39 protein-coding genes and 1 pseudogene (1 of these 40 cut by a window edge) are annotated in these 43,855 nt (G+C 69.0%); 26 read left to right on the top strand and 14 right to left on the bottom strand.

Annotated features, from left to right (window positions below):
• Window positions 1-104 precede the first annotated feature (104 nt).
• Window positions 105-1,562 carry an NF041680 family putative transposase gene (locus ACWDUZ_RS27400; protein WP_451634472.1) on the bottom strand — a complete coding sequence of 486 codons (1,458 nt, stop codon included), beginning with the start codon at window positions 1,560-1,562 and terminating at the stop codon, window positions 105-107.
• Between the two features lie 143 nt (window positions 1,563-1,705).
• Between ACWDUZ_RS27400 and ACWDUZ_RS27395 the strand changes: the two genes are divergently transcribed.
• Window positions 1,706-1,885: a hypothetical protein gene (locus ACWDUZ_RS27395; protein ID WP_451634470.1), complete on the top strand. Its 180-nt coding sequence runs from the start codon at window positions 1,706-1,708 to the stop codon at window positions 1,883-1,885.
• Window positions 1,886-2,150: 265 nt separating this feature from the next.
• Here the strand turns inward: ACWDUZ_RS27395 and ACWDUZ_RS27390 are convergent, their stop codons facing one another.
• Window positions 2,151-2,600: a VOC family protein gene (locus ACWDUZ_RS27390; RefSeq protein WP_451634469.1), complete on the bottom strand. Its 450-nt coding sequence runs from the start codon at window positions 2,598-2,600 to the stop codon at window positions 2,151-2,153.
• 341 nt (window positions 2,601-2,941) lie between these two features.
• On the opposite strand from ACWDUZ_RS27390, the gene ACWDUZ_RS27385 reads away from it, so the two are divergent.
• From ACWDUZ_RS27385 to ACWDUZ_RS27370, 4 genes are all read left to right on the top strand, one after another.
• Window positions 2,942-3,796, top strand: a complete 855-nt coding sequence (locus ACWDUZ_RS27385) for a mycofactocin-coupled SDR family oxidoreductase (RefSeq protein ID WP_451634468.1) — start codon at window positions 2,942-2,944, stop codon at window positions 3,794-3,796.
• Window positions 3,797-4,037: 241 nt separating this feature from the next.
• Window positions 4,038-5,153: a substrate-binding domain-containing protein gene (locus ACWDUZ_RS27380; RefSeq protein ID WP_451634467.1), complete on the top strand. Its 1,116-nt coding sequence runs from the start codon at window positions 4,038-4,040 to the stop codon at window positions 5,151-5,153.
• A 70-nt stretch (window positions 5,154-5,223) separates the two neighbouring features.
• Complete coding sequence (locus ACWDUZ_RS27375) at window positions 5,224-7,662, top strand: ATP-binding cassette domain-containing protein (RefSeq protein WP_451634466.1); 2,439 nt, start codon at window positions 5,224-5,226, stop codon at window positions 7,660-7,662.
• 83 nt (window positions 7,663-7,745) lie between these two features.
• Entirely contained in the window at window positions 7,746-8,660 is a 915-nt protein-coding gene (locus ACWDUZ_RS27370) for an ABC transporter permease (RefSeq protein ID WP_451634465.1), read from the top strand.
• A gap of 433 nt (window positions 8,661-9,093) precedes the next feature.
• Here the strand turns inward: ACWDUZ_RS27370 and ACWDUZ_RS27365 are convergent, their stop codons facing one another.
• The 4 genes from ACWDUZ_RS27365 to ACWDUZ_RS27350 all read right to left on the bottom strand — a co-directional run bounded on the left by ACWDUZ_RS27365 (window position 9,094) and on the right by ACWDUZ_RS27350 (window position 14,323).
• Window positions 9,094-10,254: an XdhC family protein gene (locus ACWDUZ_RS27365; RefSeq protein ID WP_451634464.1), complete on the bottom strand. Its 1,161-nt coding sequence runs from the start codon at window positions 10,252-10,254 to the stop codon at window positions 9,094-9,096.
• Between the two features lie 155 nt (window positions 10,255-10,409).
• Window positions 10,410-12,452 carry an acetoacetate--CoA ligase gene (locus ACWDUZ_RS27360; RefSeq protein ID WP_451634463.1) on the bottom strand — a complete coding sequence of 681 codons (2,043 nt, stop codon included), beginning with the start codon at window positions 12,450-12,452 and terminating at the stop codon, window positions 10,410-10,412.
• Between the two features lie 100 nt (window positions 12,453-12,552).
• Window positions 12,553-13,410 (bottom strand): sugar phosphate isomerase/epimerase family protein, encoded by an 858-nt coding sequence (locus tag ACWDUZ_RS27355; protein WP_451634462.1) that lies wholly within the window; start codon window positions 13,408-13,410, stop codon window positions 12,553-12,555.
• Between the two features lie 82 nt (window positions 13,411-13,492).
• Window positions 13,493-14,323 (bottom strand): LLM class F420-dependent oxidoreductase, encoded by an 831-nt coding sequence (locus ACWDUZ_RS27350; protein WP_451634461.1) that lies wholly within the window; start codon window positions 14,321-14,323, stop codon window positions 13,493-13,495.
• Between the two features lie 329 nt (window positions 14,324-14,652).
• Here ACWDUZ_RS27350 and ACWDUZ_RS27345 point away from each other — a divergent pair, with 329 nt between their 5' ends.
• From ACWDUZ_RS27345 to ACWDUZ_RS27335, 3 genes are read left to right on the top strand one after another with little or no spacing between them, the layout of a single operon-like run.
• Window positions 14,653-15,864: a M24 family metallopeptidase gene (locus tag ACWDUZ_RS27345; RefSeq protein WP_451634460.1), complete on the top strand. Its 1,212-nt coding sequence runs from the start codon at window positions 14,653-14,655 to the stop codon at window positions 15,862-15,864.
• Complete coding sequence (locus tag ACWDUZ_RS27340; RefSeq protein ID WP_451634459.1) at window positions 15,858-16,655, top strand: HpcH/HpaI aldolase family protein; 798 nt, start codon at window positions 15,858-15,860, stop codon at window positions 16,653-16,655. The genes ACWDUZ_RS27345 and ACWDUZ_RS27340 overlap by 7 nt, the downstream gene beginning before the upstream one ends.
• Window positions 16,656-16,684: 29 nt before the next feature.
• Window positions 16,685-18,463, top strand: a complete 1,779-nt coding sequence (locus ACWDUZ_RS27335) for a sigma-54-dependent Fis family transcriptional regulator (protein ID WP_451634458.1) — start codon at window positions 16,685-16,687, stop codon at window positions 18,461-18,463.
• Between the two features lie 58 nt (window positions 18,464-18,521).
• Here ACWDUZ_RS27335 and ACWDUZ_RS27330 read toward each other — a convergent pair whose 3' ends face one another.
• The gene (locus tag ACWDUZ_RS27330) at window positions 18,522-19,463 is read right to left on the bottom strand and encodes an NADP-dependent oxidoreductase (protein ID WP_451634457.1); all 942 of its coding nucleotides are present in this window, start codon (window positions 19,461-19,463) and stop codon (window positions 18,522-18,524) included.
• Window positions 19,464-19,745: 282 nt separating this feature from the next.
• On the opposite strand from ACWDUZ_RS27330, the gene ACWDUZ_RS27325 reads away from it, so the two are divergent.
• From ACWDUZ_RS27325 to mftD, 17 genes are all read left to right on the top strand, one after another.
• A complete protein-coding gene (locus ACWDUZ_RS27325; RefSeq protein ID WP_451634456.1) occupies window positions 19,746-20,447 on the top strand; it encodes a GntR family transcriptional regulator in 702 nt (233 codons plus the stop codon).
• 84 nt (window positions 20,448-20,531) lie between these two features.
• Entirely contained in the window at window positions 20,532-21,443 is a 912-nt protein-coding gene (locus ACWDUZ_RS27320; RefSeq protein ID WP_451634455.1) for an FAD binding domain-containing protein, read from the top strand.
• Window positions 21,440-22,042: a (2Fe-2S)-binding protein gene (locus tag ACWDUZ_RS27315; protein ID WP_451634454.1), complete on the top strand. Its 603-nt coding sequence runs from the start codon at window positions 21,440-21,442 to the stop codon at window positions 22,040-22,042. Before ACWDUZ_RS27320 ends, ACWDUZ_RS27315 begins: the two co-directional genes overlap by 4 nt.
• A complete protein-coding gene (locus ACWDUZ_RS27310; protein ID WP_451634453.1) occupies window positions 22,039-24,486 on the top strand; it encodes a xanthine dehydrogenase family protein molybdopterin-binding subunit in 2,448 nt (815 codons plus the stop codon). The genes ACWDUZ_RS27315 and ACWDUZ_RS27310 overlap by 4 nt, the downstream gene beginning before the upstream one ends.
• Window positions 24,487-24,559: 73 nt before the next feature.
• On the top strand, window positions 24,560-25,381 hold the full coding sequence (locus tag ACWDUZ_RS27305; protein WP_451634452.1) for a mycofactocin-coupled SDR family oxidoreductase: 822 nt from the start codon (window positions 24,560-24,562) through the stop codon (window positions 25,379-25,381).
• A 91-nt stretch (window positions 25,382-25,472) separates the two neighbouring features.
• On the top strand, window positions 25,473-26,339 hold the full coding sequence (locus ACWDUZ_RS27300) for a mycofactocin-coupled SDR family oxidoreductase (RefSeq protein WP_451634451.1): 867 nt from the start codon (window positions 25,473-25,475) through the stop codon (window positions 26,337-26,339).
• 56 nt (window positions 26,340-26,395) lie between these two features.
• A complete protein-coding gene (locus tag ACWDUZ_RS27295) occupies window positions 26,396-26,791 on the top strand; it encodes a nuclear transport factor 2 family protein (protein WP_451634450.1) in 396 nt (131 codons plus the stop codon).
• Between the two features lie 17 nt (window positions 26,792-26,808).
• Entirely contained in the window at window positions 26,809-27,174 is a 366-nt protein-coding gene (locus ACWDUZ_RS27290; RefSeq protein ID WP_451634449.1) for a DUF1330 domain-containing protein, read from the top strand.
• Between the two features lies 1 nt (window position 27,175).
• Window positions 27,176-28,030 carry a mycofactocin-coupled SDR family oxidoreductase gene (locus ACWDUZ_RS27285; RefSeq protein WP_451634448.1) on the top strand — a complete coding sequence of 285 codons (855 nt, stop codon included), beginning with the start codon at window positions 27,176-27,178 and terminating at the stop codon, window positions 28,028-28,030.
• Window positions 28,031-28,117: 87 nt separating this feature from the next.
• On the top strand, window positions 28,118-29,290 hold the full coding sequence (locus ACWDUZ_RS27280; RefSeq protein WP_451634447.1) for an epoxide hydrolase family protein: 1,173 nt from the start codon (window positions 28,118-28,120) through the stop codon (window positions 29,288-29,290).
• Window positions 29,291-29,544: 254 nt separating this feature from the next.
• Complete coding sequence (gene mftA / locus ACWDUZ_RS27275) at window positions 29,545-29,697, top strand: mycofactocin precursor MftA (RefSeq protein ID WP_451634446.1); 153 nt, start codon at window positions 29,545-29,547, stop codon at window positions 29,695-29,697.
• Complete coding sequence (gene mftB / locus ACWDUZ_RS27270; protein WP_451634445.1) at window positions 29,687-29,983, top strand: mycofactocin biosynthesis chaperone MftB; 297 nt, start codon at window positions 29,687-29,689, stop codon at window positions 29,981-29,983. Before mftA ends, mftB begins: the two co-directional genes overlap by 11 nt.
• A complete protein-coding gene (gene mftC, locus ACWDUZ_RS27265; protein WP_451634444.1) occupies window positions 29,980-31,176 on the top strand; it encodes a mycofactocin radical SAM maturase in 1,197 nt (398 codons plus the stop codon). Before mftB ends, mftC begins: the two co-directional genes overlap by 4 nt.
• Window positions 31,177-31,210: 34 nt before the next feature.
• The gene (gene mftE, locus ACWDUZ_RS27260) at window positions 31,211-31,894 is read left to right on the top strand and encodes a mycofactocin biosynthesis peptidyl-dipeptidase MftE (protein ID WP_451634443.1); all 684 of its coding nucleotides are present in this window, start codon (window positions 31,211-31,213) and stop codon (window positions 31,892-31,894) included.
• Window positions 31,891-32,718, top strand: coding sequence for a mycofactocin-coupled SDR family oxidoreductase (locus ACWDUZ_RS27255; RefSeq protein WP_451634442.1), 828 nt, complete (start codon window positions 31,891-31,893; stop codon window positions 32,716-32,718). The genes mftE and ACWDUZ_RS27255 overlap by 4 nt, the downstream gene beginning before the upstream one ends.
• Window positions 32,715-34,187, top strand: coding sequence for a mycofactocin biosynthesis glycosyltransferase MftF (mftF, locus tag ACWDUZ_RS27250; protein WP_451634441.1), 1,473 nt, complete (start codon window positions 32,715-32,717; stop codon window positions 34,185-34,187). The genes ACWDUZ_RS27255 and mftF overlap by 4 nt, the downstream gene beginning before the upstream one ends.
• Window positions 34,188-34,199: 12 nt before the next feature.
• Complete coding sequence (gene mftD / locus ACWDUZ_RS27245; RefSeq protein ID WP_451634440.1) at window positions 34,200-35,411, top strand: pre-mycofactocin synthase MftD; 1,212 nt, start codon at window positions 34,200-34,202, stop codon at window positions 35,409-35,411.
• A gap of 371 nt (window positions 35,412-35,782) precedes the next feature.
• Here mftD and ACWDUZ_RS27240 read toward each other — a convergent pair whose 3' ends face one another.
• Window positions 35,783-36,844 (bottom strand): maleylacetate reductase, encoded by a 1,062-nt coding sequence (locus tag ACWDUZ_RS27240; RefSeq protein WP_451634439.1) that lies wholly within the window; start codon window positions 36,842-36,844, stop codon window positions 35,783-35,785.
• 441 nt (window positions 36,845-37,285) lie between these two features.
• Between ACWDUZ_RS27240 and ACWDUZ_RS27235 the strand changes: the two genes are divergently transcribed.
• A complete protein-coding gene (locus ACWDUZ_RS27235) occupies window positions 37,286-37,717 on the top strand; it encodes a hypothetical protein (protein WP_451634438.1) in 432 nt (143 codons plus the stop codon).
• Window positions 37,718-38,443: 726 nt separating this feature from the next.
• Here the strand turns inward: ACWDUZ_RS27235 and ACWDUZ_RS27230 are convergent.
• The 6 genes and pseudogenes from ACWDUZ_RS27230 to ACWDUZ_RS27205 all read right to left on the bottom strand — a co-directional run.
• Window positions 38,444-39,472 carry an ATP-dependent 6-phosphofructokinase gene (locus ACWDUZ_RS27230; RefSeq protein WP_451634437.1) on the bottom strand — a complete coding sequence of 343 codons (1,029 nt, stop codon included), beginning with the start codon at window positions 39,470-39,472 and terminating at the stop codon, window positions 38,444-38,446.
• 86 nt (window positions 39,473-39,558) lie between these two features.
• The gene (locus tag ACWDUZ_RS27225; RefSeq protein ID WP_451634436.1) at window positions 39,559-40,323 is read right to left on the bottom strand and encodes a transketolase family protein; all 765 of its coding nucleotides are present in this window, start codon (window positions 40,321-40,323) and stop codon (window positions 39,559-39,561) included.
• 37 nt (window positions 40,324-40,360) lie between these two features.
• Window positions 40,361-40,528: pseudogene (locus ACWDUZ_RS27220) on the bottom strand (hypothetical protein); the annotation flags it as partial.
• Window positions 40,513-41,298, bottom strand: a complete 786-nt coding sequence (locus tag ACWDUZ_RS27215; protein ID WP_451634435.1) for a transketolase — start codon at window positions 41,296-41,298, stop codon at window positions 40,513-40,515. The pseudogene ACWDUZ_RS27220 and the gene ACWDUZ_RS27215, both read right to left, overlap by 16 nt.
• A 182-nt stretch (window positions 41,299-41,480) precedes the next feature.
• Window positions 41,481-42,677 (bottom strand): PP2C family protein-serine/threonine phosphatase, encoded by a 1,197-nt coding sequence (locus tag ACWDUZ_RS27210; protein WP_451634471.1) that lies wholly within the window; start codon window positions 42,675-42,677, stop codon window positions 41,481-41,483.
• A 115-nt stretch (window positions 42,678-42,792) separates the two neighbouring features.
• Window positions 42,793-43,855: the 3' portion of a SpoIIE family protein phosphatase gene (locus ACWDUZ_RS27205; protein WP_451634434.1), read on the bottom strand. Its footprint extends 1,529 nt past the window's final position; the window shows 1,063 of its 2,592 coding nt (coding positions 1,530-2,592); its start codon lies off the right edge, out of view — the gene reads right to left on this strand; the stop codon is at window positions 42,793-42,795.

Raw genomic sequence — 43,855 nt, 5'->3', positions numbered from 1 at the left:
GTGAACGGGGCTATCCAGGACGGCTCCGACGCCGTGATCACACCAGTCACACCAAGAACATCTCACTATGACCAGCAGTTACGGGACAGCCCTTAACTTGATCTTTAACCTGTGCGGCGTGGCTTCGGGGTGGTTGACCTCTTCTTTTGTCCCTGTGCTGGCTGTGTCTTCTTGGGTGTGTGCACGTCGTGGCGGGGTGCGGGATGGGTGTTCTTTCGGCCCGCTGGTCGCCCGGGGCCGGGGCGGGTGGGTTTTGGTGCTCTGGCCGGGCAGGTGGTCTGTGGGCGGATGTGCCGGAAGTCGCGGCGGACGCGGGCGGGAGTGAGTCTGTCCGGGGAGCTGGGTTGCTCCCAGGGATGGCGTCGGTCGGCTGCGAGGGTGCGGGCGAGGCGCAGTTGGGTGTAGGCGGCGAGGATGAGCCAGGTCCAGCGGTCGGCGGCCTCGGGCGTGCGGATCTTTGGGGAGGTCCAGCCGAGGGTCTGCTTGAACAGGCGGAAGGTGTGCTCGATGTCGAAGCGCCGCAGGTAGGCCTGCCAGAGACGGTCGGCGTCTGCCGGAGTGGCGTCGGTGCCGGACCACCACAGCCAGACCGGCTTCGGTTTTGCGCCGCTGGGCAGGTGGTCGATGTCGAGGCGGATCACCGTGCCTTCGACGACCGGGAGGGTGCCGTCGGCGGTGGCCCAGGAGGAGCGGTGTGTGAGCCTGGGGTGCAGCCGGTCCCAGGAGCGGGCCCTGGCGGTGCCGTAAAGGCGTGTGTCGGTGACCGTTTCGGTGTCCGGGACGCCCCAGGTGTCAGGCTGGCCGAAGACGAATTCGCCGCCGTGCCGGGGTGGGCGGCCCATCGTGTGTGGCTGGCGGGGTGGGACAGCCCGGCGCAGGACCCTGTCTGAGCGCATCCGGGCGAGCACCTGGACCGGGAGATCTTTGAGGAGGAACGCAAGGCGGGGTGCGTCGTATCCGGCGTCCGCGATGACGAGGACGTCGGGGTCGCCCTCCTGCCATTGCCCGGCGGTGATCAGCCGGTGGAGCAGGTCACGCAGCTGTCGGGCGGTGACGGTGGCCGTGTCGTCCCTGGGGGCCAGGCGAAGCGCGTCCAAAGGGGCGGTCCAGGAACTGCGACCCGGCTCGAGCGCGCAGATGATCGAGTACGGCCAGCCGGGAACCGGGATGTGCTGGTCCTTTCCCCGGCCGTAGGTGTGACACAGGATCCGCTGCGGTGAGGTGTGGGCATCGGGGCGTAGCCAGCAGGTGATGTCGATGGCCAGGACCAGCCGGCCGTCGGCGGCCCGCGGCAGCGGCACCGCGGCCAGGGCCCGCCGCAGCCGGCCAGTATCGACCCGGCCATGGGCGAGGGCGGCATAGAGCCCGCCATGACCGCGGCGGTGTTCGCCGACCAGCGACAGCTCGGCCAGCGACCTCACCGGTCCGTCGCCGCACAGAACAGCGTCAGCCAGCTCGAACAACGCATCCGAACGAGCGGTGAGGCAGGAGTAGAACTCGCCCCGGAAGCATGACAGTTCAGCCAACGCCTCTTGCCGGGCATCGCGATGCAGCAGACTCATCCTCACGGCCTTCGTGCTGGACATGTGTGTTCCTTGGTCGGAGCACATGTTCAGACGAAGGCCGCTTTGGCGTACGACGGTTACCGAACCGAGTGATCAAGTTCGAGGCACCATTCGACACCGGCCGTTAAAGATCAAGCTAGATGATCGACTCGGCCCACGGCGTCAGCCGCCTCCTGGCGCATGTCGTGCGCTTCGACGGTGCGTACCTGCGCTGCGCCGGAACCTGCACCATACAACACTTCCACAACGACCGACTCGTCGAGGCGTACACGGATCCGGCGGTCTGGGAGCTCATGCACTTCGTCCACGCACGGCAATGACGTCACGGGCGGGGGCGGGGAGTTCGGAGGTGTCCACCGCCCCAACAGCCGACCGTCACCGTAGCTGGTAGGCGCTTGGTTCGTGCACCATGCCAGCAAACCCGTCAGGGAGCCGCGCTCGCCGTGTTTCTGCGACGGCGACTGACCTGCGCCCTGGCCCCGGGAGAGCGGCGGGGAGATCGGTCCGCGAGTCACCGGCCGGGCATGCGAGCGGGGAGACTCCAACGACTGACGAACTTCAGCGCGAGGATTGCGGTCCCGGGGATCATGATGCTTGTGAGAGGAGTTCCATGACACCGCCCCACGGCAGTCGGCAGTAGGCCCAGAGCATGGTCGCGTCACCGCCGGGGACCGGTGCGGGTGACGCCAGCATGCGTCCGCCGGCGACGGCGGCCAGGCGGATAGTCTCGTCCATCTCGTCGACCTCGACGGCGAAGTGCTGGATGCCGAGGTCGGACACGCGTGGTGGGTCGGCCTGGTGGGCGGCATCGATCTCGAATAGTTCGAGATCGGCGCCGCCGCCCAGAGTCAGCCTGCGCACGCGGAGCACGGTGCTGCTCGGCGGAAGACCGAGTCCGGTCTCGACGTCGGGGCCTGCCAGCGGTTCGGTGACGAGGTCGGCTTCGATGGTGGCACCCAGGACCTCACGGAAGAAGTCGGTGGCGGCGTCGATGTCGCGAACGGTGAGAGCGACGTGATGGACGATTGCTGGCATGGCAACTCCGGTGACGGAAGGGCGCCATGGCGTGCAGGGCGCATGGCGCGGGTCGGCGCGTCGGATCTGATGCCGGCACCGAACGCACTGCCGATCGTCAACCATCCTCCGCATGGGCAGGTCCGTGCGATGTCCCGGGAAGGCCCGGAACGGCCTCGATCATCGCAACCGACCTGCATGGTTCTGTTGTCCCAAGTTGGGACATAGCGGGACGTTGACATCGCTGCGGCAGTGCCCCACTGTCCTGTCGACAGGCGACCGTCGGCCGAATGCCGAACGAACAGGGGTCGGCTGCTGATGTCGCCCGGTCACAACGGCACTCCCACGGAGGTATCAACGGAATGAGCGTTCAGGACTGGCCGCGCCGATTCGCGGGCAAGGTCGTTTTCATCACCGGCATTGGCCGCGGGCAGGGTCGTCGGCACGCCGTCGACTTCGCCCGCGAGGGGGCGAGCATCGTGGGCCTGGACGTGCTGGAGGACATCGCCTCGTCGAACCAGCCGGCCTCGACTCGTGCCGACCTCGACGAGACCGTCCGTCTGGTCGAGGAGGCCGGTGGAAAAATCGTGGCCCGTAAGGGCGACGTCCGGGATTTCGACGCCGTCCGGGAGACAGTCGCCGCCGGCATCGAGGCGTTCGGTCGGCTGGACGTCGTGGTCGGCAACGCCGGAATCACACCGGGCGACCTGCGGCCCTTCTGGGAGCTCGGTGAGCAGAGCTGGCGGGAGACCGTCGACGTCAACCTGACCGGGCTGTTCCACACCGTCAAGGCGGCGGCGCCTGCGATGATCGAAGCGGGCAACGGCGGATCCATGGTGCTCACCGGATCGATCTCCGGCGGCAAGGGGTGGGCCAACATGGCGCACTACTGCTCCACGAAGTTCGGGCTGATCGGGCTGATGCGGGTGATGGCGATCGAGCTGGCCCCCTACGGGATCCGCGCGAACGTCGTCTCACCGACCAACGTGGACACGCAGATGTTCATGAATCCGGTCATCCAGAAGCTGTTCGCACCGCACCTGGAAAGTCCCGACCGCGAGGAGTGGCGGGACGTCGCCAAGCAAATGCACCTGCTCGACATCGGCTGGGTGCAGCCCGAGGACATCAGCGCCGCCATCCGCTGGATCAGCTCCGACGAGGCCCGTTACGTGACCGGCACCACGCTGCCGGTCGACGGCGGCGCTCTCGCCAAGTAAGGGCCGTGGCACCCGAGCCGTCCCCGTGCGGCAACGGCTGCGACCGGCAAGCCCACGAGGCGGCGTTCCCGCCGACGCCTACGACGCCGCCGTCCCGTCCCTGCCCGGGTTCACCTTCTCGACTGCGCTGTGCCGTACCGGATTCACCCCACCGGCCGAGGATGTCCGCGAGTTCCTCCGCCCGCTTCGCTCCAACTGAGCGGAACCACCCGGTCCCCGTACCCCGAGAGATGGAGGAGCGATGCCTTCCGTCCCCACCCCGCCGCGACACCTGATCGCGCTATCGGCGGCCATGGCCGCCTCACTTGTCCTGGCCGCATGTGCGCCTTCGGCTCCGCCTGCCGGCAACACGTCCGGCACAACCGCCCGTGCAGCCGACACCGCACCCGGCGACATCTCCCCCTTCTGCCCCGACAGACCGACCAAGGTTGTGTACATCAAATCGGCAGGGGGACAGGTGTGGTCGTCGATCTCGCATGCCGAGTTCGCCGCCGAGGCCGCGAAGTGCCCGAATCTGCAGCCTTCCTGGTACAACGTCACATCCGGCCAGCAGGGCGCCATTTCCGCGACCAACGCCGCGGTCGCACAAGGCGCCAAAGTCATCGTGATCAGCCCCGACTTCGGCCCGTCGCAGCTGCCTTCGATGCGCAAGGCGATGCAGGCCGGGGTCACGGTCGTGGCCACGATCAACGAGGTCGACGGGCAGAAGGGCGTCGACTACGCCGAATCGCTGGTCTGGGACACGACCGACATCGCCACGAAGCAGGCGCAGTGGCTTGCCGACCACGTCAAGACCGGCAAGGTGGCCTTCCTCGGCGGGCAACCAGGCGCCCCGTCCTCACAGAAGACCTTCGACGCCTTCAGGAAAGCACTCGGCCGCATCGCGCCCGGGATGCAACTCGTCCCCGACACATGGGTCCCGACGAACTGGGACGCCGGGCAGAAACGCCGCGCGGTGGCGGGCCTGCTGGCGCAGAACGGGCAATACGCGGCATTCGTGAGCGACTACGGTGCCTCCGACGTCGGTGCGGTGCAAGCCGTCCTGGACGCCAGGGCTGTGATGCCGGCGTTCCTGACCATCGGCTCGTCGCAGGCCTTCGTCTGCGCAGTGCGCCGGCACGGTATCCGCTGGCTGGGGGAGGACGGCACCACTCGGCTGTCCGCGGCAGCGCTGCGGATCGGCCTGGCCGCGATGCAGGGCGCGGCAAGCCCGGAGCCGGTGCCGTACAAGCTGCTCACCTACGCGGACACCGCGGCAGGAAAGACCCCGGAGTGCGTGCCCGGCATCTCCCCGGATGCCGACCTCTCGTCGAGCCTCCCGCTCGACAAGCTCAAGGCGGTGCTCGATGGCTCATGAGAAGATCACCCCCCAGGCGCCGCCGGTCTCGGCGCCCCCTGCAGCAGACCTCGCGCTGCGTCTCGAGCAAGTGACGAAAGTATTCCCCGGAGTCACTGCGCTCGACGGTGTCGATCTCGATGTCCGGGTGGGCGAGGTGCACGGCATCGTCGGGGAGAACGGTGCCGGCAAGTCGACGCTCATGGCGGTCGCCTCAGGAGCCCTCGTTCCGGAGGCTGGCTCGGTCACCCTGGCCGGCCGACCGCTGTGCACCGGATCGCCGCAGTCGGCCCGGGACCTCGGTATCACCATCGTCCGGCAGGAACCGGCTCTTCTGCCGGACCTCTCCGTCGCCGAGAACCTCTACCTCGGACTGTCGCATGCGAGGCGGCCACCGGTAGGGGAACTCCGCAACTGGGCCCGGGAGCGGTTGACCGGCTGGAACCCGGCCGTGGACATCGATCCCGATGCCCGGGTAGAAGAACTCGGCCCGCAGCAGCGGTTCATCGTCGACATCGTCCGCGCGCTGGCGCAGGAACCGGACGTCCTCGTGCTCGACGAGCCGACCGAGCATCTGACGGGCGAGGATGTCGACCGGTTGTTCCGGGCCATCCGGGAGCGGGTCGCCGCCGGTGGCGCGGTCGTCTACATCTGTCACCGCATCCGAGAGGTCAAGCAGATCGCGGACAGGATCACTGTTCTGCGCGACGGCGCGCACCGCGGCACGTTCGACGCCGCAGATCTCAGCGAAGCCGACATCATCGATCTGATCGTCGGCCGCCGGCTCGACGCGGTCTTCCCGCAGAAGCCTCCGCCGCTCCCCGACACTCCTGTGCTCACCGTGCGCGACCTGGCGGGCCGGGGCTTCGCCGGGTTGTCCGTCACGGTGCGGCCCGGCGAGATCGTCGGATTCGCCGGTATCGAGGGCAACGGCCAGCGTGACGCGCTGCGCGCCCTGGCCGGGCTCGGGCCGCGTTCGGGGTCGGTGACGGTCGACGGGCGGCCTGTCGTGAACCGGAGCGGCGCGGTGGCCTACCTGACCGGGGACCGGCACCGTGAGGGTGTCTTCCCAGGACTCACGGTCCGCGAGACGATCGGTCTGCGCAATCTCAGCCGCGTCTCTACGGCAGGTGTGGTCCGATCCGGGCGGGAACGGAAGCTCGCGCATGCGGCGGTCGGCGAACTCGGGATCCACACCCCGGGAATCGAGACACCGACCACGTCCTTGTCGGGCGGCAACCAGCAGAAGACCCTCCTCGCCGGCGTGCTGCGCCAGGATCCGCGGGTGCTGCTGGTGGACGAGCCGACGCAGGGCGTCGACATCGGCGCGAAGTCCGAGATCTACGAACTCCTGCGGGCCCATGCCCGCAGGCATCGCATGGGCGTGGTGATCGTGTCCTCCGACGGCCTCGAACTGGCGGGCCTCTGCGACCGGGTACTGGTCTTCTCACGCGGCCAGGTGATCGACGTGCTGGAGAGGGACGACGTAAGCGAGGCCCGTATCACGCAGGCCGCGCTCACCGCGTCCACACAACGGGCCAGCCGCACCCGCGGGTCGGCGGGAGGCCTGCTCAGGTGGCTGGCCGGGGACACGGCTCCGCTGGCCATGGTCGCGCTCGTGGCGCTCGCCCTCGGGATCGTCGCGGCGAGAGTCAACCCGTTCTACCTGGCGCCCGCCAACGTGACGGGAACGCTCGCCCTCGTGGCGGTGCTCGGCCTGGTCGGGCTCGGGCAGACGATCACACTCATGGTCGGCGTGGTCGACCTCTCGGTCGGGCCGTTGATGGGGCTCGTGGTGGTCGTCGAGTCGTTCTTCCTCACCGCGGAGGCGAGCAGTGGTGCGCGCGTCCTCGGATGGTTCCTGCTGGCGGGCGTCCCGGCCGTGGTGGGACTGGTCAACTGGGTACTGGTCGACGTCGTCAGGATGAATTCCATCGTCGCCACGCTGAACACCTTCATCGTCCTCCAGGCTCTGTCGCTGGTGCTGCGCCCGGAGCCCGGCGGGCTCTTCGACGGCCGGATCACCGGTGCGCTGGACAGCACCGTCGGGGTTGTCCCCTTCGGACTCCTGTTCCTGCTCGTGGTGGCCTGCGTACTGCAACTGGTGTTGCGCCGGACACACATCGGCATCGCACTCAGAGCCGTCGGCTCAGATCCCGCCTCGGCCGGGCTGAACGGCCTCGCGCCGAAGCGGCTTCGTCTCATCGCCTTCGTCGCGTGCGGCCTGCTGGCGGGGCTCGCCGGCGCACTGCTGATGGCGCAGGTCGGCTCCGGCGACCCCACGGCCGGCTCGGAATACACCCTTGCCAGCGTGTCGGCCGCCGTCCTCGGCGGGGCCAGCATCTTCGGCGGCCGCGGATCCCTGCTCGCCACGGCCGCCGGTGCGCTGCTCGTGACGCAGGCCGTCTCAGTCGTGCCGTTCCTGGGACTCGACCCGGCCTGGGCGTCATACCTGCCCGGGGTGATGACCCTCGGCGCGGTCGCCGTGTACGCGGCGAGCCGGCACGCCGTGGCCGGAGGTGCCAAGTGACCGTATTGCCGCCCGCACCGATCGCCCCCGACCGCGCCGAGGCCGGACGCCCCTGGCGCCTCACAGGCCCTCATGCCGGCATCGTGATCGCGACCGCCCTGCTGTTCGCGCTCAGCGCGCTCCTCGTCCCGAAGTCGCTGTCCACGCAGTCCCTGGGTGCGATGCTGCCGTTCTGGGCGGCCCTGGCGATCATGGCTGCAGGACAGACGATGGTGATCCAGCAGCGCGGCATCGATCTCTCCGTGCCCGGTACGGTGAGCCTGGTGGCGATGGGCATGACCGCCTTCATCCATCGCACCGGCACACCCCTGCCGTCGGCCGTCATCCTGGCCGTGGCCGTCGGCGCGGTGATCGGCCTCGTCAACGGCGTGATCACAGCCCGGCTCCACATCACGCCACTGATCACGACGCTTGCTCTCAATGCACTGTTGATCGGTGCGATGTTCGGCTACACCGGCGGCATGGGAACGGCGGCGCCGGCCGGGCTCCAGGCCTTCGCGGCCGCGAGCCTGTTCGAAATCTCCGGCCTGGTCTGGATCGCGCTCGCGGTGGTACTCATCGTGGCATGGATCTTGAGCCGGACCGTCGTCGGACGCCGCTTCGTGGCCGTCGGCGCTAACCCCGCGGCGGCGCGGGCCGCCGGCGTGCGCGCCGACCTCTACGTCATCGGTGCGTACGTGGTGGCCGGTGCGCTGTTCGCCCTCGCAGCGGTCCTCCTGGTCGGTTACGCCCAGAATCCGGCACCGACGATGGGAGATCCCTATCTCTTTCAGACCGTCATGGCCGTGGTCATCGGAGGGACGAGTCTGACCGGTGGCCGGGGAAGCGTCATAGCCAGTGCGATCGCCGCGCTGTTCCTCACGCAACTCGCCCAGGTGGTCCTGACCTTCGGCGCCGGGCCGGCGGTGCAGCTGCTCGTCCAGGCAGGCGCCATGGCCGTCACTCTGGCGGGTGCCGCGCTGATCGAGCGGGCAGGAGCCAGGCGCGCCAGTCGTTGAGGAAGGATTCGGCCAAGGACCGGTGCCACACTGATGCGGCGGTCCGGGTCGCCGGGACCGCCCGGCCGGGCGCGGGGGGTCTGGCCGGGCGGCCGCCGGACGCTGATGTCGAGGGGGTGTTCGATGAGCCGGCCGGCGATCACAGGTGGCGCCCCCACGAACCGGGCGTGGACGAACTCAGCACGACCGTTCGCCGCGAGTTGCGGAGGATCGGCACCTGACCCAGCCGCAGGACACGGCTGCGAAGCGTGCGAAGTGTTCGACACCGGCATGGGTGCACCGCGGATGCTTCGCACGCGCTTCGCCGACGAGAACAACCGCGGCCTGTTTCCGGTCGCACAGCTGTCCCGCAGATGGGACGCCCGCCCGGCAGCCGACGGCACGGTCGCCCGGGCTGCACCCGCCTCCCTCCAGGACACCGGGGCGGGCCGGCTCAGCGCACCGGCCCGATTGCTTCCGTAACCGCCGGACTCGAGCCGGCCGCGTCGTGGTGGATCCGGGTGTGCGCCCCGGTGAGCGGAACCCCGCTGCCGCCCAGGCGGTGCGCAACGATTTCGGAGGCGATCGACAGGGCGGTTTCCTCAGGGGTACGGGCGCCCAGGTCCAGGCCGATGGGTGAGCGCAGCCGGGCCAGCTCGAAGCCTGTGGTTCCAGCCTCACGCAGGCGGCGGCTGCGATCTTGATGGGTGCGATTCGACCCCATCGCGCCGACGTAGGCAACCGGCAGCTGGAGGGCCAGCCGCAACAGCGGTACGTCGAACTTGGCGTCGTGGGTGAGGACGCACACAACGGTGCGCGCGTCCACCCTCGTGGACTCCAGATAACGGTGCGGCCAGTCGACAACGACTTCGTCGGCCTCCGGAAAGCGGGTCCGCGTGGCAAAGACAGGACGTGCGTCACACACGGTCACGTGGTAGCCGAGAAACTTTCCCATGGAGACGAGAGCCGAGGCGAAGTCGACCGCGCCGAACACGATCATGCGTGGCGCGGAAGTCGACGACTCCACCAGGAGGGTCAGCGGCCTTCCGCAGTGTGATCCGCTCTCCCCGATACTGAGGGTGCCCGTCCTGCCGACGTCCAGCATCGCCTGCGCCTCGGCTGCCGCGGTGCGGTCCAGTTCTGGATGCCCGCCGAAGCCACCTTCGCATGAGCCGTCGGGACGTACGAACAGCGGGCACCCCACCATAGCGGCAGGGCCGGCCACGACCCTGGCCAGAGCACCCCCCTCTCCTCCTGCCGCGGCTTCCAGCGCAGCCGCGAAGACGTACCGGGCAGTGGCGTGTGCGCGCACCGGCGTGATGAGGATGTCGATGGTGCCGCCGCACGTGAGGCCTTCGGCAAACGCATCGTCGTCGCTGTACCCGAAGCGCTTCAGCACTGTCCTGCCGTCTTCGAGGGCCTGCTTGCACAGCTCGTAGACCGCGCCCTCCACGCAGCCGCCGGACACTGAGCCGATTGCTGTGCCGGTGCTGTCGACGGCAAGCGCAGCGCCTGGCTGGCGGGGCGCGCTGCCGTGAACGGCCGTAACGGTGGCCACAGCGAAGTCACGCCCGTCGTGTGCCCAGAGGTTCAGTTCCTTGGCAATGTCCAGCATGGTGCTTCCCCTAACGGCCCTGGGCCAGTGGCGGACTGCCGGCGAACGGGTGAGCGTGCACAGCACGGTGCACCGGTCGGTCCCGGGGTTCGCGCACCGGGGCGTTCGCGCGCAGGCATGCCGTGCGTAACGCTTCAAAGCTCGGGAGGCGCGTCTTATCGCGCTCGGCCGCGAGAACGGTCGCCCGCCGCCCGGCGGCGGGCGACCGAAACGAACGGCGCGATGGCGCCTGGGTCGGCGAGGGACCCCACGCTGACCACGGCGTCTGCGCTCCGGCCTTGGAGGATCTCCTTCACCGGCGTCTCCAGCCTCTTGCCTGTGAGGGTTCGGGGCACCGACGGCACGGCTTCGATGGTGTCGGGAACATGACGGGGTGACAGCTCGGTTCGCAGTGCTCCGACAAGCTTGTCGCGCAGACCCGCGTCGAGTGCGACGCCGTCGTGCAGGACGACGAACAGAAGCAGTTCGCCAGGCGTCCCGCCAGCATCCTCGAGGTGGACGACGAGGCTGTCGTCTATCTCCGGGAGTTCGTCCACGACGGCGTAGAACTCGGCCGTGCCGAGCCGCACCCCGCCGCGGTTGAGCGTCGCGTCCGAGCGCCCGCTGATCACGCAGCTGCCCCGTGCGGTGAACTCCGCCCAGTCCCCGTGTCGCCAGACACCAGGAAAGGTGTCGAAGTAGGAGGAGCGGTAGCGTTCACCGTCCTCGTCGCCCCAGAATCCGATCGGCATGGACGGCATCGGCGCACGCACCACCAACTCGCCCCGCTGCCCAATAACTTCGTTCCCCTCCTGGTCGAACGCGGCGACGTCGACACCCAGTGCGGGGCCGGAGAGTTCGCCGCGGAATACGGGCAGCCAGGGGCTGCCCGCGACGAAGGCGCTGCAGACGTCCGTGCCGCCGCTGATGGAGTTGACGAGCACCTGGTCTGCGAATTGGTCGTGCAGCCAGTCGTACCCCTCGTTGGGCAATGGTGCCCCGGTGACACCGAGAGTGCGCAGACAGCCGAGATCCCGGCCGGCCACGGGGTCGACACCGGCGCGCCGGCAGGCCATGAGGTAGGCGGGACTGGTGCCCAGGAGCGTCGCCTGTGTATCGGCGGCCAGCTGCCACTGGGCAGACTGATCGGGCCACTGCGGGTTGCCGTCGTACAGCACGACCGCGGCGCCGTGCAGCAGCCCGGACACGAGGATGTTCCACATCGTCCAGGCCGTCGTGGTGAACCACAGGAGCCTGTCACCGGGCCGCGTGTCCAGGTGGAACGCATGCAGTTTGAGGTGCTCCACCAGGATGCCACCGTGCCCGTGGATGATGGCCTTGGGCAGTCCGGTGGTCCCGGAGGAGAACAGGACACAGAGCGGGTGGTGGAACGGAAGCGGGTCGAACTCGAGCGGTCCCGGCGATGCCAGCAACTGGTCCCAGGTCAGTGCATCGCGCAGCCCCGGGCCGTACGGGATCTCCACGACGTGCCGCACGCTCGGCAGACCCGCCCGGACGGCGTTGGCATCATCCCGCTTGTCGATGGCTTTGGGACCGTAGGTGTACCCCGAGACCGTGAGCAGCACGGTGGGCTCGATCTGGGCCAACCGGTCGATCACGGATCGCGCGCCGAATTCCGGAGCGCACGAGGCCCATATGGCGCCCAGGCTCGCGGTCGCCAAGAACGCAACGAGCGCTTCGGGGATGTTCGGTAGGTAGCCCGCCACCCGGTCACCACGACCGACGCCGAGCCGGATCAGCCCGGCGCGAGCGCGCGCGACCTGATCACGCAGTTCGCCGAACGACAGCTCGATCGGCGGACGCGTCTGCGAGTACGCGATCACCGCGGTTGTCCCCTTGTCGGCCGCCTCGACGCCGAGGTCGCCGAGCATGTGTTCGGCGTAGTTCAGGGTGGCCCCGGTGAACCAGCGGGCACCGGGCATGACGGCCGAGTGGAGGACACGCTGGTAGGGGGTGCGTGCGCGGACGCCGAAGTAGTCCCAGATCGAGGCCCAGAAGGCCTCGGGCTGCGCAATGGACCAGCGCCACAGTGCCGCGTAGTCGGTGAAGGAAAGAGAATGCTCAGCACTCAGCCAAGCGCGGTAGCGGCCGATGGCGCCGGTGTGCACGTCGGCGGAGGGTGCCCGCAGCATCGCTCCTGTCGCCGCCTGCCCGGCTTGCGGGGCGCTGTGGCGGATCACCTTTGGCGTGGGCTGCACGTGTCCTGTCCTGTCAGGTCGATGGGGCCCGCAGTCGGAGGCCGACGAGGGCGGGCAGCACGTCACGGGTGTGGTCGGCGGGCGCCGCTGATGCCTGTGGTCAGCTCACGAACGGGAGAGCCGTGTCGCGGGCGCGCCGCAGGCCTTCGGCCAGCGGCAGGGCTCGGTGCTCGGTGGAGAGGATCTCCACGCCCCAGCCGCCGTTGAAACCGAGCCTGCGCATCGCGTCCACAAGGGCGGCGATGTCCATGTCGCCCTCCCCGCAGTAACGGCGATGGTTCACGGTGTCGATCAGCAGGGTGTCTCCCGCAGGTTCACGGTCGGCGTCGGTCATCTCGACCGCCCAGACCTGCCCGTGAGGCACCGTATCGAGGAGTTCTTCGATGGTGGTGCCCGCGCGGAAGACGTGCCAGAAATCGACAAGCAGGCCGACGTTGGCGAGGTTGGCGCGGCTGACGAGTTCCGAGCCTTTGGGGATGGTGTTCACCGCCGACACCGCGGCCGGCTCGAGGACGACGCGTTGCCCGCGGGCCGCGGCCTTCTCCCCTACCTGGCGCAGGGGCTCGACGAGGAAGGAGATGTCGTCGGCCGGTTCTCCGAACTCGGTGCCGATCTTGATGAAGGCGGCGCCGAGCTCTTCGGCCGCGTCGAGGAGGACATCGAGATTGTGCCGGGACGCAGCCCCGGCCGGACCGTCCAGCCACCAGTCCGTGAGGAACTCCACCTCGACGTGGTCGATCCCGGCCGCGTCCAGCTGCCGGCGCAGATCCTTGAATGCTCCGGCGTCGCGGATGATCGCCAGTTCGTCCTGGGTGAATCCGATTCCGGACCAGCCCTGCTCGGAGAGGGTTTCGAGCCGCTCGGGCAACGGGACCGGGCTGACCCAGCGTGCGTCGAAGGGCGTCACGTCGCCTATCGCCGTCCATGAAGTGGCGATCAGTCGTGGTGCGTTCGGCATGGCTTCTCCGTATGCGATCGATGCGGGGAGCGGGGGCGCGCGTTCGACGGAGCCCAGGAAGCGGGCAGCGTGCGGGCCGGGTTCAGGCGTAGCGCTCGTTGAGCGCCGCCAGGCGGTCGAGGTAGGTCAGCGTCTCCGCCTCCGGGGCCGGTTCGAGGAGAAGGGCGACGCGCTCGGCCCCCGATTCCTGGTACGCGTCGAGTACCGCCAGGTTGTTCCCGTCCGCGCTGAAGACACTGAAGGGCATGCCCGGGGCGTGCTGCGCGGCCATGGCCGCCTGTGCGCGGACCTGTCCGGGGGTTGCGGCAGCTGTGGCGAGCCAGCCGTCCCCCTGCTCTTGGACACGTCGCAGGGTGGATTCGCTTCCGCCGCCTATGTAGATCGGAGGGTGTGGCCGTTGGACGGGCTTCGGCCAGGCTTGTATCGGATCGAAGTCGACGAACTTGCCGTGGAACTCGGCCTCGTCGTCGGTCCAGATCTGTTTCATCGCCGCAAGTTGCTCGTCGAGGCGGGCGCCGCGGGTGCGCGGGTCCGTCCCGTGGTTGCGCATCTGCTCGCGCATCCAGCCCGGGGCTACACCGAGCATGACCCGTCCCCCGGACAGGTAGTCCAGGCTCGCGACCTCCTTTGCGGCGTAGATGACATCGCGTTGGGTGAGCAGGCAGATCCCCGTGCCGAGTGTGATGCGCGAGGTCACGGCGGCGGCGGTGGCGAGCACCAGGAACGGGTGCAGGATGCGCGCGTAGTAGGCCGGCAGCTCTCCGCCTCCCGGATACGGCGTCTGTCGGGACACCGGGACGTGGGAGTGCTCCGGAACCAGCAACGATTCGAATCCGCGCTCCTCGACAGCGCGTGCCAGTACGTCGGTTCGGACACTCTGGTCGGTGAGGAAGGAACCGATACCGATCTTCATGACATCTCCTGACGGGCATCAGCGGAACCAGGCCCCGACCGGTTGACGGCGGCAGGCGATTTGCCGCGGCCGTGCCGACCGCACGGCCCTGCCATCCGGACGTCGCACCATCGTGTTCGCCAGGACGTGCACCTGTGTTGTCCCAACTTGGCACAGCCCGCTGAGCCGGAATCCGTTCAGATCTCTTGACACCCCGTGACGCGACTCCCATAGTCGGTCGACAGGCGACAGTCGCCCAATCAGCCTCATTCGGGCAAATCCGTAACTGTTCACCGCCGGACACAGCTTCCCAGCCCGTCCGGTGCGGGAGAACCGAGGAGATGTCGATATTGCCTGCACTGTCCGTGTCACCTGAAATGCGCGCGCCGTCCGGCGCCGGCACCGAGTCCACACCGGCCTTCGACCACCGACAGCTCGACGAACTGATGGCGCGGGCCGGCCTCGACGTCCTTCTGGCCACGTCGAAACACAACGTGCAGTATCTGCTCGGCGGACACCGCTACTTCTTCTTCGACTACATGGATGCGATCGGGGTCAGCAGATACCTGCCCGTGGTCGTGTACGTCCGAGGGCGCCCCGAAACGACCGCGTACATCGGCAATGCCACCGAGGCCTGGCAGCTCGACAACGCCCCGGTCTGGGTCAACCACGTCGAACTGTCGAGCTGGGGCACGGCCGACGCCGTCGAGAGCGCCCTCGCCCATGTGCGCCGAGTCGTCCCGGGGGCCGTCTGCGTGGGAATCGAGACGGCCTTTCTCCCCGCCGACGCCTTCCGCCGTCTCACCGCTGAGGACGATGTCAGGCTGCTCGACGCGCACTTCGTACTCGAACGGCTGCGCGCCTGCAAGACCGCCGGCGAGCTGCGCGTCATCAAGAAGGCGTCCGAACTGATCGTCGACGCGATGACGGCCGTGTTCGCGCAGCACGGCCCGGGCGCCACCAAGCACGACCTCGTGCAGTCACTGCGTACCGAGCAGACGAGCAGAGGACTGACCTTCGAGTACGCGCTGGTGAGCATGGGCGCAAGCCATAACCGGGGAGTCTCGCAGGAGGCGTGGCGCAAGGGAGAGGTGGTCTGCCTGGATTCCGGCGGAAACCTGGGGGGGTACATCGGCGACCTCTCCCGGATGGCGGTCCTCGGCCCCGCCGATGCCGAACTGGAGGATCTCCTGGGGTACGTGGATCTCGTCCAGCAGGCCGCGCGGGGTCCGATCAGGGCCGGCAGGATCGGCGCGGAGATCTTCGCTGCGGCCGAAAGCGCGATGCGGGGCAGCGCACACAGGGCCGACACCTCGTTCGTCGCACACGGCATGGGCCTGGTCAGCCATGAGGCTCCCCGGCTCACGAGCACGGGTCCGGTGCCCTATCCGGCGGACGACGGCCCTCTGCCACTGCAGGAGGGCATGGTGCTGTCCATAGAGACCACTCTGCTTCACCCACGGCGGGGATTCATCAAGCTGGAGGACACCGTGACCGTGACGGACGACGGGTACGAGGCCTTCGGCGACACCGCGCGCGGCTGGAACATCGCACCGTGCTGACCTCTGGATTCCTGGACGGCGGCCTCAAAGCACGGCTGCGCGCGGGGCACACGCTGCTCGGCACCTTCGCCGGTCTCGGCAACGCATTGGCGATCGAGGCGGCGTCCGTGGCGGGCGCCGACTGGGTGCTGGTCGACCTCGAACACGGCGGCGGGGGTGAAGCACAGGTCCGGGACGCCGTCACCGCGGCGGGCTCATACGGGGTGCCCCTGCTGGTCCGGGTCGAGTCCTCGGCGCGCATCCGGGCGGGGCGGGTACTCGATCTGGGGGCCGCAGGAGTCATGGTCCCCCGGGTGGAGGATGCGAGCGAGGCCGCGCGCATCGTCCGAGCGCTGCGCTACCCGCCCGCCGGGGACCGCGGAGTGGCGCTGTACAACCGGCAGGCGGCCTTCGGCCTCAGCCCGGAGATCCTCAACGTGCGCAACGGCCAAGTCGTCGGGGTCGTCCAGATCGAGACACGTGCCGCCGTCGACGACATCGAGGCGATCGCCGCGACCGACGGAGTGGACGTTGTGTTCGTCGGCCCCGTCGACCTCTCCTACGCGCTCGGCGTGCCCATGCAGCTGAACTCGCCCACGGTGCGCAAAGCCCTCGACTCGGTGCTCGCCGCGGCGGAGCGGGCCGGTGTCGTACCGGGAATCATCTCCGGTACGGGGCATGCGGCGGCAGAGTACGCGCGACAGGGCTTCCGGTTCCTGGCCGTTTCCTCGGACGCGTCGCTGCTCGCACGCGCCTACCGCGACGAGTTCCGCGCCGGCCGCGGGACCAACGACGCCATCGGTGACGGCTGACGCCCCGCCTCAACGAGAGGAGGACAAAGATGTCCACACCTCACGCTCACTCGGTCCGTGCGGCTCGCGAGGAGTTCCTTGCAACCGGCCGGATCCCGGACCGGCTACGCCCGGCGATACGGCCCGAGATCGCCGCCTCGTGGTCGCGGTCGCGGGCCTACGGTGCGGCCCGCTCAGGACAACAGCTTCCGTTCAGCCCCGACTTCGCCCCGGAAAGCGGCCTGCTCGCCGCAGCCCGGCAGGTGCTCGACCGCCTCGCCGAGGAGCTCGGCGGGCTGGGCGGCGCGCTGATCCTGGCCGACGGGCACGCCCGGCTGATCCGCAGTTGGATACCCGACGAGAGCGTCCAGCGGCCGCTGCGCAGAATCCTGGCCGACCCCGGAGCCGACTGCAGTGAGGAACTGGTCGGCACCAACGGCATCGGCACCGCACTGGCCGACGGCCATATGAAGATCATCGGCGGTGCCGAGCACTGGGCCGACCTCCATCTGGACATGACGTGCGTCGCCGCGCCGATTCTGCATCCCGTCACCCGGCGCTCTGTCGGCGTGATCAACGTGACCATGATGGAGCAGCAGGTTCACCCCGCACTCAGCGCACTGGTCCGCTGGGGCGTCGACGCGGTCAGAGAGCGTCTGCTCGACCAGTCCGGGCGGGCCGAGCGCGCTCTGTTCGAGGAGTTCATGGCCCACCGGCGCACTGACCGTCCGTCGCTCATCCTCAGCAAACGCCTCTTCCTGGCCGACCCGGCAGTCGCCGACCTGTATCCCGACCTCGACCCGGACGAGTTGTGGGAGCGCCTGCAGAGCGACGGGAATCCGACCGAGCTGGAACTGCCCGACGGTACCGCGCTGCCCGTGAGGGTCACCGCGGTCGGGGACGGCAGCGACGGCCGCGGCCTCCTGGTCGAGCTCCGGTCGGAGGGACGTCCGGCACTGCGTCGGTCCGGCAACCGGCCGCCGGGGCCCAGCCCTGCGCTGGCCTCGGCCATCTCCGCCGCGGCCGAGGCCCTTGCGCTGCGCCTCCCACTGCTGGTGATCGGCGAGAAGGGCGCAGGCAAGACGACGCTGGCCCAACGCGTCGCGCATACCAGGTATCCCGAGAACGGCATCGCCCGGTTCGACGGACACACCGCACTGGACGATCCCGGGCGCTGGTGCGCTCTGGTCCGTGCCGCGGCAACTCGTTCGCCGGTGATCGTGCTGCGGCACCTGGACCAGCTCTGCCCGCGCACGGCGGCCCTGCTCGTCCCGCTGCTGGACGAACTGACCGCCGACCCGACAGGGCCGCAGCTCATGGCGACCGCGGTGAACGCGACACGGCACGACAACCCGGAGGCGGCGGCCTCCGTGCTGGCCCTCTTCGGCCGGTTCGCCAGGGCCACGGTCGCCGTCCCGCCGCTGCGGGAGCGGCCGGCTGATCTTCCCTCGCTGATCGCGGAACTGTCCGCGCGCACCGACCGCCGAGCGCGGTGGAGCGCAGAAGCCCTCGCCGTGCTGACGCGGTACCCCTGGCCGGGCAACGTACGCGAACTCGAATCGGTGGTGCACCGCACCTTGAGCGGTGCCAGCGGGCTGATCCGCGTGACCGACCTGCCGCTGGACATCCGCCAGGGGGCAGGGCGGCTTCGGCTCACACGGATGGAACGGGCCGAGCGGGACGCCATCCTGACCGCACTGGACGCCTCCGGCGGCAACAAGGTCATCGCCGCCGAGGAATTGGGCATCTCCCGGTCGAGCCTCTACCGCAAGATCGAACGGTACCGGCTCGCAGACTCCGGTCAGGTCGAGGTGCGCAACCGGGCCTAGAGCGGGCCACGTGCTTGCGGGTGCCGGAGCGTCTGCGGCACCCGCAAGCACGGGAAGATCAGGGGACGACCGACAAGACGAGCTTGCCCCGGTTACGGCCCCGCTGGCCATACCGATGGGCCTCCGCAGCCTGCTCGAGGGGGAACACCGAGTCCACTTCGGTACGCAGCACACCCTTGGCGACGAGTTCCGTCAGACTGCGCAGAGCGTTGCCGTCCGGCTCGACCAGCATCCACGTGACCCGCGCATCGGACCGCGAGGGCAGCAGCGAGGAGTCGAAACCGGCCGGCGGGATGATCGACACCAGCGTGCCCCCGGTGCGCAGTGTGGACAGCGAGCGGCGTGTGATCTCACCGCCGAGGGTATCGAGGACGACGTCCACGTCATGAACCACGCTCTCGAAGTCGCGGACCGTGTAGTCGATGGCCTCATCGGCCCCGAGACCCCGCAGGAACTCGTGGTTCGCGGTGCGCGCGGTCCCGATCACATGGGCGCCCTGTGCCTTGGCGATCTGGACCGCGAGATGGCCCACCCCGCCGGCCGCCGCGTGCACGAGGACCCGCTGGCCTGCGGCCACATGGGCCGTGTCCACCAGTGCCTGCCAGGCGGTCAGGCCCGACAGCGGGAGTGCGGCGGCGTGCACGTGGTCGAGTCCCGCCGGCGCGGGTGCGAAGTGTCGTGCCGGGCCGGTCACATACTCGGCATACGCGCTCGCGGGATGGGGAAACCGCGGCATGCCTATGACCGCATCGCCCGGGGCGAACACCGTGACACCCGGTCCGACGGCTTCGACGACGCCCGCGACATCGAACCCGAGAACGAAGGGCGGGGCTTCGTCCCCGTAGAAGTAGCCACGGGTGCGGGTCTTCCAGTCGGTCGGATTGACACCGACCGCATGCACTCGGACCAGGATCTCGGTCGGGCCCGGCACAGGAACCTCACGCTCGACCAACTTCAGCACTTCGGGGCCTCCGGCCCGCTCCACGCTCACAGCCTTCATCGTCGCAACCACAACACCCTGCTTCCTTCGACCTGTTGGTCTCTTCCGGAGCTCTCCCCCAGTCGCCTGTCGACCGGCCCACAGGGCGAAGTCCTCCGCCCCTCAAGGGGGCACAAGGTCCAAAAGGCAGGGGATGTCGACAGGCCTCGTGACGGTCGCCACCCGCAAAGGACGGAAGGCCGGGCATACTTGGCGACGGTCGGCTGTCGACCGGATGCTACGGTCGGTTCAAAAGTCATGTCAACGGGCGGTGCGGCGCCCCGTCCACCTGAGGAGCTGCTCATGAACACGCCCGGACCGCAGTGGGAGACACTGGACGTCGACGCGAGGGCCCCGAAGCGCGCCCCTTCCCTCTCCGAGCAGGCATACGAATCCCTCAAACTGTGGATCGTGGACGGTGACCTGCCCCCTGCCGCGCCCCTGAGCGAAAACGACCTGGCCCGGCGTTTCAGCATGAGCCGTTCGCCGCTGCGCGAGGCGATCCGCAGGCTGCAGGACGAGGGGCTACTGGAACCGTCCGGTCCCCGCGGGTTCACGGTGCCGCCCATCAGTGTCGACCTCGTCCGCGACGTCTACGGTGTACGCAGGGCGCTGGAGACGGCCGCGGCGCAGACCGCGTCCGGGATCCCGCGCGCGGAGGTCCAGGCCATGCGTGAGCGCATGCCGGGCCTGATCGCAGCCGCCCGGCGGGGCAACCTCACACCCTTCAACGAAAGCGACTTCGCCTTCCACGACTTGTTCATCGCGCACTGCGGCAACCGACTCCTGATCAGTCACTTGAACCGGCTGCGCGGCAGCATCCAGCGAATCATCAACTACGCCGGCCGGTTCCAGGAGCACACCGAGGCTTCGTACGAGGAGCACCTGGCGATCCTGGAAGCCATCGAGTCGGGCCACACGGACGAGTTGCGGCGCACCGTGGACGCGCACATCGCCGCGGTGACGCAACGCCTCATCGTCACGCTGCAGGCCCCCCAGCCCTGACACGGCGGCACCGGCCCACCCCTCGTTCTTGCCGTCCCAATCTGGGACAACTCACAGGCAGCCACCGCGCATAACGTCCCGCTCATGAAACCCCCACCGTTCTCGTATCACCGGGCGCGCAGTGCCGAACACGCTGCCGAGCTGCTCGCCGAGCTCGGTGTACAGGCCCGGGTCCTGGCCGGCGGGATGAGCCTCATGCCCATGCTGAACCTGCGCCTCGCCTCACCGACGAACCTGGTCGACATCGCAGCCGCCAACGACCTGGGCCACATCAGCCGCTTCGGCGACACGCTCGTGGTCGGCGCCATGGTCCGTCAGTCGGCAGTGGAGAACTCCGCGGAGGTCGCGACGCTGTGCCCGTTGCTCCACGAAGCCGTCAGGTACGTGGCGCATCCTCCGGTCCGGCACCGCGGGACCGTCGTCGGCAGTCTCGCACATGCCTCCCCGGTCGCCGAACTGCCGTGCGTGGCCCTGGCCCTCGATGCCGAGTTCGGCGTCCTGGGCGGCGGGGGCGTGCGGGCCGTTCCGGCGGCGGAGTTCTTCGCCAGCCCGTTCCGCACCACGCTACGGCCGGGCGAACTGGTCGCCGAGGTGCGGTTTCCGGTCGCGGGAGCGGGCACCGGGCAGGCGTGGTCCGAGTTCGCCGTGCGCCGGGGCAACTTCCCGGTGGCCGGAGCGGCCGTGTCGCTCGTACTGGACGGCCCGGTGGTGCGGGACGCCGCGATCGCGCTGAGCGGAGTCGCGGACCGTCCGGTGCGCGCGAGTGCCGCGGAAGACCTGCTGCGCGGACGGATTCCGACGCCGGACGTGGTCGCGACGGCGGCCGAGGTCGCGACGCAGGGGCTCCAGCCGCGCCCTCAGACCGACCTCGCCGCACACATCCTGCCCGTGCCGGCGTCTCCGGTGCCCGCCTGGAGCTACCGGACACGCGTGGCGAGAACTCAGGTGCGGCGGGCGCTGACCGCCGCAGTAGGGCGCGCAGGAGGAGCCGCATGAACCATCGGCCTCAACCGGACATCGCCTCCGCCGGCACCGGCGGAGCGACCGCGGAAATCGACACCGACCCCGCAGCACTGCACGAAGTGACAATCACCGTCAACGGGACGGCCCGGAAGCTGGCGGTGGAGGGCAGGCGTCTGCTGGTCGACGCGCTGCGCCAGGACCTGCGTCTGACCGGCACCCACACCGGATGTGACCAGGGCGTGTGCGGGGTGTGCACCGTACGGCTGAACGGGGAGACCGTCCGATCCTGCCTCACGCTCGCCGTGCAGGCGGACGGCTGTGAGGTGACCACGATCGAGGGCGTGGCTCCGGGCCCGGACCAGCTCCACCCGATCCAGGAGGCCTTCTGGGAGCAGCAGGGCCTGCAATGCGGCTTCTGCACGCCCGGGATGGTTCTACGGGTCCAGGAATTCCTCGAGGAGAACCCGCATCCGACCCGCGAGGAGGCCCGCGAGGGGATCTCCAGCAATCTGTGCCGCTGCACGGGCTACCAGTTCATCGTCGATGCCGTCATGAACGCGGCAGAGCGGATGTCCGAACGGTCCGCGGACAAGCAGCCGTCCGCCCCGCCGGTGGAAGGAGCCGCCCGATGACCGTGCCTGAGACCCCGCCGGCCCGGACACCCGTGCCGAACCGCAGGTGGATCGGAAAGTCCATCCGAAGGGTGGAGGACCCCAAACTGCTGCGCGGCCAGGGCCGCTACATCGACGACATCGTCCTTCCCGGCATGCTCTTCGCCGTCGTGCTGCGCAGCCCGCACGCGCACGCCCGGATCGTCTCCGTCGACGCCCGGGCCGCACGCCGGGCACCTGGGGTGGTGGCGGTGCTCACGGGCCCGGAAGCGGCAGACATCCTCGACCCGCTCCCAGACTTCGGCCCCGCACCGGACAAGCATGTGTGGCGGGTGCTGGCAGCCGACAAGGTGCGCTACGTCGGCGAGGGCGTGGCCATCGTCGTCGCGGAGAGCCGTTACCAAGCGGAGGACGCCCGCGCGCTGATCAATGTGACGTACGAGGTCCTGGAGCCGGTGGTCGACCCGGTGACCGCCGCCGAGAATCCCGGACCGCTGGTGCACGAGACGCTCGGATCCAATATCGCCTACGAGCGCACGTTCACCTTCGGGGCGGTCGAAACGCACTTCCGCGAGGCCGATGTGGTGGTCAGGGACCGGCTGCGATGGCGCCGGCAGACAGCGCACCCCCTGGACACGACAGGCGCGGTGGCCGACTACGACCCCGGTACCGGTGAGCTGGCCGTCTACACCAACAGCATCAGCATGACGTGGACGGTGCCGGCCGCGGCGGCCTCATTGCGGATGCCGAGCAACCGCATCAACCTCATTCCGGTCATCGCGGGCGGCAGTTTCGGCTCCAAGCAGTTCTGCTGGCGCTCCACGATCACGGCATCGATCATGTCCAAGCTCACCGGACGGCCTGTGAAGTACGTCGAGGACCGCCTCGACCACCAGCTCAACGGAGACCAGCACGGCTCGGACCGCACCTACGACGTCGAGCTGGCCGTGCGACGCGACGGGAAGTTCACCAGTCTGCGCATCGATGTCGTCGACGACTACGGTGCGTACATCCAGTTCGGGCTGGGCGCTCATGGCAACGCGCTCGCGCAGGTCACCGGGCCGTACACCATCGAGAGCACCGAGTACCGGGTCCGGGCGGTCCTGACCAACAAGACGCAGCAGGGCGCCTATCGCGGCTTCGGCGCCGATGCGGGCAACTGGGCGCTGGAGCGCATCATCGACAAGGCCGCACGAGAACTGGGCATGGACCCGGTCGAGATCCGCCGCCGCAATCTCATCCCGCCGGACCGGTTCCCCTACAAGATCCCGGTGGGGAACATCTACGACTCGGGCAACTACGAGCCCGTACTGGACCAGGCGCTGGAACGCTTCGGCTACGAGCAGTGGCGGGAGCGGCAGAAGCAACTGCGCGCCGAGGGGCGCCACATCGGTCTCGGTGTCGTCACCGCGAACGAGCGAAGCGTGTACGGAGCCACCGAATTCTGGTTCTGGTTCGACGACCCCCAAGTGAAGACCACCAGCACACCCGAGGGCGTCTCCCTCGGCGTCGACACGGCCGGCAATCTGACGGTCACTCTCTACTCGACGCCGTTCTGGGGGAACAGTTCGGACACGGTGGCCGCGATGCTGGTCGGCGAGGAGTTCGACGTCGAGCCGTCCGCCGTCGCCGTACAGCACCACGGCACGAAAGGCGGCCTGCCCGCGGCCGGACCCGGCGGGAGCCGGCTCACCGTCATGCTCGCCGGTGCCGTCCGGGGAGCCTCCCGCAAGATCAAGGACAAGCTGAGGGCCATCGCCGCCGAGGATCTGGGGGTGGTCGACGAGAGCGACCTGGAGTGGGTCGACGGCGGGTTCCAGCTCCGCGGTGACGCGTCGGTGCGGCGCACCCTGGCAGAACTCGCCTTCCTCGCCTACATGGTCAAGACCTCCCTGCCCGAGGGCATGGAAAGCGGCCTGCACGAGAACTTCGTCTACGACCACCCGTATCTGACGATGCCGAAGGACGACCGCAGCGACCTGGGCGTGTTCTATCCGATCGTCGGGCACGCCTGCCATCTCGCCGCGGTGGAGGTCGACGTGGACACCGGCGCGGTGGAGATCCTCGACTACGTCGCGGTGCACGACTCGGGAACGCTGGTCAACCCGCGTTCCTACGACGGCCAGATCCTCGGCGGCACCGCCCAGGGGGTGTCGACGGCACTCGCGGAGGAGCTGTCCTTCGATTCGGGCGGCAACCCTCTGCCCGTGACGTTCTGGGACTACCTGATGCCCACGGCACTCGACGTGCCGGAGGTGAACATCGGTCACGAACAGACCCCGTCGCCGATCACGGCGCACGGCGTCAAGGGCGGCGGCGAGGCAGGCCGGCTGATGGCGCCGGGAGCCCTGTCGGCCGCGATCGACGACGCGTTGCGCGACTACGGCGTGCGCGTCACCGAACTGCCGGCCACGCCGGAACGCATCATCGGCTGGATCGACCGGCCGAACCGGCAAGCGCAGTAAGCCGTCGAGGGGGCCGGGCCGGCAGGGACCGCACGGGCAGGAAGGGCAACACCACTTTCACGAAGGGGCACCAATGGGACGTCTGGACGGCAAGGTCGCTTTCATCACGGGTGCAGCCCGCGGCCAGGGCAGGAGTCACGCGGTGCGTTTCGCCGAGGAAGGCGCGGACGTCATCGCCGTCGACGCGTGCGCCGATGTGGGTTCGGTTCCCTACGGACTGGCCACACCCGCCGACCTGCAGGAGACGGTCAAACTGGTGGAGGCGCACGGCCGCCGGGCGGTGGCGCGCCAGGCCGACGTCCGGGACCAGGACGCGCTCACCGCCGCGGTGTCCTACGGAGTCGGCGAGTTCGGGCGGCTGGACGCGGTGCTCGCCAACGCCGGCGTGGTGTCGTTCGGCACCATGGGCGACATGCCGGAGCAGACCTGGCAGGACATGATCGACATCAACCTGACCGGCGTCTGGCACACCGTCAAGGCCGCCCTTCCGCATCTGACCGACGGCGGTTCGATCACCATCACCAGTTCGGTGGCCGGCTTCAAGGGATTCGCGAACGCCGGACACTACGTCGCCGCCAAGCACGGAGTCGTCGGGCTGATGCGCACGCTCGCCAACGAACTCGGACCGCGAATGATCCGCGTCAACACGGTCCACCCCACCGAGGCCGACACGGACATGCTCCACAACCCGACGCACTACCACCTCTTCCGGCCCGACCTGGAGACCGTCTCCCGAGAGCAGTTCGCCGAGGCCACGACAGGGCTTCACCTGCTGCCGATCCCCTGGGTCGACCCGCGTGACGTCTCCAACATGATGGTGTTCCTCGCGTCCGACGATGCGCGTTACATCACGGGCTCCACCATGTGGGTCGACGCGGGTGCCATGACCAGGTAGCGCATTTCCGGTGTCCTTATCCGGGACACCTTTCCCTTGGAATTCTCCTCTACTTTCGAGTAAAGCCGCAGCGTAGAAGGGGGATCCGGAAATGGGACGTCTGGACGGCAAAGTCGCCCTGGTCACAGGTGCGGCCCGCGGCCAGGGCCGATCGCACGCACGATTACTGGCACGGGAAGGCGCGGACATCGTCGCCGTCGATATCTGCTCCGATATCGACGGGCTGGGATATCCGCTGGGAACGTCCGACGAACTCGGGGAAACCGCTGCTTTGGTGGAGGCCGAGGGCCGCAAGGTCCTCGCCCGCCAGGCCGACGTTCGGGACGTCGGTGTGCTCGAACGGATCGTCCAGGACGCGTACACCGTGTTCGGCCGCATCGACGTCGTGTGCGCGAACGCCGGCATCTGCCAGGTGGGGCCCCGGACCTGGGAGATCGCCGAGGACATGTGGGACGCCCACAGCGACGTCGTGGCCAAGGGCGTCTGGGCCACGGTCAGGCCGGTGATACCCAGGATGATCGAGGCCGGTCGCGGTGGCTCGATCATCATCACCAGTTCGCTGCTCGGGCTCAAGGGCATGCCCAGGACGGCCTCCTACACGGCGGCGAAGTTCGCCGTCGTCGGTCTCGCCCAGACGCTCGCGGCCGAGGTCGGACAGTACGGCATCCGTGTGAACACGGTGCATCCGAGCACGACGGCCACCGACATCAACTTCAAGAACGAGCCGCTCCTGCGGGCCTTCCGGCCAGACCTCGACCACCTGCCGAGCCGCGAGGAGTTCGGCGAGGCGTCCTCGACGCTGCACCTCCTCCATGAGCCCGGGCCGGCCTCCCGGCACGCCGTTCCGTGGCTCGAGGTCGAGGACATCAGCAACGCCGTGCTCTTCCTCGCCTCCGATGAGGCACGGCACATCACCGGCCTGCGCATGACGGTCGACGCCGGAGCGCTGATCAAGTGAGCCACCGGGGCGACACCGGTCGCATCCACGTGCAACACGCCAAGAAGGAGAGGCAGATGAGCGAATCCCAGAAGGCAGTCGTGCGGAGCTTCGTGGAGGCCTTCGCGCGCGGTGACATCGACGCGGCGCTGGGCCACCTCGCCGAGGACTCACTGGTCGACGAGGCCGACGGCCTCCCGTTCTCGGGGAAGTACGTGGGGCCGGCCGGGTTCAAGCAGCTCCTGGACACCATGGGGTCCCGCCTCGACGCCACGGTGGACTCCTGCGACTACATCGACGGCGGCAGCGTCGTCATCACGGCCATGGCGCTGACCTTCTCCTCCCGTGCCACCGGCCGCAAGGTCCCGATCCGGGTGACCGAGCTGTACACGGTCAAGGACGGGCGGATCACCCACCTGGACTCGTACTACAAGGACCCGGCCGGTATCGCCGCGCTCTTCAACGAGCGCTGACCAGGAGGCAGGACACCATGGCCATCGACCCGACGCAGGAAGCGATCAACACCCTCCTCGAGCTGCCCGACGGGCAGCCGATCATCCTGATGAACCTGCTGCGCTTCGCAGCCGGCGGCGAGAAGACGTACGAGGACTACGTGCGGCACTGCAAGCAGCACGGGCCCCGGTTCGGGGTCGAGTTCGTCTACCTCGGCAAGGGCGGCCACGTCATGGTGGCCGAGGACGGCCAGTCCTGGGACGCCGTATGGATCGTGCGCTACCCGGACTCGAAGGCGTTCTTCGCGCTGCTACACGACGCCGATTTCAAGTCCGGTTTCCACCTTCGCGGCGACAGCCTCGTCGAAGCCGTGCTCCAGGTGACCACTCCTTGGGAGGTCTGACATGGGCCGCCTCGAGGGTCGGGTCGCGCTGGTCACCGGAGCCGGCCGAGGTCAGGGCCGGTCTCATGCCCTCACCCTGGCCCGTGAGGGCGCGCACATCGTCGCGTTCGACGTGCCCGGCACCCTCGCCACCATCGAGTACGAGACGGCGGGCAGCCAGGATCTGCAGGAGACGGTCAAATGCGTCGAAGAGGCCGGCGGCAGGATCGTGGCCGTCGAGGGTGACGCCCGCTCGCAGACGGCCGTCGACGAGGCCGTCGCCGCCGCCGTCTCCACCTTCGGGAAGATCGACATCCTGGTCGCCAACCACGGCGTCCTCAGCATCGACCTGTTCTGGGAGATGAGCGAGGAGCGGTGGACCGAGATGCTCGACGTCAACCTGACGGGCATCTGGCGCGTCACCAAGGCTGTCGCGCCGCACATGATCGAGCGGCGGCGGGGTTCCATCATCATGACGGCCTCCATCAACGCCTTCGAGACCGCGCCCGGCTACGCGCACTACAACGCCTCCAAAGCGGGCGTGCACAGCCTGATGAAGAACGTCGCGCTGGAACTCGGCGGCTACGGCATCCGCTGCAACTGCGTCTGCCCCGGCCCGGTCAACACCAGCATCGTTCACTGGCAGGGCCTGTATGACCGGCTGGTGTGGCCGGGCGCCGGTGCCGACGACCTGATGGAGGCCACGCGCAACTGGACGGCGCTGCAGGGGCGCAAGCTGCTCGATCCGCAGTCGATCAGCAACGCCGTCCTGTGGCTCGCCTCCGACGAGTCCGCGGACGTCACCGGGGTTGCCCTGCCCGTCGACGCGGGGCACCTGATCCTTCCCGGATTCAACGGCTCACCTGCCGACGGCTGAATCAGCGGTACCGACAGCAGACCTCCGTCGCCGGACACAGGCCCACCGGCGACGGAGCCCCTGCGGCACTGAGAGAGGCGCGGCCCGATGTCCGTGACACCGTTCGCCATAGATGTGCCGGAAGAGGTGCTCGGCGACCTCCGCGACCGCCTGCACCGAACCCGCTGGCCCTTCGACGCCGGCAACGACGACTGGCGCTACGGGGTGCCGCGGCAATACCTCGAGGAGCTGGTCGACTACTGGCTCCGCCAGTACGACTGGCGTGAGCACGAGCGCCGGATGAACTCTTTCTCGCATTTCCGCACGACGCTCGACGACGTGCCCATCCACTTCATCCACGAACCAGGTGTCGGGCCCGCGCCGGTCCCGCTGGTCCTCACGCACGGCTGGCCGTGGACGTTCTGGGACTTCGAGAAGGTGATCCGGCCGCTGGCCGATCCGGCCGCGTTCGGTGGCGATGCCGCCGACGCCTTCGACGTGGTCGTGCCCTCCCTGCCGGGCTTCGGGTTCTCCACTCCCCTGCGGCGCACCGGCGTGAGCTTCCATCGCACCGCCGATCTATGGGTGCGGCTCATGCGAGACGAACTCGGTTACGCCCGGTTCGGCGCTCAGGGCGGCGACTGGGGGCAGCTGATCACTTCACAGTTCGGGCACAAGTACCCCGGGCACCTCATCGGCGTGCACCTGAACCTGGCATTGCCACTGGACTTCTTCGAGGCCGAGCTGCCCACCGAGGACGCCTACGCCGAGGACGAGAAGCACCACTTCCACCACACGCAGGCCCGGATGGCCCATGCCACCAGCCATATCGTCGTACAGAGCACCGAACCGCAAAACCTGGCCTACGGACTGCACGACTCACCCGTTGCGTTGCTCGCGTGGCTGCTGGAGCGCCGGCGCTGGTGGAGCGACAGCGGCGGCGACGTCGAGAACCGGTTCTCCAAGGACGACCTGATCACCTTGGCAACGCTGTACTGGGTCGGCGAGAGCTTTGTGACCAGCGCCAGGTTCTACTGGGAAGCCCGCCACGACCTCTGGCGTCCTGTCACCGACGAGCGACCCGTCGTCCGGGCACCGACCGGAATCGCAGTCTTCCCGCAGGAACTGGTGATCATGCCGAAGGCATGGATGGAAGGCTATTTCAACCTGCGCCGGGTCACCTACATGAAGTCGGGCGGACACTTCGCACCCGCCGAGGAACCCAAAGCCCTGGTGGAAGACATCCGTGAGTTCTTCCGTCCGTTGCGGCAGGAGGCCTGAACAGGTCACATCACCGGCGAGGCCGCTGCGCGCCGGCGGACAACGGGCTGTCGGGCCCGCACAGAAGCTGTCCCATTGTGGGACAACACCCGTGAGCGAGGCCCCGAGACGATGAAGGTGCCTCGGGACGCATCCCGCGGTACCCGCTGTCTCCCTCGCGGCAGTCGTCCCCGCAGCAGCCGCCTCCAGAGCCCGACGGCGTCCACACGCCGCCATGTGCCCTGCCCATCCCATCTCATCCTTACGGAGATTCCGTGATCGACTACATCGCCACCACAAACGGACGGGCCGAGCAGGCCCAGCCGACGGACTGGACCGAGCGGGCCGACGACGCCCCGGACCGGCCGCTGGCCGACGAGGTCCTCGTCGAGGAAATCTCCATCGACGGGATGTGCGGTGTCTACTGACACCGCTGTCGGGTCCCTCGACTTCGAGGCGGCCTGGCGGATACACCCGAAGGTGTCGATCCGTCCGGAGCACTTCGGCGCCCTGCTCTACCACTTCGGCACCCGGCGTCTGTCCTTCCTCAAGAGTCCCACCTTGCTGGCCGTTCTACAGGCTCTCAGCAGCCGGCCCAGCGCCCGCGCGGCCTGCCTCCACGTCGGCGTCCCGTCCGAGGAGTTGCCTCGCTACCGTGCCGCGCTCGCCCAGCTCGCCGCATCCGACATGATCTGCGAAAGGAGCGGGCCGTGACCGCAGCACTACCGTTGGCCGAGCAGTTCCAGTACGGCCTGGAGGCGCCGATCTGCCTGACATGGGAGCTGACGTACGCCTGCAATCTGTCGTGCGTCCACTGCCTGTCCAGTTCGGGACGGCGCGACCCACGCGAGCTGAGCACTCGGGAATGCAAAGCGCTGATCGACGAGTTCGAGCGGATGCAGGTGTTCTACGTCAACATCGGCGGCGGCGAGCCGACCATACGCCCCGACTTCTGGGAGCTGGTCGACTACTCGACCGCGCACCACGTCGGCGTCAAGTTCTCCACCAATGGTTTCAAGATCACCCCAGCCGTCGCGGCGCGTCTGGCCGGGAGCGACTATGTGGACGTGCAGATATCGTTGGACGGCGCCAGCGAGGCCGTCAACGACGCGGTACGCGGGCTGGGTTCGTACCGCACCGCGCTGCGCGCCATGGAGAACCTCGCCGACGCCGCCTTCGGCGGATTCAAGATCTCTGTGGTGGTGACCCGGCAGAATGCCGGTCAGCTCGACGAGTTCAAGGAAATCGCCGACCGTTTCGGTGCTCAGCTACGGCTGACGCGGCTACGGCCGTCGGGGCGCGGCGTGGACGTGTGGGACGAACTCCACCCCACCGCCGGACAGCAACGTGCGTTGTACGACTGGCTCGTCACCGCAGGCGAGGACGTACTGACCGGTGACTCATTCTTTCATCTCGCCGCCTATGGCGAGGCGTTGCCCGGACTGAACCTGTGCGGGGCGGGCCGCGTGGTATGTCTCATCGACCCGGTCGGCGACGTGTACGCCTGCCCGTTCGCCATCCACGAGGACTTCCTGGCGGGCAACGTCCGCAGCGCGGGAGGCTTCACCGAGGTGTGGCGGGAGTCGGCGTTGTTCGCCCGTCTGCGTCACCCGCAGACCAGCGGGGCGTGTACCTCGTGCTCCGCGTTCGACGCCTGCCGCGGTGGCTGCATGGCGGCGAAGTTCTTCACCGGCCTGCCCCTGGACGGCCCTGACCCGGAGTGTGTGAAGGGACATGGTGCGGCGGCGCTGTCCTTTGTGCAGGCCGGGAGCGCGCCGCGTCCATCACCAGATCACTCGCACCGCACGGGGCGCGGCCCGGTCCCGGTCACCATCGGCGTACGCAGGCCGCCGGACCGAGTCTGCAGCGAAAACCCCCTGGCGGGCTTCACACCGTCAGGACACTGACGTGGTCAAGCCGACAGAGCGGCCTGAGCGTGCCATGACGCTGGCAGACCTGGCCTGGCCCGACGTCCGAGACCGCACGGCGGTGGGCGCGCTGTTGGCGGTGCCGCTCGGGTCGACCGAGCAGCACGGCCCGCACCTGCCGTTGTCCACCGACACCGACATCGCCGTGGCCCTGTGCGAGCGGCTGGCGTCGGCCAGGGACGATGTGCTCGTCGCGCCGCCACTGCCGTACGCGTCGAGCGGTGAGCACTCCGGATTCGCGGGCACCCTGTCCATCGGCCAGGAGGCGACGGAATTGCTCGTCCTGGAGCTGGGGCGGTCGGCCACGGAGACGTTCACGCACGTGCTGTTCGTGTCGGGGCACGGGGGAAATGCCGAGCCCGTGGCCCGTGCTGTGGCGCGCCTGCGTGAGGAGTCCCGGAAGATCGCGGTGTTCGCGCCTCGCTGGTACGGCGACCCGCATGCCGGGAAACCGGAGACAGCCATGATGCTCGCCGTGCGCCCCACCGTCGTCCGGCCCGACCTGGCCGTGCCCGGTGACGGCCGGCCGATCCATGAACTCATGCCGCTGCTGCGTGCCGGAGGAGTACAAGCGGTCACCTCGACCGGGATCCTGGGCGACCCCACCGGCGCGACGGCGGCCGAGGGGCTCGCCCTGCTCGACGAACTGTCTGCCGCGCTGCTGCGGACCGTGGAGTCATGGTGCCCGGCGGCGTGAGCGGGCATGGCGCCCCGACGGGCACCGGACGTGTCGCGGTGGTGACCGGAGCGGCGCGGGGCATCGGCGCTGCGACGGTGCTGACGCTCGCCGAACACGGCTGGCGCGTACTGGCCGTGGACCTGGCGGCAAACGACCCTGCCCTGTCCTACCCCATGGCCACCGAGGACGACTTGTGCGCGGTGGCCGAGGAGGCCGGCCGGCGCGCCGCACAGGCCGACAACGTCCGCCACTGCGTCGCGGATGTGCGGGACCGGGATGCGTTGCGGCAGGCGGTCGGCAAGGCCGAGGCATGGTGGGGCGGAGTCGACGCCGCAGTCGCTGCGGCAGGCGTGATCGCAGGGGGCGTCCCGCTCTGGGACCTGCCCGAGGAACAGGAGAAGGCAGTGCTCGACGTCGATCTGGCCGGGGTGATCAACCTCGCGCGGGCCGCGGTACCCGCGCTGCTGCGCAGGCCCGAACCACGGTCAGGGCGGTTTCTGGCCGTGGCCTCCGCCGCCACGACCCGCGGGCTGCCGATGCTGGCCGCCTACTGTGCGGCCAAGTCCGGCGTCGCAGGCCTGATCCGGGCCCTCGGCGCGGAGCTGGGCGGCACCGGAGTCACGGCCAACGCCGTCAGCCCCGGCTCCACGGCCACCAGAATCCTGGACGAGAGTGCCCGCCTCTACGGACTGGGCGGGGCAGATGACTTCGCGGCGCAACAGCCGTTGGGACGGCTGCTGGATCCCAGAGAGATCGCGGCAGTCCTGGCATTTCTGGCCAGCCCGGACAGCAGCGCCATGACCGGCGCGGTAGTGCCCGTCGACGGGGGGCTGGCCCTGTGACCGCACCTCTGCCCGCAGGATTCCGGATCGTCCTCGACCCGGGCACGACCCAATTGACACCGGACACTTGGTTTGGTGGGTCCCCCGCGCGGGCACTGCGGCTGACGCGAACGGGACGCCAGGCCCTGCGTGAACTGCTGGACGGCCCGGTGACCACCCGGGCAGCCGGTCTGCTGGCCCGGCGGCTCACCGACACGGGACTGGCGCACCCGTCCCCCGGTACGGGCTCCACCACGCCGGACGTCACCGTCGTGATCCCGGTCCGTGACCGCCCGACGATGCTCGCCGGCGCTCTGGCCGCCGTCGGCGGGAAGTACCCCGTGGTCGTGGTCGACGACGGCTCGCACGATCCGCAAGCGGTGGCAACGGTGGCCGCCCGGCACGGAGCCAGGCTCTTGTCCCGGCCGGTCAACGGAGGTCCGGGAGCAGCCCGCAACACCGCCTTGGAGACACTCGACTGCGAGTTCGTCGCGTTCCTCGACAGCGACTGTGTTCCCGGCCCGGAATGGATCGACGAGTTGGCCGCGCACTTCGCCGATCCGCTGGTGGCAGCCGTCGCGCCTCGCATCACCACCGTCGGATCCGACGGCTCCGCGGTCCCCGGCGCGAGCACTCTCGACCTGGGAGATCAGGCCGCCCGGGTACAGCCGAACACCCGTGTTTCCTTCGTCCCCACAGCCGCGCTCCTGGTCCGCCGGGCCGCACTGCTCGATGCGGCCGGGGCAGGCGCGGTATTCGACCCCGAACTGCGGGTCGGTGAAGACGTCGACCTGGTGTGGCGGCTGCACGCGGCTGGCTGGCGTATCCGCTACGACCCATCGGTGCAGGTCGGCCACCGCGAGCCCACGACCCACGAAAAGCTGCTGGCACGCCGGTTCCGGTACGGCACCTCGGCTGCCCAACTCGCACTGCGGCATCCGGGCTCCGTACCCCCGCTCGTCCTGCATCCGTGGCCCGCGCTGACCGCGCTCGCCCTGCTTGCCCGCCGCCCCGTCGTCGCCGCTGCCGCGTACGGCATCTGCGAACTGACCATGAGACGCACCCTGCGCCAAGCGCGGATACCCGCCCTGGGCGTCACGCGTGCGATGCTCACCGCGGTCGGTCAGACATGGCTCGGCATCGGGCACTACGGCACCCAGTACGCCGCACCTTTGCTCACCGCGCTGCTGGTGGCACCCGGCGGTCGTACCCCCGCCACCAGGTGGGGCCGGCGGGCCGCGGCCGGATCGCTGCTGCTCGGCCCGGCGCTGACGGCATGGACCGCACAGCGTCCGCGCACGGATCCCCTCCGGTTCGTCGTGGGCCGTCTCGCCGACGACATCGCCTATGGCACGGGGGTGATAGCCGGCTGCCTGCGGCACCGCACGAGTGCCCCGCTCCGGCCGGTAATGGCCTGGCGGCCCCTGCGCCTGGAATCGGCAGCCCACGACGACTCGGCTGGACGTATTGCCCCGACAACCCGGAAGTGAGCGAGGTATCCCATGTCCACCAATTGGTTCGAGACCGTCGCCGAAGCGCAGCGAAGAGCGAGGAAGAGGCTCCCCAAGGCCGTGTACAGCGCGCTGATCGCGGGCTCGGAGAAAGGCGTGACCCTTCGGGACAACCTGGAGGCCTTCGACGAGTTGGGCTTCGCCCCACGCACAGCGGGGCATCACGAGACGCGGGACCTGTCCACGACGGTGCTGGGCCAGCAACTGTCCCTGCCGGTGATCATATCGCCGACCGGTGTGCAGGCGGTTCACCCCGACGGCGAGCTCGCCGTCGCCAGGGCGGCGGCCGCGCGCGGGACCGCCATGGGCCTCAGTTCGTTCGCCAGCAAGTCCGTCGAGGACGTGGTCGCCGCCAACTCGAAGACGTTTTTCCAGATCTACTGGATCGGCAGCCGCGACGACATGCTCCGCCGCGTCGAGCGGGCACGCTCTGCCGGAGCGGTGGGCCTGATCCTGACCCTGGACTGGTCCTTCTCCCATTCCCGCGACTGGGGAAGCCCGCGTATCCCCCGTCGTCTGACCTTCGCGGAGATGATGAGGTTCGCGCCCCAAGGGCTGGCCCGGCCCCGGTGGTTGATGTCGTACGCCAGGACCGGCCGTATGCCGGATCTGTCGGTGCCCAACATGTCCGACGCGGCGGGGTCGGTGCCCGGGTTCTTCGACGCTTACGGGCAGTGGATGGCAACGCCCCCGCCCAGTTGGGAGGATGTCCGCTGGCTGTGCGGGCAGTGGAACGGGCCCTTCCTGCTCAAAGGGATCATCCGGGTGGATGAGGCCCGGCGGGCCGTGGACGCGGGGGTCAGCGCGATCTCCGTGTCCAACCACGGCGGGAACAACGTTGACAGTACCCCGGCACCCGTCCGCGCACTGGCCGCGATCGCGGAAGCCGTCGGCGACCAGACGGAGGTCCTGCTGGACGGCGGGATCCGGCGCGGAAGCGACGTCGTCAAGGCCCTCGCGCTGGGCGCCCGCGCCGTCATGATCGGCCGTGCCTACCTGTGGGGCCTGGCAGCGGGCGGTCAGGCCGGCGTGGAGAACGTGCTGGACATCCTGCGCAACGGCATCGACTCCACCCTTCTGGGCATCGGGCGAAAGTCCGTACACGACCTCGACCGCAACGATGTCCTCGTCCCGCCGGGTTTCACCCGCATGCTGGGCACCGGCAGCGGAAGGGCGGCCACGTCAGGCCTGCGACCACGCTGAGCCTTTCCAACGTGTGGTCAAGCAAGCACAGTTGATGATGCCCTGCCCGGATACGAATTCGCTGGCGACGGCTGTCAACAGGACGTCAGCTTTGCCGGCCCTGCCCACTTGTGTTGCGGGACACCTACACTCACCTGGCGCCGCCTTCCTGGTGGACCTCCCGGATCAGCATCAGCCCGGTCAACCACGCAGCTGCTGCGGTGTGGCCGGGGTGCGCTTGTGTTTGTAGACGGACCCCGACCACGTCCTCGTGGACGGCACCCCGGCCAAGTGCGACTGGGTCGGCGACGGACGGGCCGACCACTCCCGCAGCAGCCCTCGGTGGCGGGCACACCGTGCGGCGCCCGGGGCAACGGGAAGCGCACACCCGGTCATCTCCTGGCCGGCGGCTCATCGTTCAGGGCACGTACGAGTATCGCCTCGACCGTGGCGGCGTCGGCCGGAACCGGGTTTGCGCTGCCCGCCACGTCGGCGGCGACGGCGCGCAGATCTGCCCGGCGCGCGCCGAGCCTGGCGAGGCTGGTGGTAAGGCCGCACCGTAGAGCGAGCTCCCACAGCCCGGTGGCAGGATCGGCGCCCAGGTAAGGCTCGAGGCGGGCCACCAGGTCCGGGACCGCCGGCGTGTTGAGTGCAACGACGTGCGGGAGCACGGCCGCATGCGCGTCGGCATGTGAGAGGTTCAGCCTGCCGCCGAGGCTGTGGCAGATTCGGTGCTGGAGGCCGGTCCCAGCCTTGCCCAGTGCCGTTCCCGCCAGGAACGCGGCGTACTGCAGGCCGGACCGGGCGGCGATGTCGCCTGGGTCGTTGCGTAGCGCAGGAAGCGTCGCGACAACGGTACGGATCGCGTCTGCGGCCAGGGCGGACGTGAGCGGGTCCCCCTGCGGCGACCAGAACGCCGCAAAACAGTGGGCCATGGCGTTGAAGGCGCTGGGACCGGTCACTTCGGCCGGGAGCCCCAGGGTGAGTTCGGGGTCGTAGACCACGACCCGGGGCCGGACCCGTTCGTCGGTTCCGGTCCGTTTGCGCTCCTGATCGGTCATGCCGTAGACGGGCGTCAGCTCGGAACCGGCATAGGTGGTCGGGACGGCAACGATAGGGCACCCCGTGTCGAGCGCGACGGCTTTCGCCAGGCCGGTGGCGGAGCCGCCGCCGACGCTCACCAGGCCATCCACCGACGCTGAGAGGGCGGCGTCGCGCGCCCGCTCGGCAATCCTGACCGGAACGTGTTGGACGATCTCCGCCCAGTGCACGGCCAGCCGGTCGCCCAGTGCGCCGAGCAACTCCGGACCGCCCGGGGCACGCTCGTCGGCGATGAGCATCACCCGCGACACTCCGAGCCGGTCCAGTTCCGCGGCCACGTCGCTGACGCGCCCGGGCCCGGATACCACCCGAACCGGGTGTGCCTCGTAGTCGAATCCGGCGACCGTGTTCATGCGGCCCCACCCCAACACCGGGCGTAGAGCGTCCACGTCGACCTGCCCGGCAAGATCGGGACGAGTGTGAGCCGCTTCCCCCTGCCAAGGTGGCGTTGACGCCCTGGGCATCGGGGACTTCTGTGCTCCGATGACGTCACTGACGGTAAGAAACAACCAACTGCCTGGTCAACGCGATGTCCGATTCGGCAAAGGTCGCTCCGCCCAAAGCCGAACGGGCCGAGGCGGACGCCGGCGATCCGGAACGGCAGCCGCGCCGGCGCGGGACTCCTCGCTCGGCGCAGCCCCCTTGGGAGGCACCGAACGCGGCCGTTGCCCGCACCGGGGGTGTCAGCCGATCGTGGCGAGCCGAGGCTCCGGACACGCGTTCGGAGGCAAGCGCGGACGTGTCCATACGGCCTCTGAACGGCTCCGGCACAGCCGTCTCCTGACGGTCCGAACATGGGGCAGGAGGACCGGGCTCATGACAGTGCCTCTCTGCGCTGTGCCATATCGGCCATCCTCGTGAGCGAGGTTCCCAAGAGTGCCACTATCCGTCCCCGACAACCGGTCCGCACACTCGATGAGGAGTCCACGATGGACATTGCCACGATGCTCAGGTACGCCGACGCGCACGGCAGGGCGATCCGCGAGGGCGACGAGGCGCACGCTCAGGCCGATCTCGCCGAAGCCTTCCGGGAGACGGCCAACTCGATCGCCACAACACTGCCGCATCCGGTGACTTCCTACGAGGTGGTGGCTGTCCGCGTGGACAGCGGCGTCGGCACCGTTCAGATCCGCTACGACGGCACCGGTCCGACCCGAATCATCGAATCGAAGTCGGAGCACCGCGGCGGCAGGCCGATCCTGTTCGACGCCGCCCCGGTGCAGTGACAGGCACTGACAAAGTTGGAGGTTCTACAGTCGACGCCAGCAGATGATGCCTCAGGCCAGGCTGAGAAAGGCTTCGTGGATGTCGTCGCGGATCCCCCAGCGGATGCGTAGCGCGCACGGGATGGCACGCCGCGGCGGACCGTGCTGGGTGGCGACACCACGGCGAGCGCCGTCGACGGAATCCGCGACCTGGTGTGCACACCGTCGCGGCGCAGCCCCCGGGTCATGAGCCGGCCGGCAGAAGGAGATGCCTCCGCCCGTCCGCCGGATCCCAGCCCAGGACCCGTGTGCCTGCCCGCTCAGTGGTCCCGGCAAACGGCGTTGAGCATGACGTGGATCAGGCAACACCGCATGCCGCCAGAACCGGTACCTGCCGCGATCGCAACCCACGGTCGGCGCACGGCACGGGGGGAAACGGTGCTTGCTGTCCGACCGTGCGCAGCCGTTCGGCAGGGACCTGTTTTGGGCCCCCGCCGAACGGCTCGTACCCGAGACCGGTCGATCTTCGCCCCGCCCCGTCCGGCTTCTCCCACCACCACGGCTTCCTCAGCGGTACGGCATGCAGCCGACCGCGGTCAGAAGCCGCCGGCAGTCATACCCGGGCCGAAGCTCAGCCCTCACGCCCCCACGGTCGCTCCCTGGCCCGCTTCGACCTCGACGGCTCCGTCACCTGTCCGATCAGCGGACACGGCAACGAGCGCGCACGCCCGCCGCCGTGTAGCGGCGTCATCCGAACAGCAGCTCGGCCTCGGTGTACCGGGCGTCGGGCACGCGGTTCAGGGACTTGACCGCGTCGCCGAGCGGGACCTCGACGATACGGGTGCCGTTCAGGGCCAGCATGGAGCCCCAGCGGCGCCCTCTCACGGCTTCGGCGGCGGCCATTCCCATGCGGGTGGCCAGTACCCGGTCGTATGCGCTCGGAGCTCCGCCGCGCTGGAGGTAGCCAAGCGCTGTCGATCGGCTCTCGACACCGGTCGCCTCCTCCACCACGGGCGCGAGCATCTCGGCGATGCCGCCCAGTCGGGGCCGGTTGAAAGCGTCGAGTCCGCGGGTGGAGTGCGCCTCGCCCATCTCTGCCAGACGGAACGCTTCGGCGACCACGACGAGGGGTGCCTCGTCCCGGTCCCGCACCCTGCGGACCCATTCCGACACCTGGCCGATCGAGTGCGGTTTCTCGGGGATCAGAATGGCATGTGCTCCGGCAGCGAGACCGGCGTGCAGCGCGATCCAGCCGGTGTTGCGCCCCATGACCTCCACGACGATGCACCGCTTGTGCGACTCGGCGGTGGTGCGGATACGGTCGATCGCCTCCGTCGCGATACCGACGGCGGTATCAAATCCGAAAGAGTAGTCGGTGCCCGAGATGTCGTTGTCGATGGTCTTGGGCACGCCGATCACGGCGATGCCGTCCTGGTGCAGGAGTTCGGCGACCGTGAGCGTGCCCTCTCCGCCGATGGCGACAAGCGCGTCGATGCCCATGTCCGCGATGGCCTCCCGGACACGGCGGGTGCCGCCGCCGGGGCCGTCGAGCGGGTTGGTGCGAGAGGATCCCAGGATCGTCCCGCCGAGTCCCGCGACTCCGCGTACGTCCGCGCGCTCGAGCTTGACGAACTCACGGTCGACGATTCCTCGCCAGCCGTCCCGGATGCCGACGAACTCCACGTCCGGCATGCCCAGCCCGTTCAGCACCGCTCCGCGGATGACCGCGTTGAGACCCGGGCAGTCGCCTCCCGAGGTCAGTATCCCTACGCGCATGTCAACACTCTCTTTCTCGCCGCTGCGCGCGAGTGCCGACGACGCTCCAGGCCTGAGTGGCAGCCGGCGTCGTCGGCACTCGAGGTTCACACCGTGACGTGTCCCAGCAGCGACTTGACGCTCGTCTGGATCCCGTCGGCGTCGTAGCCGTAGTAGTGGTACAGCTCGTTGGACGAGCCGATCAGCCCGAAGGCGTCCGGCACTCCCAGACGCACCATCTCGATGGTGATTCCCTCATCGGTGACCACCTCGGCGACGGCCGAGCCCAGGCCGCCCACCCGGAAGTGATCCTCGACCGTGACGATGCGTCCGATCTCCCTGGCCGCGTCGATCACCGCCACGCGATCGAGCGGTTTGATCGTGTGCATGCCGATCACACGGGCGCTGATGCCTTCCGTCTCGAGACGGCGGGCCGCCTCCAGCGCATCGTGCATCATCGTCCCGCAGGCGATGATCGCCGCGTCCGTGCCCTCGCGCGCGATGATCACCTTACCGATCTCGAGCGGCTGGTCCTCGGGGTAGATGACCGGGTCCTCACCGCGGCCGAGCCGGATGTAGACCGGGCCGGGGTGTTCGATCGCCAGCTCGACGAAGCGCGCCACCTGCTGCGGGTCACCGGGGGCGATCACCGTCATGTTCGGTATGGCTCGCATGACCGCGAGATCCTCGATGCCCTGGTGGGTGGGGCCCATCTGGCCCGCGGTGAGCCCGCCGACCGTAGCGATGATCTTGACGGGGAGGTTGACGTAGCCGATGTCGCTGCGAACCTGTTCGTGCGCCCTCATCGAGGCGAACGCCGCGAACGTGGAGACGACCGGGATTTTTCCCGTCGAGGGCGAGCCCCGCGGCAATGCCCATCAGGTTGGCCTCTGCGATCCCGACGTTGAAGTAGCGGTCGGGGAAGTGTTCGCGGAAGTCGCCCAGCTTGTTGGACTTCGCCACATCGGCCGTGGCGACGACAAGGCGGTCGTCGGTCGCTCCGAGTTCCGCCAGGCGCCGCCCGTAGACCTCGCGCGGATTGACGAAGAGATCGTCGGCGTTCAGTGCACCAGCCACTGCTCTTCCTTCCTTGCTGCCTCGCGCTTTTCTTCGAGCTCCCGGTAGCACTGCTCCAGGGTCTCGGCGTCCACCGTTCCGGCGTGCCAGGCGACCTGGTTCTCCATGAAGCCGATGCCCTTGCCCTTGATGGTCTTGGCAACGATGGCGGTGGGCTTGTCCGACTCGACCGGCGGCAGGTTGTCGAAGACATCGACGAGCGCGGCGACGTCGTTGCCGTCCACGTTCACCGTGTTCCAGCCGAAGGCCTCGAACTCTTCGTCAAGCGGGTTGAGCCGCATGATCTCGTCCAGCGGACCGTCGAGCGAGAAGTCGTTCTTGTCGACGATCGCGACCAGGTTGCCCAGCTTGAAGTGCGGGGCGGCCTGGACGGCCTCCCACACCGAGCCCTCGTTCATCTCGCCGTCGCCCATCAGGGTGACGACGCGGTGCTTGGCGTTGTTCAGCCGTGCCGCGAGCCCCAGCCCGACGGTGACCGACAGCCCATGACCGAGTGATCCCGTGGACGTCTCGACGCCCGGCAGGTGATTGCGGCACGGGTGCATGCCGAATGCCGAACCCAGCTTGCCGTACGTCCGGTAGATCTCCTCGACGTCGAAGAATCCTCGGTTGGCCATCGAGATGTACAGCGCGCCCGCTCCGTGCCCCTTGCTGAGCACGAACCGGTCCCGCTCCGGCCAGTCGGTCCGAGCAGGATCGACCTTGAGGAAGTGCTCGAAGAGCACCGTCATGATCTCGGTCATCGAGAAGTCCCCGCCGAGGTGAAGCATGCCGCTCTCATGGGACAAGCGCAGCAGCCTCGGGTGGGGACGGCGCTGGCGCCACGGGCGTCTCCGAGGAGCTTGCAACGCGCCGGGCCTTCCCTCGGCCGCGAGCCGCGGATCAACCGGAACGCGGGCACGTCCGTGCCCCAACCGGAGCCGGACGCCCCCGCCTGGCAGCGGTGCCAGGGTCAGAGGCGGACGACGACCAGAGCGGTGTCATCGGCTGCGGCGCTCAGGGCCATCAGCGCCTCGGCCAGGTCCTCGACCTCGTACTGGTGGTGGCGGGAGAGAAGGTCGGCCAGGCGCTGAAGGCCCACGTCGATGTCTTCTCCACGCCGTTCGATCAGCCCGTCGGTGTACAGGACGAGTGAGGCGCCCTCGGCGTAGATGGTCGTGGCCTGTGGGCGGGGGCCGTGCTCGAGGCTGGCCCCCAGCGGAGGGTCGGTTGCCTGGTCCAGGAACTGTACGGTGCCGTCAGGATGGACGAGAGCCGGGGGCGGGTGGCCGGCGCTGCTGTAGGTGATGCGGTGGTTGCCGCAGTCAATGACGGTTTGTACAGCTGTGGCGGAAACGGCGCCGTCAACGGAACGTGCGTACATGTCGAGTCCGTCGAGTGCGGATGCGGGACCGTCCACAACACGTATGGCCGCGCTCAGGGCACTGCGAAGCTGGCCCATGACACCGGCTGCCTCCAGGCCGTGCCCGACGACGTCGCCCACCGCGATGGCGTAGTCGCCGTCTGCGAGCTGCGTCACCTCGTACCAGTCCCCGCAGACGTTGAGCGCGTTGGCGGCGGGGCGGTAACGCACCGCCGCCTGGTGACGTGCGAGCCGGCCGGGCGCGGGAAGCATGGCGTCTTGGAGCGCGAGGCCCACCTGACGCTCGCGCGCATGGGCCTGCCGCAGGCGTTCGTTGACCTGCTGCAACTCACGGGACCGCGCATACAACTCGATTCCCATCTGCCAACGCCGCCGCTCGGATCCCGCACCCTCGGCACGGACGAGGCCTGTGATCTCTTCCAGACGGTGCACGACCATCACGATGTGTCCCTGGGAGTCCAGGACGGGAGCGTTGATCGGGCTCCAGTAGCGTTCCACGAACACGCCGGGCCGGTCCGGGTCCTCCACGTCGTGACGGATCGGCCCTGCGACGTCCTGGACGCGGCTCTCCAGCATGCGCAGCAACGACGCCTGCAGGTCATCGATGCCGTCAGGTTTCGGGAAGACGTCGAACACATAGCGGTTGATGAGCTGATGCCGCTTGCGTCCGACCAGGTCCTGATAGGAGGCGTTCGCGTCCAGGATGAGGAGGTCGGGAGTCAGCACCAGCATCGCGCTGGGCGACGCATCGAAGATGGCTTTGTAGTCGATCTCCAGTTCCCTCATCGTGCTTGCCGCACGCTGACCATGGGCCATTTCAACATCTTCCGCTTCGTACTGGATGTTCGAGGGCGACAGCGCCAGTGATCGCCTGCCGCTACCGGGGGCGGCACGCGCCCGGTCATTCCCGCTGGTTGATCCAGGCATCAGAAGATCGCGGGGTGGGGGCGGGACCCGGTTGCTCCTTGAGTCCGTGCAGCGCGTCGGCGGCCGATGCGTGCGAGTTCGCGGCGGCAAGGTCTTCCTCGGCCCAGACGACCTTGCCGTCGGATGCCGGGCGTGCGCCCCATCTGCGGGACAGCTGCGCAACCAGAAACAGGCCGCGGCCGTTCTCGTCGACGGAACGCGCGCGAAGCATCCGCGGTGCACCGACGCCGGTGTCGAACACCTCGCAGGTCAGGGCCTGATGCTGGATCAGGCGCAGGCCGATCGGGCCGGTGCCGTGGCGGACGGCGTTGGTGACCAGCTCGCTGACAATCAGCTTCGTGGAGTCCTCGAGACCTTCCAGACCCCATGCACTCAGCTGACTGGCTGCCATGTGCCGGGCACTGCGGACGGCCGTCTGGTCAGCCGGCAGAGTCCAGGACGCGACCTGGGCGGGGCCGAGTGAGCGGGTCCGCACGAGGAGCAGGGTGACGTCATCCGACGGCGCCTGACCCGGGACGGTTTCCATCACGCGGGTGCAGAGGTCTTCCAGGGAACGACTCGGCCGCGCCAGAGCGGCGCCCAAGCGGCGCATCCCCTCGTCGATGTCGTGGTCGCGGTTCTCGATCAGGCCGTCGGTGTACAGGGCGAGAAGACTTCCCTCGGGCAGTTCAAACTCCACAGCCTCGAACGGGATGCCCATTCCGATGCCGAGCGGGGGTCCCGCAGGAAGGTCAGGAAAGGTGACCTGACCGTGCAGGTCGATGACCGCGGGCGGCGGGTGCCCGGCCCGCGCCATGGCACATGTGCGGGTGACCGGGTCGTAGACGGCATACAGGCAGGTGGCGCCCACCACTGCGGCGGGCGTCTGGTCCGAGGCGCGGGCGTCTTCCTCAGCCAGTCGCTGGACCGTGTCGTCGAGGTGGTCCAGCAGTTCATCAGGGGGCAGCTCCATGTCGGCGAGGGTGCGCACGGCAGTGCGGAGTCTGCCCATGGCCGCGGCGGCGTGCAGGCCGTGCCCGACGACATCGCCGACGACG

It is taken from the genome of Streptomyces sp. NPDC003393, from assembly GCF_053589015.1.
The sequence above is the reverse complement of the archived record's forward strand: the minus strand, read 5'-3'. Positions and strand labels throughout refer to the sequence as shown.

What these genes read in the sequence shown, in the direction of transcription:
- ACWDUZ_RS27400 (WP_451634472.1), bottom strand. Translation starts at nt 1,562, where the DNA reads ATGAGTCTGCTGCATCGCGATGCCCGGCAAGAGGCGTTGGCTGAACTG.
- ACWDUZ_RS27395 (WP_451634470.1), top strand. Translation starts at nt 1,706, where the DNA reads ATGATCGACTCGGCCCACGGCGTCAGCCGCCTCCTGGCGCATGTCGTG.
- ACWDUZ_RS27390 (WP_451634469.1), bottom strand. Translation starts at nt 2,600, where the DNA reads ATGCCAGCAATCGTCCATCACGTCGCTCTCACCGTTCGCGACATCGAC.
- ACWDUZ_RS27385 (WP_451634468.1), top strand. Translation starts at nt 2,942, where the DNA reads ATGAGCGTTCAGGACTGGCCGCGCCGATTCGCGGGCAAGGTCGTTTTC.
- ACWDUZ_RS27380 (WP_451634467.1), top strand. Translation starts at nt 4,038, where the DNA reads ATGCCTTCCGTCCCCACCCCGCCGCGACACCTGATCGCGCTATCGGCG.
- ACWDUZ_RS27365 (WP_451634464.1), bottom strand. Translation starts at nt 10,254, where the DNA reads ATGCTGGACATTGCCAAGGAACTGAACCTCTGGGCACACGACGGGCGT.
- ACWDUZ_RS27355 (WP_451634462.1), bottom strand. Translation starts at nt 13,410, where the DNA reads ATGCCGAACGCACCACGACTGATCGCCACTTCATGGACGGCGATAGGC.
- ACWDUZ_RS27350 (WP_451634461.1), bottom strand. Translation starts at nt 14,323, where the DNA reads ATGAAGATCGGTATCGGTTCCTTCCTCACCGACCAGAGTGTCCGAACC.
- ACWDUZ_RS27335 (WP_451634458.1), top strand. Translation starts at nt 16,685, where the DNA reads ATGTCCACACCTCACGCTCACTCGGTCCGTGCGGCTCGCGAGGAGTTC.
- ACWDUZ_RS27330 (WP_451634457.1), bottom strand. Translation starts at nt 19,463, where the DNA reads ATGAAGGCTGTGAGCGTGGAGCGGGCCGGAGGCCCCGAAGTGCTGAAG.
- ACWDUZ_RS27325 (WP_451634456.1), top strand. Translation starts at nt 19,746, where the DNA reads ATGAACACGCCCGGACCGCAGTGGGAGACACTGGACGTCGACGCGAGG.
- ACWDUZ_RS27320 (WP_451634455.1), top strand. Translation starts at nt 20,532, where the DNA reads ATGAAACCCCCACCGTTCTCGTATCACCGGGCGCGCAGTGCCGAACAC.
- ACWDUZ_RS27315 (WP_451634454.1), top strand. Translation starts at nt 21,440, where the DNA reads ATGAACCATCGGCCTCAACCGGACATCGCCTCCGCCGGCACCGGCGGA.
- ACWDUZ_RS27310 (WP_451634453.1), top strand. Translation starts at nt 22,039, where the DNA reads ATGACCGTGCCTGAGACCCCGCCGGCCCGGACACCCGTGCCGAACCGC.
- ACWDUZ_RS27305 (WP_451634452.1), top strand. Translation starts at nt 24,560, where the DNA reads ATGGGACGTCTGGACGGCAAGGTCGCTTTCATCACGGGTGCAGCCCGC.
- ACWDUZ_RS27300 (WP_451634451.1), top strand. Translation starts at nt 25,473, where the DNA reads ATGGGACGTCTGGACGGCAAAGTCGCCCTGGTCACAGGTGCGGCCCGC.
- ACWDUZ_RS27295 (WP_451634450.1), top strand. Translation starts at nt 26,396, where the DNA reads ATGAGCGAATCCCAGAAGGCAGTCGTGCGGAGCTTCGTGGAGGCCTTC.
- ACWDUZ_RS27290 (WP_451634449.1), top strand. Translation starts at nt 26,809, where the DNA reads ATGGCCATCGACCCGACGCAGGAAGCGATCAACACCCTCCTCGAGCTG.
- ACWDUZ_RS27285 (WP_451634448.1), top strand. Translation starts at nt 27,176, where the DNA reads ATGGGCCGCCTCGAGGGTCGGGTCGCGCTGGTCACCGGAGCCGGCCGA.
- ACWDUZ_RS27280 (WP_451634447.1), top strand. Translation starts at nt 28,118, where the DNA reads ATGTCCGTGACACCGTTCGCCATAGATGTGCCGGAAGAGGTGCTCGGC.
- mftE (WP_451634443.1), top strand. Translation starts at nt 31,211, where the DNA reads ATGACGCTGGCAGACCTGGCCTGGCCCGACGTCCGAGACCGCACGGCG.
- mftD (WP_451634440.1), top strand. Translation starts at nt 34,200, where the DNA reads ATGTCCACCAATTGGTTCGAGACCGTCGCCGAAGCGCAGCGAAGAGCG.
- ACWDUZ_RS27240 (WP_451634439.1), bottom strand. Translation starts at nt 36,844, where the DNA reads ATGAACACGGTCGCCGGATTCGACTACGAGGCACACCCGGTTCGGGTG.
- ACWDUZ_RS27235 (WP_451634438.1), top strand. Translation starts at nt 37,286, where the DNA reads ATGGGGCAGGAGGACCGGGCTCATGACAGTGCCTCTCTGCGCTGTGCC.
- ACWDUZ_RS27230 (WP_451634437.1), bottom strand. Translation starts at nt 39,472, where the DNA reads ATGCGCGTAGGGATACTGACCTCGGGAGGCGACTGCCCGGGTCTCAAC.
- ACWDUZ_RS27215 (WP_451634435.1), bottom strand. Translation starts at nt 41,298, where the DNA reads ATGCTTCACCTCGGCGGGGACTTCTCGATGACCGAGATCATGACGGTG.
- ACWDUZ_RS27210 (WP_451634471.1), bottom strand. Translation starts at nt 42,677, where the DNA reads ATGAGGGAACTGGAGATCGACTACAAAGCCATCTTCGATGCGTCGCCC.